Source organism: Mesorhizobium sp. B2-3-4 (assembly GCF_006442315.1).
Taxonomy (GTDB): Bacteria; Pseudomonadota; Alphaproteobacteria; order Rhizobiales; family Rhizobiaceae; genus Mesorhizobium.
Window position 1 is genome coordinate 57078 of record NZ_VFVY01000024.1, and the last position, 55851, is coordinate 112928.

The following is a 55851-nucleotide window of genomic DNA, read 5'->3' on the forward strand; positions in this document are numbered from 1 at the left end:
CGATGCGATCGCCCGCAAGGTCATCCACCTGTTCAACGAAGGCGCCTTCGACGTCTGCACACTGTTCTATTCGCAGTTCAGGTCGGTGATCAGCCAGATTCCGACCGCGCAGCAGATCATTCCGGCGGCTGCCTCTTCGGCTCAGCCCGAATCGGCGGATGGCGCCAGCGCCGTCTACGAGTACGAGCCGGAGCCGGGCGAAATCCTGTCGGACCTCATCCCGCGCAACATCGCGGTGCAGATTTTCCGCGCGCTGCTTGAAAACGCGGCGGGCGAAATGGGCGCCAAGATGAGCGCCATGGACAATGCGACGCGCAACGCCGGCGAGATGATCAACAAGCTGTCGATCACCTACAACCGCCAGCGGCAGGCGCAGATCACCAAGGAACTGATCGAAATCATTTCGGGCGCTGAGGCGCTCTAGGCGCGGTCCGCGGGTCATTGCCCCGCGAACCGGACCGCGTGAGAAACAAAGGACGAAAAGGGTAAAGACGATGGCGAAAGCAGCGACCCCGAAGACGGCAGCCCCCAAGGCGGCGGCCCCCGCGAAGGCGGCAAAGGCTCCGGCAGCGGCAGCGAAGGCGGCTCCGGCCAAGGCGGCAGCAGCGCCGGCCAAGGCCGCCGCTGCCAAGACCCAGGCCGTGGCCAGCAAGGCAACCGGCGTTATCGGCAAGGTCCGGCAGGTCATCGGCGCCGTCGTCGACGTGCAGTTCGGCGATCATCTGCCGCCGATCCTGAACGCGATCGAGACCAACAATGTCGGCAACCGCCTGGTCCTCGAAGTTGCCCAGCACCTGGGTGAAAACACCGTGCGCTGCATCGCCATGGACTCCACCGAAGGTCTGGTGCGCGGCCAGGAAGTGCGCGACACCGGCGGCCCGATCGCCGTCCCGGTCGGCCCGGGCATGCTCGGCCGCATCATCAACGTCATCGGCGAGCCGGTCGACGAAGCCGGCCCGGTCGACGCGGTCGAACTGCGCTCGATCCACCAGCCGGCCCCGGCCTATATCGAACAGTCGACGGAAGCGCAGATCCTGATCACCGGCATCAAGGTGCTCGACCTGCTCGCGCCCTACGCCAAGGGCGGCAAGATCGGCCTGTTCGGCGGCGCCGGCGTCGGCAAGACCGTGCTGATCCAGGAACTGATCAACAACATCGCCAAGGCGCATGGCGGCTATTCGGTGTTCGCCGGCGTTGGCGAGCGCACCCGCGAGGGCAACGATCTCTATCACGAGTTCATCGAATCCGGCGTCAACAAGAAGGGCGGCGGCGAAGGCTCCAAGGCGGCACTCGTGTACGGCCAGATGAACGAACCGCCGGGCGCCCGCGCCCGCGTCGGCCTGACCGGCCTGACGGTCGCCGAATACTTCCGCGACCAGGGCCAGGACGTGCTGTTCTTCGTCGACAACATCTTCCGCTTCACACAGGCAGGTTCGGAAGTGTCGGCTCTGCTCGGCCGTATCCCTTCGGCCGTGGGCTACCAGCCGACGCTCGCCACCGACATGGGCGCGCTGCAGGAACGCATCACCACCACCACCAAGGGCTCGATCACCTCGGTGCAGGCGATCTACGTGCCGGCCGACGACTTGACCGACCCGGCGCCGGCGACTTCGTTCGCTCACCTTGACGCAACGACGACGCTCAACCGCTCGATCGCCGAAAAGGGCATCTACCCGGCCGTCGATCCGCTCGACTCGACCTCGCGCATGCTCGACCCGCTGGTCGTCGGCGAGGAGCACTATGCGGTTGCCCGCCAAGTGCAGTCGATCCTCCAGCGCTACAAGTCGCTGCAGGACATCATCGCCATCCTGGGCATGGACGAGCTCAGCGAAGAAGACAAACAGACGGTTGCCCGCGCGCGCAAGATCGAGCGCTTCCTGTCGCAGCCGTTCTTCGTCGCCGAAGTGTTCACGGGTTCGCCGGGCAAGCTGGTCGACCTCGCCGACACCATCAAGGGCTTCAAGGGCCTCTGCAACGGCGACTATGACCACCTGCCGGAAGCCGCCTTCTACATGGTCGGCGGCATCGACGAGGCGGTCGAGAAGGCTCAGCGCCTGGCGGCTGAAGCGGCTTAATCAGGGAATAGGGAGTAGTCAGTAGTCAGTAGTGAATAGAAGCCGGGTTATCGGGCGGTTGCCCTCTCTCCCTACTTCCTACTCACTATTCCCTACTCACTAATTTGATCATGGCTGAAGCTTTCAAGTTCGAACTGGTCTCGCCGGAGCGCCTGCTGGTTTCCGCCGAGGTCGAATCCGTCGTCATTCCGGGCGCCGAGGGCGAGATGACCGTCATGGCGCATCACGCTCCGGTCATGACCACGATCAAGCCGGGCGTCGTCACGGTGAAGAACTCCTCCGGCAGTGAAGAGCGTTACGTGGTGTTCGGCGGCTTCGCCGACATCGTTCCGGCCGGCTGCACGCTGCTGGCGGAATCGGCCGTCGCCGTGAAGGATGTCGACCGTGCCGATCTGGCGCGCCGTATCCAGGAAGCCAAGGAAGACGCCGCCGACGCCAAGGACGATCAGTCGCGCAGCAAGGCCGAACAATTCCTCAGCCAGCTGACCACGCTGGAAGGCGCCATCCTGCCGGCCTGAGATTCCCCTTGGATGATGGATTAAAAAGCGGGGCCTTGCCCCGCTTTTTTGTTTATCGGGTGGGGATAGCTCAAGGGGATGGCGGGTCTTGTCGCCGATATGAAACGCTACGGCGGATTCTATTCGATGCCGAGCGCGGCGAAGGCCAAGGTCGTGCCGTCCCGGCGCAGGTGGACGAGATGGACTGCCACGAGTTCGATGAGCGTCAGGCGCTCGGCGTGATCCCTGGCGAAGCCGGTCAGGTCGAACACCGCCGTCACGGTTTCGTTCGCCGGCAGTTGCTGGCTCAAAAGTGCGGTCAGGGACGTATCCAGCGGATCGGTGAAATGACCTTCCGGCAAGGTCTTTCCCCGCGCCGCGCAGGCGGCGATCCAGGCGGCCACCACCAGCGTCAGGTGCACGAACTCGGTACCGGCCTCGAGGCTCTCGATGGCGGAGGCGATGATGCGCTGCGGCAGTTTCTGGCTGCCGTCATTGGCGATCTGCGCCGTGCGGTGGGCAAGTGCGGTGTTCGAAAAACGCTCGGTGAGCTCGGCCGTGTAGGCCGATGTGTCGAGCCCGGCATCGTCGGGCAGCGTGGGTATGGCCTCCGCCCAGAGCGCATCGACGAACTGCCTGATCGCCGGATCGGCGAAGGCGCGGTCGACGGTGGCATGGTTGCGGAGCAGGCCGAGATAGGCGATCGCCGAATGCGCGCCGTTGAGCAGCCTCAGCTTCATGTCCTCGAAGGGCGCGACATCGCCGACCATGGTGACACCGAATTTTTCCCAGGCCGGACGGCCCGTCGGGAAATTGTCCTCGATCACCCATTGCCGGAAGGGTTCGGTCATGACGGGCCAGGCGTCCTCGACGCCAAGTTCGCCTGATATCCGCGCGCGGTCGGCGTCGGTCGTGGCCGGCACGATGCGGTCGACCATGCTGGAGGGAAATGCCACCTGGCCGGCGATGTGGCCGGCGATCGCGGCATCGTCCCGGGAACCGGCACCGGCATCGCGCAGCGTGGCGAACTCAATCAGCAGCCGGTGCAAGGTGGCGCCATTGGCCGGCAGGTTGTCGCAACAGAGCACGGTGAAAGGCGGGGTGCCGGCGGCCAGCCTCCTGGCGAGCGCCTCGGTCAGAAAACCATGCGCCGTCTTCGGTCTTTGCGGATTGGCCAGGTCGTGGACGATGTCCGGGTGCGTGGCGTCCAGTCCGCCGCCGGCGGCCCTGAGATAGGCCTTCTCGGTGATGGTCAGCGTCACGATGCGGGTGCGCGGATCGGTCAACGCCGCCAGCACCGCGGCCGGATCTTCCGGCGCCACCAGCAGCCGCCCGATAGCGCCGACGACATCAAGCGTTTCCCCGCCGCTGTCGCGGACCGCCAGGGTGTAGAGCCCGTCCTGCGGCGCCAGCGCGTCGCGTGTATCGGCGCTGCGCAACGAGACGCCCGTTATGCCCCAGCCCGTCTCGCCGGCCGCCAGGCACTCGTCCACATAGGCGGCCTGGTGGGCGCGGTGGAAGGCGCCAACGCCGAGATGCACGATGCCGGGCGTGACCGACGCGCGATCATATCGCGGCGCTGCGACCCCGGCCGGCAATGCCTGTGCCGAGCGGTTGGAAAGGCGATGGTCTGTCATCGGTGCGCGCACTCATCTCATGGAACGGCTGGAAATCCCGAAGGCGGATCGCAAGCGGCGTAACACTCGCCGCGCCTGGTCACAATGCTCAGCTTCGTTCAAAAGTCATCATACAACAATCCAATTTTTGTATGTTGACATTACTTCTGGCCGGCCATACCGATAGCGACCCTGGGAGGACGGCCGTGGCACTGACCAATGCGGATTTGCTGTTTCCAGCCGAGGCCGGTTCGCTCTCGATCGCCCGCGATCTTTACGCGGGGGTCAAGGACCTGCCGATCGTCAGTCCGCATGGCCATACCGACCCGCGCTGGTATGCGCTGAACGAGCCTTTCCCCGATCCGGCACAACTGCTGATCGTGCCGGACCACTATATTTTCCGCATGCTGTTCAGCCAGGGTGTGCGGCTGGAGGAGCTCGGCGTGCCGACACTGGACGGCGCCCCGGTCGAGACCGACGGCAGGACAATCTGGCGCCGCTTCGCCGAGCATTACCATCTGTTTCGCGGCACGCCGACCCGGCTTTGGTTCGACCATGTGCTGGCGCATCTGTTCGGCATCGAAGAGCCGCTGAGCGCCGCGACGGCGGACCGCCACTACGACACGATCGCGACCGTGCTGCAGTGGGAGAACTATCGCCCTCGCGCCCTGTTCGAGCGCTTCAACATCGAGGTTATCGCGACGACCGAAGGCGCGCTCGACGATCTCAAATGGCACAAGATGATCCGCGACAGCGGCTGGGAGGGCCGGGTCATCACCGCCTATCGGCCGGATGCCGTGGTCGATCCGGACTTCGAAGGGTTCTCGGTCAATCTCGACCGGCTGGGCGAGATCACCGGCTGCGACACTGGCAGCTGGGCCGGCTATCTCGACGCGCATCGCCAGCGCCGTGCCTTCTTCAAGAACTTCGGCGCGACCTCTTCGGACCACGGCCACCCGACGGCCGAGACCGCCAATCTTTCCGACGCGGCGGCGCGGGAACTGTTCAACCGAGTCCGCGCCGGCTCGCAGGATGAGCGCGAGCGCAAGCTGTTTCGCGCCCAGATGCTGACCGAGATGGCCAAGATGAGCCGGGATGACGGGCTGGTGATGCAAATCCACCCCGGCTCCTGGCGCAATCATTCGCCCGGCATTTTCCAAAGATTCGGCAGGGACAAGGGCTTCGATATCCCGACCCGCACCGACTATGTCACGGCGCTGAAGCCGTTGCTCGACTGCGTAGGGCTGGAGCGCAACCTCACCGTCATTCTCTTCACGCTCGACGAAACCAGTTATGCGCGCGAGCTGGCGCCGCTGGCCGGCATCTATCCGGCGCTGAAGCTCGGCCCAGCCTGGTGGTTCCACGACAGTCCGGAAGGCATGCGCCGCTTCCGCGAGATGACCACGGAGACCGCCGGTTTCTACAACACGGTCGGCTTCAACGACGACACGCGCGCCTTTCCCTCGATACCGGCCCGTCACGATCTGGCGCGCCGGGTCGACTGCGCGTTCCTGGCGCGCCTCGTCGCAGAACATCGCCTTCGGGAGGAGGAGGCGCACGAACTGGCGAAGGAGCTTGCCTCTACGCTTGCCAAGAAGGCGTACCGGCTCTGAGCCGGACGCCCTGATTTTCAAAGGGAGGAAGTCATGTTGCATTTTTCCAGATTGACGGCAGCCACACTCGCCTTCGGCTCGCTGCTGATCGGCATCGCCAATGCCGAAACCGTGCTGCGATCCTCGGACACGCATCCGGACGGCTATCCGACCGTCGAAGCGGTCAAATACATGGGTGACCTGATCAAGCAGCGCACCGCCGGCCGGTATTCGATCGAGGTCTATCACTCGGCACAGCTCGGCGAGGAAAAGGACACGATCGAGCAGACCCAGGCCGGCGTCATCGATCTCGACCGCGTCTCGATGGGGCCGTTCAACGGCATCGTTCCGGAAACCGCGGTGCCATCGCTGCCCTACATGTTCCGCTCGGTCGAGCACATGCGTCACGTCATGGACGGGCCGGTCGGCGATCAGATCCTGAAGGCGTTCGAGGCCCATGATCTCGTCGGTCTGGCTTTCTACGATTCCGGCGCGCGTTCCTTCTACAACACCAAGAAGGACATCACCTCGATGGCGGACATGAAAGGCATGAAGTTCCGCGTCATCCAGTCCGACGTGTTCGTCGACATGGTCAACGCGCTTGGCGCCAATGCCACGCCGATGGCCTATGGCGAAGTCTATTCGGCGCTACAGACCGGTGTCATCGACGGTGCCGAAAACAACTGGCCGAGTTTCGAATCCGCAAAGCACTACGAAGTCGCCAAGCATTATACGATGGACGAGCATCAAATCGTGCCGGAAGTGCTGGTCATGTCGAAGGCAAGCTGGGACAAGCTGTCGCCGGAAGACCAGGCGATCGTGCGCCAGGCGGCCAAGGACAGCGTCGTCAAGATGCGTGAACTCTGGGACGCGCAGGAGAAAAAGTCGCGCGGCATCGTCGAGGCCGCGGGCGTCAAGGTCAGTGAGATCGACAAACAGCCGCTGATCGACGCGATGAAGCCGGTCTACGACAAGTACCTGTCGACGCCTGAACTGAAGGACCTGGCCGCGCGGATACAGGCCGAGAAATGAACGCCAGGCGTAACGGACCAGGCAGCACGGAGACCTCCGCGCTGCTTTCGGGCGAGCCGGCCATGCGAGGGTTCTGGCTGGGTACGGAGCGCATCCTGTCAGGGCTTGCCCGGTTGGCCCTCTGGGTCAGCGGCGCGGGGCTGACGCTGATGACGATCATCATCTTCTGGCAGGTCTTCTCGCGCTATGTGCTGAACCGCTCGCCGAGCTGGACCGAATCCTTCTCGGTGCTGCTGATGGGCTGGTTCATTTTCCTCGGTGCTGCCGTCGGCGTGCGCGAACGCACGCATCTGGGCTTCGACGTGCTGCTCTATGTCCTGCCCGTTTCGGCCAAGGCGGTGCTGCGCAGCATTTCCGATCTTGTCGTGCTGGCCTTCGGCGCCGGCATGATCGTCTATGGCGTGCAACTGGCCAGGCTGACCTGGAACACGGTTATGCCTTCGCTGGCCTTGCCGGGCGGCGTCAGCTTCCTGCCCGTCATCCTCGGCGGTGCGCTGGTCTGCCTGTTTTCGCTGGAACGACTGGCCGGGCGTTTTGCCGGCCTGCCCGTCGACGCCGACATCCATGCAACCGGCGAGGAACCCTGAATCATGGCTCTTACGGTCCTCTTCGGCACCTTCGTGTTCCTTTTGGTCATCGGCACGCCGATCGCGTTTTGCCTCGGCGTCGCCAGCTTCGCGACGATCCTTACGCTCGGCCTGCCGCCGGTCGTGGTGTTTCAGCGGCTCAATTCCGGCGTCAGCGTTTTTTCGCTGATGGCCATCCCCTTCTTCATCTTCGCCGGCGACCTGATGGTGCGCGGCGGCATCGCCGCGCGGCTGGTCGCGCTGGCGGGATCGCTGGTCGGCCATTTGCGCGGCGGTCTGGGGCAGGTCAACATCGCGGCGTCGACCATGTTCGGCGGCATTTCAGGCTCGGCGGTGGCGGATGCGTCGGCGGTCGGCGGGCTGATGATCCCGCAGATGAAGGCGCGCGGCTACGGCATCGATTACGCCGTGAACATCACCTCTGTCGGCGCCATCATCGCGCTCTTGATCCCGCCCTCGCACAACATGATCATCTATTCGATCTCCGCCGGTGGCCGTATCTCGATCGCGGACCTGTTCACGGCGGGCGTGCTGCCGGGTCTGCTGCTGGCGCTGTCACTGATGGTGACGGCCTATTGGGTCGCGAGCCGCCGCGGCTATCCGACTGAGCCCTTCGCCGGCTTCGGTCGGGCCTTGCAACTGCTTGTCGCCGCCATTCCCGGCCTCATACTGATCGCCATCATCTTCGGCGGCGTCAGGTCCGGCGTCTTCACTGCGACCGAGAGCTCCTGCATTGCCATCGTCTACGCCTTCCTGGTGACGCTGATCATCTACCGCTCGATGAACTGGGGCGACTTCGTCGCGGCGACGACTGCCTCGGTGCGGACCACCGCCATGGTGCTGATGATCATCGGCTGCGCGGCGGCCTTCGGCTGGCTGCTCGCCTATCTCAGGGTGCCGGCCGCGCTGGTGGCCTTCTTGCAGTCGGTGTCCGACAACAAGCTGGTCATCCTGCTGTTGATCAACATCGTATTGCTTATCCTCGGCACCTTCATGGACATGTCGCCTCTGATCATCATCACGACGCCGATCTTCCTGCCTGTCGTCATGGCCTATGGCGTCGACCCCGTGCATTTCGGCGTGATCCTCATCCTTAATCTCGGTATCGGCCTTTGCACGCCACCAGTCGGCGCCGTCCTGTTCGTCAGCTGCGCCATCGGCCGCATCCCGATCTGGACCGCGATGCGCTCGATCTGGCCGTTCTATGGTGCCGCCTTCGTCGTGCTGATGCTTGTCACCTACATACCGGTGATTTCATTGTGGCTGCCGAGCCTGTTCCATTAGGAGATCGCCACATGTCCGACGCCGCACCCGATCTCAGGGTCGAGAGAAAACCGAAACTGTCGGAAACCGTCGTGGCGGCGATCCGCAGGCAATTGCAGGCGGGCGAGATCCTGCCCGGCCACAAATTGCCGACCGAAGGCCAGCTGACCGAAACCTTCGGCGTCAGCCGCACCGTCATCCGCGAAGCGCTGGCCAAGCTTGCGGCCGATGGGCTCGTCGAGCCCAGGCAAGGTGCCGGTGTCTTCGTCACCGAGCACATCTCGACCGTGTTCGGGGCGCTGGCCGCCGACATGGGAGCCAAGGATTCCGTCGCGCTCAACGTGCTCGAGGTGCGCCTGGCGGTGGAGATCGAATCGGCCGGGCTTGCCGCCATCCGTCGCAACGCCGCACAGGAGGCGGCGATCCAGGAAGCCTTCTTCGAGTTCGAGCGGCTGCTGCTCGACAGCCAGCCGACGGGTCCGGCGGACCTTGCCTTCCATCGCGCGATCGCCAGCGCCACCAACAATCCGTTCTATGTCGAGATGCTCGACGTGCTCGGCCGGCGCGCCATTCCGTGCGACGTGACCTCGCCCTGGTCGACCGAGCTCGTCCAGTCCGACGATTACCAGCGCGGGCTGCAGCGCGAACACCTGGTGATCCTGAACGCCATCACGGCGGGCGATGCCGAGGCAGCGCGCGAGGCGATGCGCGCCCATCTCGGCGCCAGCCAGCAGCGCTACCGCGAACGCCTGCAGGCGCGGCAAGCCTACTACGCCAATTCGGTCAAGGCGGCCGCCGGCGAATGATCCACCGCAAAGCAGGACAGAGATGAGCCAGAACCAGACAGACTACACATCGCGCTTCGCCATCGATCCGGTCGCGGCCGCCGCCATGGGAACGGATGAACTGCGCCATAACTTCCATCTCGACGACCTCTTCCAGCCCGGACGCGTCAGCCTGACCTACACCCATTATGACCGCATGATCGTCGGCGGCGCGGTGCCGATGGCGACGGCATTGCCGCTGGAAGCGATCAAGCCGACCGGCACCAGGAATTTTCTCGACCGGCGCGAACTGATCGCCGTCAATATCGGCGGCGCAGGCACGATCGAAGCCGGCGACCAGTCCTTCGAGTTGCAGGCGCGCGACATGCTCTATCTCGGCATGGGTACCGACAACGTTTCGTTCGCCTCGGCCGATAAGGACAATCCGGCCAAATTCTATCTGCTCAGCGCACCGGCGCATCAGGCTCATCCCGGCCGGCTGATCCGCCTTGGCGACGCCAAGCGCCTCGACCTCGGCAGCAAGGAGGCCTGCAACGAGCGCTCGATCTTCCAGTTCATCCATGCCGGGGGAACAAGGACCTGCCAGCTCGTCGTCGGCATGACGCAGCTGGCGCCGGGCTCGATCTGGAACACGATGCCGTGCCATGTTCATGACCGGCGCATGGAGGCCTATCTCTATTTCGACCTGCCCGACGCGGCGCGCGTGTTCCACTTCATGGGCGAGCCGGACGAGACGCGCCACATCGTCATGCGCAACGAGGAAGCGGTGCTGTCGCCGGGCTGGTCGATCCATTCGGGCGCCGGCACCTCCAACTACGCCTTCATCTGGGCGATGGCCGGCGACAATGTCGACTACACCGATGTCGATGCGGTGGCCATGGACGCGTTGCGGTGAGCGACCTCTCGGCTTTCAGCCTGGCCGGCAAGCGTATCCTGTTGACCGGCGCCAACACCGGCATCGGCCAAGGCATCGCGGTCTCCATCGCGCGGGCCGGCGGCGTGGTAATCGGCGTCGGCCGTTCGTCGATGGAAGAGACGGCGCACAGGGTCTCCGAGGCCGGCGGGCAATTCGAGGCCGTGGCCGCCGACCTCGCGGACACGGCGGCGGCCGGGTCGATGCTGGACCGGGTCTGGCAAGACAGCGGGCCGCTCGACGGGCTGGTCAACAATGCCGGCATCATCCGGCGTGCCGATGCCGTCGAACTTACCCAGGCCGATTGGGACGAGGTGATCGACGTCAATCTGAAGACGGTCTTTCTTCTGTGCCAGTCCTTTGCCCGGCGCGTCCTGGCCGGTGGACGCCGGGGCAAGATCGTCAACATCGCCTCGGTGCTGAGTTTCCAGGGCGGCATCCGCGTGGCGTCCTACACGGCGTCCAAGCACGGCGTGCTCGGCATCACCCGGCTGCTCGCCTGCGAGTGGGCGGCGAAGGGCATCAACGTCAACGGCATAGCGCCGGGCTATATCGAGACCAACAACACGCAGGCACTGCGCGACGATCCCGACCGCAGCGCCGCCATCCTCGGGCGCATTCCAGCGGGTCGCTGGGGCGAGCCGGGAGACATTGGCGATGCCGCCGTCTTCCTGCTGGCGCCGGCTTCTAACTACATGCATGGCGCGGTGATGCCGGTGGACGGCGGCTGGCTGGCGCGGTGAGGAGACGACGATGAGCGAGCAGAAGATTTTCGCGCATGCCGGCGAGGGCGCCTGGACGCCCACTCCGGACGGCAACCGCCGGCGCGTGCTGCTGTCCACCGACGAATTGATGATGGTCGAATTCGGCTTCGACAAGGGCGGCGTCGGCGCGCTGCATTCGCATCCGCATGTCCAGGCAAGCTATGTCGCCGAAGGCCGCTTCGAAGTGACTGTCGACGGGCGGACCGAAATCCTGGAGACCGGGGCCAGCTTCATCGTGCCGTCCGGCCTGGTGCACGGTGTCAAGGCGCTGGAGGCGGGACGCCTGGTCGACAGTTTCGCGCCGTACCGCGCCGATTTTCTCGCCTGAACGGTGGCCCCAAGGATTTTGGCCAATGAAAAACCCGCACTTCACAGGGAAGCGCGGGTTTTTGCCTGGGCGGTACTCGAAACATCACCGCGCGATCGAAACCTGCCGGATCATGGTGAATATAAACTTAAAGCGACGGCGGCTCCGGATGATCGCGGCGGCGGGTGGCGAGCAGGCGATGCGTGGCTTCGAGGATGGCCTCGACCGGCGTGTCGGAAATAAAGGCCGACCGTCCGCGCTTTGGCGCGGTCACTACCTCGACGCTGTTCGACAGCGGCCGCCACCGCTCGATGTTGGCGCCGTGGTTGATGATGACGGTCGGCGTCATGACGGTGGCGAAGAGGTGGCCGAGGCCACCTTCCATGCCGACATAGGCGGCAGCCATTTCGCCGAGTGCCAGCAACAGGTCTGCGAATTCCTCGACACCGAGCCCGAGAGCCGGGCCGATCGTCGCCAGCCGGCTTTCCCTGGCAGCCAGGCTTTGCGGCGTAGGTCCGTCGCCTGGGGTGACCAGATACAGCACCTGATAGCCTGCCTCGATGAGATTGCCGGCAATGGCGGCGACCTGGGCGTCGCTCATGATCTTGTTGCTGCCCCTGGAATTGCCGCCAAGCAGGATCAGCGGGCGCTGGTCCGCACCGCGTAGCTGGCCCGCCAAGATGCGGGCAGCCTGCGAAACCTCCAGCCTGTGGTCGAATGGCAGGTGCCGGCCAGCAAGGCGTTCGACGAGCCTGTGATAGCGCCAGGCATTGTGCTCGGGCCGCAAGGTCCATCTGGCGCCCCAGTGCGAGGACAAGAGGTGGCCGGCAAAGTTGGGTTCGTAGCGAACGCCGCGTGCGGCGAGCCGCAGTTTGGTCAACATCAGGCCTGGCACGCCGGTGCGGAAATCGACGACCGTCATTGGCCTGCCGTGCCGTTTGAATTCCGCGAGGATGGCGGGTAGCGGCACAACAGTCCTGAAATCATCGACCAGGGGTGCCGCATGTCTGCGCAGCACGCCAGTGAGCGACGATTTGCGCATGCTGCCATAGACGATCCGGCTTTGCGGAAAGGCCGTTCTTGCCGCCCGCAATGCCGGTATCCTCAGCAGCCCGTCGCCGAGGGCGTCGTTGCGGACGTAGAAGATCAGCAGCGGCGTGGGCAAATCCATGACCAGGCGGATCCGTTAGGGTCGGTTTCGAGGGGACAACAGGCTCGGGAAGGTCGTGCAAGAAGACAGCAAATGCCGGCTGAATCCAGAGCTAATATGCGCCAAACGTCATAAAGCTGCAGGCGCCAACAGATATCGCCGCCGCCGACCTCGTATTCCGGCATGGAAGCCGTGACAATTGTCAGGTGATGCGCCTGAGCAGGCCGAAAAGCCGTTCGAATGTCTTGCCGTAGGGAGGTCGCAGAAGAGCGCCCGCGCTGAGACGCGACTGCAGGAAAACCGGCTTCTCCTTGCTGAACGCGCGGAAACCCCACTCGCCATGATAGGCGCCCATGCCTGAGGCGCCGACACCGCCGAAAGGCTGGTTCTCCTGTACCAGATGCAGCATGCAGTCATTGATGGTGACGCCGCCGGCGGTGGTCTCTTGCAGGACGCGCCGGCGGTTGGTGCCGTCGCGCCCGAACCAGTAAAGCGCCAACGGCCGGTCGGCGCGGTTCACATGGTCGATCGCATCGTCGAGCGTGGCGTATTCGACGATCGGCAGCACCGGGCCGAAGATCTCCTCGCGCATCAAACGCAGGTCCGGACCGGCATTGGTGACCAAGGTCGGCAACAGCTTTCGGCTGGCGGTGCCGAGGTCTTCGCCGGCCGGGTTGATTTCGACGACATCGGCGCCGGCGTCACGGGCTTCCGCAATCATGGCGCGCAGGCGCTGAAAATGCCGGTCGCTGATGATGGCCGTATAGTCGGGATTGTCGCGCAGGGTCGGGTAGAGCCGTGCCACCGCCGTTGCGAGCTTCGCGGCGACCGCGCCCGCCTGCCCCTTGGGCACCAGCAGATAGTCGGGCGCGATGCAGGTCTGCCCCGCGTTCAATAATTTGCCATAGGCGACGCTGTCTGTTGCCGCATCGAGATCGCAGGACGGATCGAGGATCGCCGGCGACTTGCCGCCGAGTTCGAGCGTGACCGGGGTCAGATTGGCGGCGGCGGCGATCGCGACCTGGCGGCCGACAGCGGTCGAACCGGTGAACAGCAGATGGTCGAACGGCATCGCGACGAAAGCCTTGCCCATCTCGGCATCGCCGGTGATGACGCTGAGCTCATCCGGAGCGAAGTGTTCGCCTGCCAGTCTGGCGAGCAGCGCGGAGAAAGCCGGTGTCAATTCGGAGGGCTTGACCAGCACGCGGTTGCCGGCGGCGAGCGCAGCGGTGACCGGGGCGACGGCAAGCTGGAACGGATAGTTCCAGGGCGATACGATGCCGACGACCCCGAGCGGCTGCGGCAGAAGGCGGTTCCTGCCCGGCAGGAAGGGCAAGGTGGTGGCGACCCGTCGCTCCCGCATCCAGCCGCGGAGATGGGAAAGCGCATGGCGGATGCCGGCGCGCACGACGAACAGTTCGGCAAGCCTGGTTTCATGCGCCGAGCGGCCGCCGAAGTCGGTGTCGATCGCGGCGCAGATTTCAGCCTCGTGCCGCTCGGTCAGCGCCAGCAGGCGTTCGAGGCGGTCCTTCCTCAGGCCAAGATCCGGAAAGGGTTGCTTCTCGAAAGCGGCGCGCTGCAGCCGGAACCGTTCGCCCAGCAAATCCTGTCTCACCTGCAGCATCGCGCCCTCCCTGGCGTGTCGGACCAAGCTTACATCGCGGCGCGGCGGAATCCAGCCGGGGCCCTGATGTCGCTGCGGAAGGCGCATCGCCGACAATGCCGGCGGATCGTCACCTTTCAGGAATGCCGGGGGAAGCGCGCGTATGAAGGCTCCTGGCGACAAGCGCCATGATCGTCTCGTACAGCTCGTCGCGGGCTTGCCCGGCGCTGATATCTCCCGTCGCGGCGGCTTCGGACACGGCGTCCGCCGCGCCCAGCATCGCCCACAGGCTGGCGGTTGCAATCTCGCCATCTCCAGCGAAAGGGACCAGCACGCGGCGGCATTTCTCGATGAAGCCGGTGCGATAGTCCCGCTTGATCCGCTCGAGTTCGGGAGAGCCCGCGAGTGCCGCAATGACGCCGGGGATTTCACGACCCTGCAGCAGGACGCAATCGACATAAGAGGACGCGATGACGGCCGCCTTGCTTGTCAGGGTCGGCGCACTGTCACGCAGCGCGGTGTCCATCAGTGTCGTCTGACGGGCGTCGAAATCCTGGTACAGCACGGCCAGGAGACCGGCGCGCGTGCCGAAATGATCATAGACAACCGGCTTGGCGACATCCGCCTTTTCGGCCAGCCGGCCCAGCGAAAGCGCCTCCGTTCCTTCTTCCCGCACCAACTGCCAGGCGACGCGAACCAACTGCTCGCGCCGGTCCTGCCGCGACAGGCGCCGTCTTGCCTTGACGTCGGATGAAATGGGATCCGCCACGCTTGACACTCTTATATACTAAAAGTAGGTTACTAAAAGTATATAGCCTGCTCGGCCAGCCTGCAACGATCAGAAAGGATTTTTCATGCACGCGCTCATTGTCGTCGCACACCCCAAGCCCGGCTCGTTCACGCATGCGTTGGGCAGGCGTGTCGCCCAGGGAATCGCCGAGCCGAATTCGCTTCACACGGTGGAATTCGCGGACCTCGCCGCCGAGCAGTTCGATCCGCGCTTCACGGCGGGCGATGTAGGCGCTCATCTTCGACAGATACCGAAACCCGACGACGTCGCCGCCGAACAGGCACGCATCGACCGGGCGGACGCCCTGGTGCTGGTCTACCCCGTCTATTGGTGGTCGATGCCGGCCTTGCTCAAAGGGTGGATCGAGCGCGTTTTTGCCAATGGCTGGGCTTATGACGATGCCGGCGGGAAAGTGATCAAGAAGCTGCAACGCCTCCCGGTTCACCTGGTCGCCAGCGCCGGTGCCGACCAACGAACCTACGCCCGGCATGGTTATTTCGGTGCCATGAAGACACAGATCGACCATGGCATCTTCGATTATTGCGGCGCGCGCGTCGTCACCTCGGAGCTGCTGATCCAGCCCGATGCCACGGATCTCAATGTGCTGCTGGATATGGCACAGCGCATCGGCAGCGGGGTTTTCGCCGGGCCGGGGCAGGATAGCGTAACCAAGGCGGCATAAAGGGGTTGCAGCCGGTGATGCAGGCCGATCCGTCCGGGATTACACAGGGCATGGTACACCGGTCGGCAAAGTGGGTATAGAGCAACCGTTCCGGTTGTGTTCCGAGGGCGGCTGCGCTACTCCAAGACGTCACGCGGAGGGTCTCTTGGCCGTTTTCCTCATCCTCTACAATCCACGAAAAGCCGCTCCCAGCCAGGTGCCTGCCTGATGCAGGCACAGGCTACGAGCGTTCGCGCCGAAGATCCCAAGCGGCGCGTCCTCAAGGACGTCTTCGGCTTAGATGATTTCCGCCCCGGCCAAGCCGATGTCATGGACGCGCTGTTGCAGGCAGGTAGCGTCGACGAGAGGGCTTTGAAAAAGGGCGCGCTCGGATTGGGAGAGCAAACGGCAGATGAGACTGGGCAACACCGGGCCGAGCCTTGCAGGCGGCTTCGGTCGAGAATACCAACCAGTCTGGGGTGGAAGCGCGGATGAAGGGAGTACACTGGCTTGAGGCTGCGTTTGGCGCGGCCGCGCGAAGGGTTGCCCGGGAGTTTCTGCGATTTATCCCGCAGTCCATGAAAAGCCGCAGCCAAAAGCGCTCATACGTTCGAGCAACGCCGGCCAACAAAGTTTTCATCGCGGGCTGTGCGCGCAGCGGGACGACGCTGACGCAACGGCTGATGCGGTGTTTCGACGACATTTTTGTCCATCCGCCGGAAGCGCGGTACACGATGTTGGATATGCTGGACCGCCCGGAATCCAACCTCGTCGTCAAGCGCGACGCGCGCAGCTTTGCGCATCTGGCAAAGCTGCCTGCGCCCGTCGCTCTGATCTACTGCCTGCGCCATCCATTCGACACGCTGACGAGCTCGCATCCGCAAACACGCAACGAGCGCCGGTTCCACGTCACGCCAGACCGCTGGCTAGCCGAATACGATGCGCTGACGAGGCTGAGGAACGCCCAGCCGCACAGGCGGATCCTCTTTGTCCGCTACGAAGACATGGTCGGCTCGCCCGATACCGTGCAGGAGAGGATCGCACAGTCGTTCGGGTTGACGCCGCGGATTCGCTTCAGCGAAGACAAGGACAATCCGATCTGGGTGGTCTCGTTGAGGAAATGGGAGAAGAACGAGGAATTCCGGACGTATCTCAAGGCCCTGTCGCCGGCATTTCTCGCTCGCGTCGAGCGCTTCTGCGCAGAATTCGGATATGATTTGCCGGTATGGGCGCCGACCAAGGATATGCCGTAATGCGGGCCCCGGCGGCCGTTGCGGCAGAACGGGAAGACCCCAAGCGGCGCGTCCTCAAGGACGTGTTCGGCTTCGATGATTTCCGTCCCGGCCAGGCCGATGTCATGGACGCGCTGCTGGACGGGCGCCATGTGTTGGCTGTCATGCCCACTGGTGCTGGCAAATCGCTCTGCTATCAGGTGCCGGCGCTGGTCCTGGGCGGGCTGACCCTCGTCATATCGCCGCTGGTGGCGCTGATGCAGGATCAGGTCGCGGCGCTGCGGCTCGCCGGCGTCGCAGCAGACACCATCAATTCCTCGCTCGACCGCGAGGCCAATGTCGCGGCGTGGCGCCGGGTGGCATCGGGCCAGACGCGGCTGCTCTATCTGGCGCCGGAGCGGCTGATGACCGAACGCATGCTGGAGGCGCTCTCCCGGCTCGACGTCAGCCTGATCGCCATCGACGAGGCGCATTGCATTTCGCAATGGGGGCCGGCGTTCCGGCCTGAATATGAGGATCTGTCGCGGTTGCGCGGCATCTTTGCCAATGTGCCGATCATCGCGGTGACGGCGACGGCCGACGAGAGCACGCGCGGCGACATCGCCGCCCGGCTGTTCGCCGAGCGGGTCGAAACGCTGGTGCTCGGTTTCGACCGGCCAAACATCAAGCTCGCGATTGAGTCCAAACAGGACAGCAAGCGGCAATTGCTGCGTTTCGTCGAGCGTCACGCCGGCAAGAGCGGTATCGTCTATTGCCTGTCGCGCAAGAAGACCGAGGAGATGGCGGCCTTCCTCGAGAAGAACGGCGTCAGCGCGCTCGCCTATCACGCCGGCATGAGCAAGGAGGCGCGCGAGGCCAACCAGAACGCCTTCATGACCATGTCCGGCGTCGTAATGGTGGCGACGATCGCCTTCGGCATGGGCATCGACAAGCCCGACGTCGCCTATGTCTTCCACACCGACATGCCGGGCAGCCTGGAAGCCTATTATCAGGAAATCGGCCGTGCCGGCCGCGACGGGCGCAACGCCGAGGCGCATATGCTCTACGGCCTCGGCGACATCCGCATGCGCCGGCTTTTCATCGACGACGAGGACGCCGCGCCCGAGCACAAGCGACGCTCGCATCGCCGGCTCGACACGCTGATCGGCTATTGCGAGACGGCGCAATGCCGGCGCCAGGTGCTGCTCGGCTATTTCGGCGAAGAGGCGGAACCTTGCGGCAATTGCGACAATTGCGTCGACCAGGCGCCGCGTGCCGATGGCAGCGCCGAGGCGCGGAAAATCCTGACGGCGGTCGCGCAGAGCGGCGAGCGTTTCGGTGCCGCCCATGTCATCGACATCCTGCTTGGGCATGAGACCGAGAAGGTGCTGACGAGAAGCCACCAGGCGTTGAGCAGTTTCGGCACCGGCGCCGCGCACAGGAAGACGGTTTGGCTATCGCTGATCCGGCAACTGGTCGCCGGCGGATTCCTGATCCCGGACCCGGAGGGCCATGGCGGCCTCGCCATCTCCGAAAGCGGCCGCGCGCTCGGCCGTGGCGAGGTTGAATTCCGGTATCGCGTCGAGAACCGCGACCCTCTGGCGCGTGGCAGGAAGCGGTCCGGCGAAGGCACCGCCGCCGGCGTCGAGGGCGGCGTGGATGCATCGCTGCTGGCGGCGCTCAAGACGCTTAGACTGCGGCTGGCCAAGGAGCGGCAGGTGCCGGCCTATGTGGTGTTCTCAGACCGCACGTTGATCGACATGGCCGAACGCCGCCCGCGCGACCTCGATGATTTCGCCGAAGTGAATGGCGTGGGAGCAGCAAAGCTCAAGGAGTTCGGGGCTGTCTTTCTGAGCGCGATTGCCGCGCACGCGGGTTGAGCGGACCTCAGGGCCAGCTGTGTTGCATCGAATTGACCAACAGCCAAGCGATCAGCGGCAGGGCGAGCAGCAGCGCCAGGTGCATCCCCGCCGATCGCGCCCGTTTCGGTTCGCCGCGGCCCAACCATCGCCATAGCCGCCAGATCGCCGCCAGCACAAGCAGCGCGTAGAGGCTCTCCGGCGCCGAACAAAGCTTCTCGCCGCTCATGTCGGGTCATCTGGCGCCGTTGATCGCGGCGCCGTCGCGTGCCAGCGGCCTGCCGGCCAAGACCTTGTGGAGCAATGCCGGTAATGTCGCCGAAAGCGTGGTCGCGGATTGCGCCGGCCTGCTGGGCGAGAACCATCCCGGAGTTGCCGATGCCAGGGCGTTGTTCGCCACCCGGCTGTGGCCCGACCGCCGCCGCAACGAGCTGTTCGAGCCGGTGCGCCAGGACGAGGGCCGGCGTCGCCGACGCCTCTGCTGCCTCAGATACCGAATGGCCTCGCTGCCGCTCTGCAAGACATGTCCCCTGGACAGCATTCCGCCCCGGGCCCGCAGCGGCAAGGGCACGCCGCAGGAGTGATCGCCGGCCTAAGGCCGCCGGCCCGGAACCGGATGATCCTCGGAAGCGTCGTCGGTCACGGCGCCACCGCTTCCGCCGCCTGAACCGCCGCCCATACCGCCGCCGCCCATACCACCACCCCCCATGCCACCGCCTTTGCCGCCGCCGGTATCGCCGCCGCGTTCATTCTTGCCGCGGGCGGCGCCGGAGGCCGAAGGCCTTGCGGGACCTTGTTGCGGGATCGCCAGATCGGAAGGGATCGGCGAGAGGTCGAGGGCTTCGCGAATGAAGTTGCGCAGTGAAACGACGAGATCGTGCGTATGCACGGGATGCCCCGCCACCATCTCACGGATGGCGCGCTCGGCCAGCCGCACCTGTTCTTCGGTGCCGAGCAACAGGATGTCCGACAGGCAGGCCTCGACCGCATCGCGGATGCGGCGGGCTCGCTCCGATCCGGCGACGTGCTCGGCACTCAGGTCGAGTGCTGGTCCGGGATCGTTCTCGACGGCAGGTCGTTCGGCCCGCCTGAGGTCACGCAGATGGGCGGGATCGACCGCCAGATTGCCGGTGAACGATCCGCCGAGCGTCTTGTAGGCCGCGATCAGCGTACGCAGGCGCTCATTGATCTGCCGGTTCGTACGCTCGCGGCGCTGCTGGATGGTGAACATCATCAGCAGCCGTATGCCGATGCTGATCAGCGTGAACAGCGCCAGCCCGACAAGCGTCACCAGCAGGTTTTGCCAGGAGCTGAAATCAATGTTGCGCAAAGTGCCGGCTCCCGAACTGTTTCACTTCGAACCTTCTGCCCGTCCGCGCCGGCATTTTCACTCCAAACCGCATGGCGGTAAATGGCGCCGGGAGATCCGTCCTGACGACGCTTCAGCGCGTCACGTGGCGCAAATGCTGCTCCTCACCTTCCCTCAGCAGAGAGCGGATACCGCTGAAGACCAGGGCTATGGCCTCGTCGCGACCGACATCGTCGGCGGCCGCCTTGCGCAACCAAAGCCCGTCGATCAAGGCGGCGATGATCAGGCTTGCCTGCCGAAGACGGGTTGCATCGGACATGCCTTCGAACACCGAAGCCAGGTTGGAGCGCAGCCGCCGGTAGAACAAACGCTGGAGCCGGGCATATTGCGGATTGGCGCCAGCCTCGGCGCAAACCGAAAGCCACGCATTGGCGATCGGGCGGGTGAAGGCCGAGGCGGGAAAATTTCCTTCCACGATCGCTTCCAGCCGTGCCCAGCCGGTCCGTGCCGCCGCCAGCCGCGCGATGACGTCTTCCATCAGCAAGCGGTTGTTGTAGCGCACCATGCCGAACAGCACCTCGTCCTTGCCCTTGAAATAATAGGCAAGAATGCCGGGCGACATGCCGGCTTCGCGGCATATGCGGGCCGATGTCATGCCTTGCAGCCCATGTTCGAGGAACACGCGATGCGCGGCGGCGATCAGCTCGACCCGCCTGATGTCCTCGATTCTCGTCCGCTTGCCGTGAGTCGCCATGATCCTTTCTAGCAAATTAGATTTTTGTACGCTCATACAAGATTCTGTATTGACATATAGCGGCCAGCCCATAGCCTCTACCGAAGGCTCGTCTCACGCAGAAAGAATGGGGAACCAAAATGCGCACGACATTCGTTTTCGCTTTGCTTGCGGGGCTCGTCGCTTCGCCTGCCCTGGCTGCCGATGCTTCACAATGCCAGAAGGTCCGCATGGCCGATCTTGGCTGGACCGACATCGCCCTCACCAACACCACCGCGCAGGTCATTCTCGACGCTCTGGGATATGACGCCTCGCAAACCTTGCTTGGCCTTGGCGTCGCCTATTCGGCCTTGAAGGAGAACGACATGGACGTCTTCCTGGGCAACTGGCGGCCAGTCCAGGACGAGGAGTACAAATCCTATTTCGACGAAGGGTCCGTCGAGGTGCTGGGGGTGAACCTGGAGGGCGCCAAATACACGCTGGCGGTACCGCAATACGTAGCGGACCAGGGGATAAAGAGCTTCGACGATCTCGCTGCCCATGCCGACAAGTTCGGCCGCAAGATCTATGGCATCGAGGCGGGATCGAACAAGCCGCTGCTCGACATGGTGGCCGCCAACCGCCACGGGCTGGGCGATTGGCAGGTCGTGGAGTCCAGCGAGGCGGCAATGCTGACGCAGGTCGCCAATTCCGTGGCGGACAAGGGCTGGGTCGTCTTCCTCGGCTGGGAACCGCACCCGATGAACCTCGACTACAAGATAACTTACTTGTCGGGGGGCGACGTCGAGTTCGGGCCGAATTTCGGCGGCGCCACCGTCCGCACCATCGCCCGCAAGGGATTTTCGGCGCAATGCCCCAACGCGGCCAGGCTGTTCGCCAATCTGGCCTTCGATATCAGCTACGAAAACCACGGCATGCGGATGATCCTGGGGGAGGGAAAATCCGCCGACGAAGCCGCCCGCGAAATGCTGAAGCAAAATCCCGACAAGCTGGCGAAATGGCTGGACGGCGTCTCGACCTTCGACGGCCAGCCAGCCGCGCCGGCCGTGAAAAGCGCGCTCGGCCAGTAGATGAGCCAGATCATGCTTGCAGCCGTGCTGGACGCCGCCGGGGAACCGTTGCGCATCGTGAATGTGCCAAGGCCGGCGCCAGGGCCTGGCGAAATACTGGTTCGGCTGGAAGCAAGCGGCATATGCCATACCGACGCGCATGTGTGGCAAGGGCATTTGCGGCCGGCTTCGGGGAAACCGGCCGCGATTCTCGGCCATGAGGGTGTCGGACGGGTGGTCGAACTCGGGCCAGGCGTCGAGGGCTGGCGCCTGGGTGAGCGCGCCGGGGTTGCCTGGCTTCACGACACGTGCGGCCATTGCGAGGAATGCCGCGCCGACATGGAATCCTTCTGCCAGCATCACCGGGCTCATGGCTTCGATGTCGACGGCACTTTTGCCGAATATGTCGTGGCCGATGCGCGCTTTGCCGCCCGTGTGCCGGACACGGGCGACGCGGCAGTTCTGGCACCGTTGATGTGCGCGGGCCTGACCGCCTTTGGCGCGGTGCGGCGGGCGGGCATCGTAGCCGGCGAAACCTGTGCCATATTCGGCTGCGGCGGCCTCGGACTCTATGCGATCCAGATCGCCCGGCGGCTCGGCGCCAGGGTCGTCGCGGTCGACACCGACGAGGCCAAGCTGCGCCTCGCGGCTTCGCTCGGCGCCGACCACGTCCTGCTTGCCTCGCCAGGGCTGGCGGGCGACTGGCCGGCGACGCTGCGTGCCCATGTCTGCATCAATTTCGCCCCGACGCCGGCAAGCTGGGACGCGATGGTCGCGGCCATCCGTCCGCGCGGCAGGATCGTCGCCGCGGCGATGGTCCCGCAACCGGTGCCGCTGAACCAGGAATGGCTCACGGCGAGCGGCGTCTGGATCACGGGGACGAGCGTCGGCACGCGTGCGCAGATGCGCGAGCTTATCCAACTGCACGAGGCGCGGCCGTTCGAGACCCAAATAGAGCGCGTTACGCTGTCGGAAGCGACCAGCGCGCTGGAACGGTTGAAGGCGGGAACCGCCGAAGGGCGGCAGGCGATCGTCTTTGGTGGCGACGCTTGACGTAATCGGCAGGCCGTTGGGTTGGCAGCCAACCGGGCCCGGTTCCATCGAAATTTTCACCTTTGTCCCGCCGCCCGCGGCGAAATTCCGACAAAGGCCGAGCTCGAAAGGCCCTAGTTAGGCGCTGCCGGGGCCTTGGTATCCGGCGCATGTTTCGACGGCTGTCAGCCCGGGTGGACTCCACGAATGACTGTAATCATCGACAATGCCGCAAGCTGGCGCGACATCGCGCGCGTCGGAGACGGCGAAGACCTGGCCCTGGCGCCGGCCGCCTGGGATCGCATCGGCCACGCAAACCGCATCGTGGCGAGCCTCGTCGAAAAGGGTATTCGCGCCTATGGCGTGAACACCGGCGTCGGGGCGCTCGCAAGCCAGGTGGTGGCGCCGGCGCTGCAGGAGAAACTGTCGCGCAACATCATTCTGAGCCACGCCTGCGGCGTCGGCGAACTGGCGCCCGAGCGCAGCATCCGCGCCATCATCGCCGTGCAGGTGGCGAATTTCGCCCATGGCCATTCGGGCGTGCGGCCTGAGATCGTGCGCAACCTCATCACCTTCCTCGAGCGTGGCTGCATTCCGGATGTTCCTTCGCGGGGATCGGCCGGATATCTCACGCACAACGCCCATATCGCGCTGGTGCTGATCGGCGAGGGCAGGGCGAGCGTCGCCGGGCGCCGGATGAGCGGCCGCGAGGCGCTGGCGGCGATCGGGCTCGAGCCGCTGGTGCTGGGCGCCAAGGAAGGGTTGAGCCTCGTCAACGGCACGGCATGCGCCACCGGCCTGACCAGCATCGCCCTGGTGCGCGCCGAGCGTCTGCTTACCTGGGCCGATGCCGCGGCGGCGCTGACGCTGGAAGCCGCGGGCGGGCAGATGGCGGCCTTCGATGAACAGGTACTGGCCATGCGGCCGTCGCCCGGCATCGCGGCCGTCGGCGCGTCTTTGCGGCGCCTGCTCGACGGCAGCGGGCTGATAGCGGCGGCGCAAGGCATCCGCACGCAGGATGCGCTCAGCCTGCGCGCCGTGCCGCATGTGCATGGCGCGGCGCGCGAGGTGCTGGAGCGCTCGGCGCTGCTGGTCGACCGGGAACTGGCTTCGGTCACCGACAATCCCGCCGTGTCCGGCACGCCCGAAGACCCCCAGGTGTTTTCGCAGGCCCATGCGGTGGCGCCGGCGCTCGGCCAGACCGCCGACGGCCTGACCATTGCGCTGGCGCAGGTCGCGGCGATGAGCGAACGCCGCATCGACCGCATGGTCAATCCGCTGGTCAACAACCTGCCGCCATTCCTGGCCGCCGAGGGCGGCTGCAATTCCGGATTCATGATCGCCCAGTACACCGCCACGTCGCTCAGCAACGTCAACCGGCGCCTTGCCGCGCCGGCGGCGACGGATGGCGGCGTCACGTCAGGCCTGCAAGAGGATTTTCTCGCCCACCCGACGGTGGCGGCCAACAAGCTGCTGGCGGTCATCGACAACGCCGAATACATCCTGGCGATCGAACTCATGGCCGCCGCGCAGGCGCATGATTTCCTGTCCGGCAAGGCCGAGCGGGCGCCGGGCACCGACGCCATCTACCAGGCCGTGCGCCAACGCGTCGCGCACTATAGCGACGACCGGCCGCTGTCCTGGGACATGGAAACGTTGCGCGAGTTTATCCGCGGGGTGGATGTGGGGCGGTAAAAAAGGTTTCGTCTTCGGGAAATCCGATGGAGGCTTCCCAAGATCGTTGCGTTGAAAGGGTGCTCATGCCTTTTGGACATGGATCGTTATCCGCAAGGCGCATAGTTGGACGACAGGTAGCAAGACGGCGGCTGTCTCGGAGTGAATTTGGAGAAGTTCGGCCTGAAATAGTGAAAAATAACGGGCTTACTGAGCCGCTCACTGCCATCGGCGAACTTCGACACAACTCTGAATCTCGTAATTGACGAAGTGTCTGACCATAGCTTTAGCCTATTCACGAACCTTGGTCCGGTCTTATTCCCCTTTAATGTCAGATTGACTGAATAGCCGGATTTGCTGGGCACAAGCTTTATATCTTGAAATTGCATTGCCTCGGGCGATGCTTCGGCGCCGTCGCCACACTCAAACAATGGGTCGGGAATCTCCAGAGCGGCCATTTGCACCGTGACCTCAAACGGCTCGTACTCTTGATGGACGACGTCGCTGTCATCGGTCCAATTATATCGGATGGATCCCTCGAGAGTGGTGTTCATGGACATGCCAGGAACACTGACCCAGACGTAGTCGCTCATTTCTCCAAAAATTCCCTGAGCTCTCAATTTCTCGCCGCACTGATCCATCACAGTATGGGACGAGCAACTAAACCGTTCATTGGTCAAACTGGCTGCGTTGACATTCAATTGTTGGAAGAGATCTTCAAGTGACACATCCACTCCACTAGAAAAGTCCCCTATGGTCTGGCTAAAATCCGGGCTGGGTTCCCCAACCGTGACCTGCTGCCAGCCCGCATCAAAGGCTTTTCGAACGAAATGGAATGATATTGTCGCATCCTCCACACCGCCCCAGCCATCGTTCAAGAAGGCGAAATAGGGTCTAAAGCCAACGCAGCCAGAGCCACTTTCTACTCGTAGCATTGGCCGGCGAAACACTTCGCTCGAAGCGACCTGCAATCGAGTGCTTTTTAGTCGAAGATTTGATCGATCAGTGCTTTTGGTCTCGATATCGAGAAACGTGCGTACTTTATCCCATTCTATTTCACCCGGTCCGGCGGTATTGGCAACGAGTTTACGCATCCCACGCCAAGCGCTGACGATATCGTCCCGCTCAGGGAATACTTCGATCGCGTCGGGTCCGGCAGCGGTTTGGTAAGCCATAATGGCTTCTAGATTCAGCCTTTGGTTTACGGAAACACCGATCTCGGTCTTGTCGGCGGCGCCTCTAATTGAGGAGGCCGCTATCAATCCACCCGACGTTGCGTCGCTAAGCGGAGTCGGACGACGCTTCAGTTCCTCTCTGCCTAATGTCCAGGATGACGAGTAGACAGTTCCGCCTGGAAGAATGGTACGCCCTTGGCCATCCTTCAGGCCGTTCACAAAACGCCCCTCGAAAATCTCACCTGTCGTCAGGTACAGCGTGCCATTGCCGTTCGGCAATCCCGCTGCAAACTGACCCTCGAAACGAGAGCCGGTAGCATCCAAGTGGGTGCCTGTTCCATTGAGCTCGCCGCCGGCCCAGTTGCCTTCCCATACTTCTCCTGATCGGATTTCGAGGCGCCCCTGTCCATCGGCTCGTCCGTTCTTCATCCCGCCGACGTAGGTGCTAAACACAGTCTGCTGGTCGTAGTTCGCGGATCCGCGTACGCGCCAAATCAGCTTCCCTTTGCCGTTCACTGTCCCATCGCTTGAGATCTCGGTGTTTGGAGATTGTCTCGCGCTTGGTTCCCAGAGAAAATCAAGCTGGCGTTCGGGATGGAAGTCCCAAACACGAATGTTCTTGCGTACGATTGAGCGAGTTGCTGGCTCGTAGAATATCTGCACTCTTTGCGACCAAGCCCCGGTTGTCTCTGCCGCACTTGATGCAAAGCTGCCCAAGCCCCAGGTTGCGCAGAGGAACATCAAAAAAAGAAAAATTCTCATTTTTACGACCGATCTGACGCGCGCACTGGAGCAGTCGACCAAGTCACGGACCGTCAGCCTGCTGATCAGCAAAGAAAAGATGTTTTCGTCCCCTGCGCGCAATCTATGCTGGATCGCACGTCAGCGAAATCAATCATCGAAATCGAATTGAGTCGAGTCAAGTTCTTCAGCAGAGCCGGTTGGAGCAGTAATCCCACGTAAGGCGTGATGGTCGACCAACCAACTCCCGACAACGCGAAAATTCCAGTAAACCGGCCGAGCAGCCACCGAGCCAAGACATCACTGCGATGCTATGTTCAAGCTCAAGCATCGCCATCTATATTTTGCCGGAGCGACAAGCGCTTCAGTTTAGAAGCTGCCAAGCAATGTGAACGGCGAGCACGCAGCGATGTTGAAGTGCGCAATGATGGCGGAGAGGGAGGGATTCGAACCCCCGATGGGCTTGCACCCATGCCGCATTTCGAGTGCGGTGCATTCGACCACTCTGCCACCTCTCCGCGGTCATGGTCGGCCGTTGCCGGCGCGGCGCACTAGATAACGGCTGATCGGGCAGGTTACAAGGCCAAATCCACCGATATTTGGCTTGTCGTCCGGCATCCCCGGCAGGCCCTGGATCGACCGCTGCGTTTCGCGCCTATTGCCCTGGTACGGCATAGGCGGTCTTGGCGGTCATTGCCGCCATCACCGCCTTCTCCAGGGCGCCATAGGTCTTGCCGTCATTTTCGCCGGAAAAGATCACCACGGCGGCATAGCCGGCCTCGTTGACGAAGAAGAACGAACCGCCGGTCTTGGGATAGTCGGGCATGTGATGATGCAGCAGGCCGTCGTGATAATACTGCGTGCCGCGAGCGGTGCGCTTCCTGTAGGCGCCGAGCGTGTAGCTCACCTTGCCCGGCAAGGCGTCGAGCCATTGGCGCGTCGTCGGGCCAAGAATGCCTGATGTCTCGTCGAAGGCGTAGAGAAACCGCGCATAATCCTGCGCCGAGATATCCCAACCGCCATTCGGCGCCCGTGCCGCCAGCGTGGCGTCGATGATGCCGGCATTGGCCGGCATGCCAAGCCTGGTGAAGACCTTGCCGCAGACATTGCCGTAGGCCTGGTTGGCGAGCACCTGCGCGACATAGCCCAGGATGAGGTAGCCGCTGTCGCTGTAGGACATCGTGCTGCCGGGAGCGGATTCGAGCATGGTTTGCGTCGCCGTCCTGAACGAGGCGCCGACCGAATGATCGTTCCTGTCGTCGAAGGCGTTCTTGACCAGCCCGGCGCGATGGGTGAGCAGTTCCTCGATGGTGATGGCGGTAAAACGGGGGTCCTTCGGGGCGTTTGCGCCGTTGTTTCGCTTGAAATAGCCGGCGAGCAAGCTGCCCAGCGTATCCGTGAACGCCAGGCGCCTGTCATCGACGAGCCCCGCCATGCAAACGCCGGTTATGGCTTTCGACAGGCTGGCGACCGGGCGCCGTTCTGTCGGCTTCCAGCCATGGTCGTAGGAGCCGACGATCGTCTGGTGCAGCGCGACGGCGACCTCGGCATCGGCGATGGCGTGGTCCTTCATCCATGCGGTGACGGCGGCATCGACGCTTTCGGCGACCGGGTTCGGCCCGGCTCGCGCCGGCGCGGCCGTCGATGCCAGCAAAGCCATGCCCAGGCACAGTCCCGACCAGCCGCGCATCCCTCTCCCCGCCGACGGCAATGCAATCGGGGTCATGTTGACACGGCTGGCGTCTGCCGGCCAATAACAGTCCCGGCACCGGCGTTGCCTTGACTCACGTCGAACCTTCGGTTAGGGGAAGCGCGCAATCGGCGTGGAGGGTGCTCCGCGCCGCTTGTTTTTTGAACCCGCAGACTGACAAAAAGACGGCCGAACCGCCAGAGGCGGTTCATCAAGGCCGACCGAACAGCGAAAGGCAAAAAATGTTCGCAGTCATCAAAACGGGCGGCAAGCAGTATCGCGTCGCCGCCAACGATCTCCTGAAGATCGAAAAAGTCGAAGCCAATGTCGGCGATATCGTCGAGATCGGCCACGTCCTCGCCCATGGCGAAGGCGAGAATGTCACCTTCGGCGCGCCGTTCGTCGATGGCGCTCTGGTCACGGCGGAAGTCGTCGAGCAGGGCAAGAACCGCACGGTCATCGCTTTCAAGAAGCGCCGCCGCCAGAATTCGCGCCGCAAGATCGGCCATCGCCAGCTTTTGACCACCGTGCGGATCTCCGAGATCCTGCTGGGTGGCGCCAAGCCCGCCAAGAAGGCCGCCGTCAAGGCGGAAGCCAAGGCCGAGGTCGCCGCCGACGCGGCGCCGAAGGAAGCCAAGGCCAAGAAGGACGCCGCCCCGAAGGACGAGGCAAAGGCCGAGACGGCAGCTGCACCGCTGTTCAAGGCGCCGAAGGGCGAGCCGGACGACCTGACCGTGATCAAGGGCATCGGCCCGGTCGCCGCCAAGGATCTCGCCGAACAGGGCATCGTCACCTTCGCGCAGCTCGCCAAGCTCAGCGACAAGGATGTCGCCAAGATCGACGAGCACATGCCGTTCAGCGCCGACCAGATCAAGGACTGGCGCGAACAGGCCAAGGAACTGGCGAAGAAGTAATTTTTCCGGCGAAACATCAGCCGGATCGGACTTGAAACGGAACGCGAACGCGTTCATAAGGCCTTTCAGGCGCCTTGCGGCGCAATGGAGTTAGTTAGATGGCACACAAGAAAGCTGGCGGCTCGTCGCGCAACGGTCGCGACTCGCATTCCAAGCGTCTGGGCGTGAAGAAGTTCGGCGGCGAAGCCGTCATCCCGGGCAACATCATCATTCGTCAACGCGGCACGACCTGGCACCCCGGCGTCAATGTCGGCATGGGTACCGACCATACGCTTTTCGCGCTCGAGTCCGGCGCCGTGACGTTCAACAAAAAAGCCAACGGCCGAACCTACGTATCGGTCAATCCGATCGCCAAAGCCGCGGAGTAGCCGGTTCCGCACTAGAACACCGGCGCCCATCTCGGGAACCGGTGTCTGGAAGCCAGAAGGTTGGCAAAGCCAGGAAAAGGATCAGGGGAGATGGGTTTCCATCTCCCCTTTTTCTTGTGCCTGGAGGACTTTGAAATGGTTGCCGAAGCGGAAGACTCAGAAGACGAAAGTTACGCGATAGATTGCCCGGTGCTGGTCACCGAGCGGCTGGTGATGCGCGCTCCGCATGAGCGGGATCTCGCGCAACTGGTCGAGCTTGCCGACAACCGTCACGTCGCCGAGATGCTGGCGCGCATGCCGCACCCCTATGGCGAGGCCGAGGGGCGTGCTTTCCTCACCATGACCCAGTCGCGCCGCGCCGGCATAGCCTATGCCTTGACGCTGGCCGGCACCGAGACCTTCGTCGGTTGCGCGGGCTTGAACACCACCGATCGCGGGCTGGAACTCGGCTACTGGATCGGCGAGCCCCACTGGAAGCGCGGCTATGCGACCGAAGCCGCTCACGCGCTGGTCGATCTCGCCTTCCAGAAGACCTCGATCCAGGTGTTGCACGCCTCGACCCGGGTCATCAATCCGGCCTCGCGCCGGGTGATCCACAAGTGCGGTTTCCAGTATGCCGGCCAGGGCATGCTGAACTCCATCGTCGCCGGCCAGGTGCCTGTGGAGCGTTACCGGCTCGACAGGAAGACCTGGACCAGCCTGCGGAACTGGGTCCACTTCTAGGTGTGTCGATATTCAGGTGAGGCGGGCCTGCAAACGCAGGTTTCCTGCGCTTCCCCGTTCTACTGCGCCGCAGTAGAACTGAGCTCACGGACTTATGTCCGCTCCGCTCCGGTTCTCGGAAACCCACGTTTTCGGCTCGGCCTGACCTGAATCTCGGCACACCTCGGCGCCTGGCCGAAGCAAAGGTTCAGAGCGAATTGGGTTCAGCCCAACTCGGCCCACACCGGGAAGTGATCCGAACCGGCCGCCTTTCGGTCGACCCACAAGCGCTTCAGAGACCGGGCAAGCGAGGCGCTGGTGAAGACATAGTCGATACGTTTTTGGCGCTTGGGGTCGCCGAAGGTGATCAGGTCGTCGCCGGTGATGTTGAGGCGCAAGGCGGCATCGACGGCGAAATCGGCGGTCAGCGGCATGCCGAATTCATGGTCCGGCCGGCCGGCGAGTTCGACATATTCGGGCGAGCCGGCCAGCATGTTGAAATCGCCCATCGCCACAAAGGCCTCGGGATGCGGCATTTCGGGCAGGCCGATCTCGGCGACGCCCGACAGCGCGCCGCCTTCGAGCGCGTAGTTCAACAGGCGCTGGCGCAGGAACTGGATCTGGCTGGCGCGCTCGACCGGGCTGCGGTGATCGAGGTGGATGGAATAGAAGCGGATGAAGCCAAGCGGCGTCTCGATCAGCGCTTCCAGCGCGCCGCGCTGGAAGTTCATCATCTCGAAGCTGCGGCTGCGCGGCAGGAGCAGGTTGCGCGACAGATGAATGGGCGTCTTCGACAGAACCATGTTGCCGAGCTGGAAGGTGGTGGTGATGGCGCGGCCGTTTTCGATGCGCGAACCGAGATTGGCCTCGAAATTGCTGCCATAGACGGCGAAATAGTCGGGCAGCGCCTCGCCGATCTCGGCGACCATGTCACGCCCGCCATTCCTGGGATTGTTGCGGGTGACCTCCTGCAGGGCGACCACGTCGGCGCCGCGCACGGCATCGGCGATACGCCCGACATCGTAGCGTCCGTCGAGACCGATGCCGTACTGGATATTGTAGGTTACAAGCTTCATTCCGACATCTCCGGCCGACCCCACCCGGCCATTGTCACAAAACGGCCTCGCCCTTCGCCGCGCCTTGGTTTAGAGCAAGGCCGAAGGTTTAGAGCAATGCCGCAAGGCCAATAAAAGAAACCAAAGCCCAATGAAATTTCTCGATCAAGCCAAGGTCTATGTCCGCTCCGGCGATGGCGGCGCGGGGTCCGTGTCGTTCCGGCGCGAGAAATTCATCGAGTTCGGCGGGCCCGACGGCGGCGATGGCGGTCGCGGCGGCGATGTCTGGCTGGAAGCGGTCGATGGCTTGAACACGCTGATCGACTATCGCTACCAGCAGCATTTTAAGGCCAAGACCGGTGTCCACGGCATGGGCCGCAACATGACGGGCGCCAAGGGTGCCGATGTCACGCTGAAAGTGCCAGCCGGCACGCAGGTGTTCGAAGAGGACAACGAGACGCTGATCTGCGACCTGACCGTGATCGGCCAGCGCTTCCTGCTCGCCAAGGGCGGCAATGGCGGCTTCGGCAACCAGCATTTCAAGACCTCGACCAACCAGGCGCCGCGCCGCGCCAACCCCGGCCTGCCGGGCGAGGAACTCAACATCTGGCTCAGGCTGAAGCTGATCGCCGATGCCGGCCTGGTCGGACTGCCCAATGCCGGCAAGTCGACATTCCTGGCCGCCGTCACCGCGGCCAAGCCGAAGATCGCCGACTATCCGTTCACGACGCTGCATCCGGGGCTCGGGGTGGCGCGTATCGATGCACGCGAATTCGTCATCGCCGACATTCCGGGCCTCATCGAAGGCGCGCATGAGGGGGTGGGCATCGGTGACCGCTTCCTCGGCCATGTCGAGCGCACGCGTGTGCTGCTGCATCTGGTTTCGGCGCAGGAAGAAAATCCCGGCAAGGCCTACAAGACCGTGCGCGCCGAACTCGAAGCCTATGGCAATGGCCTGACAGACAAGGTCGAGATCCTGGCGCTGAGCCAGGCCGACACGCTCGACGCCGACGCTCGCAAGAAGAAGGTCGCGTCGCTCAAACGCGCCGCCGGGCGTGCGCCGATGCTGCTGTCGGCTGTCACCGGCGAAGGTGTCGAGGCGGTGTTGCGCGCGCTGATGGCCGTGGTCGCGGAAGCGCGCGACGCTGTCGTGGCGCCGGTCGAGACGCGCTGGGAAAAGTAAGCCATGCAGTCGTTGAGGAAATACCGGCGCATCACGGTCAAGATCGGTTCGGCGCTGCTCGTCGACCGCGCCAGCGGCCTGAAGCGCGACTGGCTCGCATCGCTTGCCGACGATATCGCCGTGCTTGCCCAGGGCGGGGCCGAGATCCTCGTCGTGTCGTCCGGCGCCATCGCGCTTGGCCGCACCATTCTGGGCCTCGGCAAGCGAGCGTTGAAGCTCGAGGAAAGCCAGGCGGCGGCGGCTGTCGGCCAGATCGCGCTCGCCGGCGCCTGGTCTGACGCGCTTGGCAAGGGTGACCTGAAATCGGGCCAGATTCTCTTGACGCTCGGCGATACCGAAGAACGCCGCCGCTACCTCAACGCGCGCGCGACGATCTCGACGCTGCTCAAGATGAAGGCGGTGCCGGTCATCAATGAGAACGACACGGTGGCGACCTCCGAAATCCGCTATGGCGACAATGACCGGCTGGCCGCGCGGGTGGCGACGATGATGGGTGCGGACCTTCTGGTCCTGCTCTCCGACATTGACGGGCTCTACACCGCGCCGCCGGCGCGCGATCCCGACGCAAAGTTCATTCCGGTGGTCGACCGCATCACGCCTGACATCGAGGCGATGGCGGGCGCGGCGGCTTCCGAACTGTCGCGCGGCGGCATGCGCACCAAGCTCGATGCCGGCAAGATCGCCAATGCCGCCGGCACGGCGATGATCATCACCTCGGGCACGCGGCTGTCGCCGCTGATGGCGATCGAGCGCGGCGAGCGCGCCACCTTCTTCCGGCCGAGCGCCAATCCGGTCAAGGGCTACAAGACCTGGATCGCCGGACAGCTCGAGCCGGCCGGCCGGCTGACCGTCGATGCCGGCGCCATAGGGGCGCTGATTTCGGGCAAGTCGCTGCTGCCGGCAGGGGTCAAGCTGGTCAGCGGCAATTTCTCGCGCGGCGACACGGTGGCGATTCTGTCGCCCGAGGGCCGCGAGATCGCACGCGGGCTGGTTGCCTACGACGCCGCCGATGCCGTAAGGATCGCAGGCCTGAAGACAGCCGAAATCGAGACGGTGCTCGGCTACGAGGCGCGTTCGGCGATGATCCACCGCGATGACCTGGTGGTGAGTCATCCCAGTGACCAAGTACGGGCCAGTGACCAAGTACGGGCAGGAAACGAGACAAGCGGAAGATGAGCCATGCTGAAGCTGCATGAACAATCCCGGGACGACACCTTGGCGCTGATGGCCGACATCGGCCGCCGCGCCCGCGCTGCTGCCCGACCGTTGGCCGTTGCAACCACTGCCGCCAAGAATGCCGCGTTGACGGCCATGGCAGACGCTGTTTTGCGGAATGAGCAGGCCATTCTCGAGGCCAATGCCATCGACGTTGCGAATGGCCACGAATCCGGACTGTCCGGCTCCTTCATGGACCGGCTGAAACTCGATCCGGCGCGCATAGGCGCGATGGCGGACGGCATTCGCGAGATCGCCGCGCTCAAGGATCCGGTGGGTGACGTGATTGCCGCGTGGGAGCGTCCCAATGGCCTCGCCATCGAGCGCGTACGCACGCCGCTCGGCGTCGTCGGCGTCATCTATGAAAGCCGGCCGAATGTCACGGCCGATGCCGGCGCGCTGTGCCTCAAGGCCGGTAATCCGGTGATCCTGCGCGGCGGCTCGGATTCACTCAATTCGTCGTCAGCGATCCACGCCTGCCTGGCCGAAGGCCTGAAGGCCGCCGGTCTGCCCGAGGATGCAATCCAGCTTGTGCCAACCACCGACCGCGCCGCGGTCGGCGAAATGCTCAAGGGGCTCTCGGGCAATCTCGACGTCATCATCCCGCGCGGCGGCAAAAGCCTGGTCGGCCGGGTGCAGAGCGAGGCACGGGTGCCGGTCTTTGCCCATCTGGAAGGCATCTGCCATCTCTATATCGACCGCTCCGCCGATCTCGACATGGCGGTCCGGATCGCGGTCAACGCCAAGATGCGGCGCACCGGCGTCTGCGGCGCGGCCGAAACGCTGCTGGTCGACCGCGCTGTGGCATCCACCCATCTGGTGCCGATCCTCGATGCCTTGCGCGCCGCCGGCTGCGAAATCCATGCCGATCAACAGGTGATGAAGCTGTTTTTCGACGCCAAGCCGGCTGATGATGCCGACTGGGTAACCGAATATCTCGACGCCATCATCGCGGTGAAACTGGTCGACGGCATAGAAGGTGCGATCGACCACATCGAGACCTTCTCATCGCATCACACCGAGGCGATCGTCGCCGAGGATGCGGCGGCGGTGGAGCGCTTCTTCAACGAGATCGATTCGGCGATCCTGCTGCACAATGCCTCGACGCAGTTCGCAGACGGCGGCGAGTTCGGCATGGGCGCCGAGATCGGCATCGCCACCGGCAAGATGCATGCGCGCGGCCCGGTCGGCGTCGAGCAACTGACCTCGTTCAAGTACCGCGTGCGCGGGTCGGGACAGGTGAGGCCTTGATCCATTTCGCCGACAGGACCTGAGGGGGTCTGTGACCGCGATGCTGGCATCTCCCGGGCACGCCGTCCCGACCCGCTATCTCAAAATGCCTTACGCCGCCAAGGGTCTTGCGGTCGGCCTGTTCGGCGGTTCGTTCAATCCGCCGCACGCCGGTCACGCGCTGGTCGCCGAGATCGCGCTTAGGCGCCTGGCGCTCGACCAGTTGTGGTGGATGGTGACGCCAGGCAATCCGCTGAAGAGCACACGCGAGCTGGCGCCGCTCGGCGAGCGCATCGCGCTTTCCGAGAAGATCGCCAAGAACCCGAAGATCAAGGTCACCGCCTTCGAGGCGGCGCATCACGTGCGCTACACCGCCGACACGCTGGCCCTGGTCAAGGCGCGCAATCCCGGCGTCGACTTCGTCTGGATCATGGGCGCGGACAGCCTGCGCGATTTCCATCGCTGGCAGAGCTGGCGCGAGATCGTGCTCACCTTCCCGATCGCGGTCATCGACCGCCCCGGCGCGACGCTGTCCTTCCTGTCGTCGGTGGTCGCCAAGACCTTCGACTATGCCCGCATCGATGAAGGCGACGCGCCGCTCATCGCCCGCATGAAGGCGCCGGCCTGGACCTTCATCCACGGTCCGCGTTCCTCGCTGTCGTCGAGTGCGATCCGCAGGATGGCGAAAGGTTGAGTTCTCACCTTCCCGGCGGGCCTGGGAGAGACGGTAGTATCCAGCGGCGGCGCCGTCCGGCAATGTCGTTTTTGCAGCGGCATCGGGCTCGCTGATGGGCGATGCTGACCAGGCATGGCGGTCCAACAGAAAACCCACCCCACGATCGATCCGGAACAGGGCAGTGCGCCCACGCCGCTGATCGCGATTGCCAGCGTCATCGTGTCGATGGCGCTGATCGCCATCGGCAACGGACTGATGTTCGCCTATATCCCCGTCCGCCTCGGCGTCGAGGGCTTCGATCCGACCTGGGCGGGGCTGATCGTCACCGGCCTGTCGGCCGGCGGCCTTGCCGGCTGCATCCTGACCGGACCGCTGGTGCGCAGGGTCGGCCACGCCCGCGCCTTCATGGTGCTGTCGGCATTGATCGCGCTCTCCAATGTCGCCATTGGCGCCGGGCCGCTGCCGGTGCTTTGGATCGCGGCGCGCGCGCTCTACGGCTTTGCCATATGCGGCCTGTTCATCGTCGCGCAGAGCTGGCTCAACGATGCCCTGCCGAACGCCATTCGCGGCCGGGTGATGGCGGTGTTCTATGTCGCCTATATCGGTGGCCTGGGCGTCGGTTATGCGACGCTGGCCATCATCGACATCCACACCGCCGCGGCGTCGCTGATCGGCATTGCCTTCACCGCCCTGTCCATCCTGCCCGTCGGCATGACGCGCCTTGCCCAGCCGCCCGCGCCGCAGGCGGCTTCGGTGGCGCTGCGCCAGGCCTGGCGGATATCGCCGGTCGGCGTCGCCGGCATGCTCGCCGTCGGCGGCCTGTCGATGATCGTTTCCGGCTTCGCGCCCATCCATGCCACCGCCAAGGGCTACAGCCAGGCCGATGTCGCGCTGCTGTTGTCGGCCATGCCGGTCGGCACGCTGATCCTGCAGATACCGCTCGGCTGGCTTTCCGACCGCACCGACCGGCGCTACGTGCTTGCCGGCGCCGCGGCGCTGGCGGTCGTCGCCAGCGTGCTGGCGATCATCTTCGACGGCGGCGCGCTGATGGCCCTGGTGGTGATCTATCTGATCTGGGACGGGGCGGCGGAATCGATCTATGCGCTCTCCAGCGCGCACGCCGCCGACCGCGCCAGGAAGGATGAGCTGCTCGCCCTGTCAAGCTCGATGCTGTTTGCTTGGTCGCTGGCCGGCTTCGTGGTGCCGGGCATCGTCACTGCGCTATCGGCGGTTTTCGGCACGGCGACCTTCATCTATGTCGGCATCGTCATCGCCTCGGCATTCTGCCTGTTCGTGCTGTGGCGGGTGGTCGCGGCGCGGCCTGTTCCGGCAACGGTCACGGGCAGTTTCGCGCCAATGTCGGCGCAAGCGCCCTTGCCGGTTGAACTCGCTTTCGCGCCGGATGAAGAGGTTCGTCACGGCGGCGGCTGATTACTGCTTGCGGGCCTCGGGCGGCGGTGCTTCCGGCGGCGGCAGCGGGATCGAGATGCCTTCGCTGTCGAAGGCCTGCTTGGCGCGTTTCGTCATGTCGATCTGGGTGGCGAAATAGTCCGCCGCGGAGGTCCAGTAGCGCAAGGTGAGCGAGACGGTGGTGTCGCCGAGCGCCGCCACGAAGGCGAGCGGCGCCGGTTCGCGGCGGATGCGCTTCTCAGCGCCGGCAATGGCAAGCAATGTCTTCTGGGCGCCGTCGATGTCGTTCCACGAGCCGATGCCGAGCGTGATGTCGGCCCGGCGCACGCCGTTGCGGGTGAAGTTGCGCACCGGCTGGTTCCACAGCGTCGAATTGGGCGCCAGTATGTAGACGCCGTCGGCGGTCCTGAGCTTGGTGGCGAAGAGGCCGATCTCCTCGATCGAACCGGAAATGGAGCCGACTTCGACGGATTCGCCGATGCGGAACGGACGCAGCGCGAGCAGCATGATGCCGGCCGCGATATTCTGCAGCGTGCCTTGCAGGGCGAGACCGATGGCCAGGCCGATGGCGCCGATCGCGGCGATGATCGACGCGGTCTGCACGCCGAACTGGCCGAGCACCATGATGACGACCAGGATCAGGATGGCGTAGCGGACGATCTTGGAAAAGAAATGCCGCAGCGTCGCGTCGAAGCCATGGATATGGCCGAGGCCGGCCGAGATCGAGCGCTCGGCAAGATTGGCGACGATATAGCCGACCACCAGGAGGATGACGGCGCCGATGGCGGAGAAGGAGTAGGAGACGATCAGCGTACTCAGTTGCGCGAGGCCGGCCTGGACGGTGAGAAGGGTGTTTTGCGGGTCGATCGGCATGGCGGGATTCCGGTTGGTCGGTCCGCCGATAACCGCTGTGGAAGGGCAGGGTTCCGATGTTTTTGCGTCCCGCTGGGAACAATGTGCCAACAGGCGAGTTCGCCTGCGTCGGGGCTCCGTCTTGAAACTGTCAGGGAACTCTGCCTATCTAAGTGGTGTCACCCGCTTTCAGGGGTGATTTGGTTGTTCTTGCTGCGAAAGGAAATACACTGAGAACAGCACTGCGGAAGAAGGCCGATATCGTGCCTTCGCCGGCCAGGATCAGCGTAGACGACGCCGTGTCCCGCGCCATCAAGACAGTCCTTGCCAGTCTGGAAGACTCCAAGGCCGAAAACATTGTCTCAATCGACATCCAGGGGAAATCGAGCCTCGGCGACTATATGGTCGTCGCGTCGGGCCGATCGCACCGTCATGTCTCGGCTGTCGCCGACCATCTCCTCAAGGCGCTCAAGGATGCCGGACTCGGCACGGCGCGCGTCGAGGGATTGTCCGGTGCCGACTGGGTCCTGATCGATTCGGGCGATATCATCGTCCATGTCTTCCGCCCCGAAGTCCGCGAATTCTACAATCTCGAAAAGATGTGGCAGGCGCCGGATCTCGAGGAAGAGACCTTGCACTGAGCTTCGCCCCGTGTCGTAACCGTCATGGGTGCGACAGGGACGAGAGCTTGCCGAGGCAGGGATGAAGATATCAGTTCATGCCGTGGGCCGGATGAAAGCCGGCCCTGAGAGAGAGCTTGCCGACCGCTATTTCGAGCGCTTCGCCAAAAGCGGGCCGGCGGTGGGGCTGGAATTCGCCGGGATCACCGAGATTTCCGAAGGCCGCGCGGCGAATGCCAGTGAACGCCGGCGTGACGAAGGCGCGAGGCTGCAGGGCCAGTTGCAGCCGGGCACGGCGCTGATCCTGCTCGACGAGCGCGGCAAGAGCCTTTCCTCGGAAGAGTTCGCCGGCCGTATCGGCCAGTTGCGCGATGGCGGCCGCAGGGCAATGGTGTTGGCCATAGGCGGCGCCGACGGCCACGATCAGACCTTGCGCGACGATGCCGAACTGGTGCTGTCGTTCGGCGCGCTGACCTGGCCGCATCAGCTGGTGCGCGTAATGCTGGGGGAACAGCTCTACAGGATCGCCACGATCCTGTCCGGCCATCCCTACCATAGGTCGTGAAAGCGGCCTATCCGCACCGAATTCCGCCCCAATGCCGCGCAAGATCGCCTCGACTGGCATTTCCGTATCGAGGGCGTTGCGTCGGCGTGTAAAGCAGGTTCAAACGCCATACGGGTCGACGCGAAGCGCCACAATTATGGTTGATGGTTCGTTAACGAAGCCGCGGATAAAGTCGATGGCGAATGTCTGAAGGCTGGAAATCGACAACGGGCTCATCAAAAGCGGGCTCATGGCACGCGCGCTGCGGCATCGCGGCGGCGATGGTGCTTTTGTCGCTTCACGCGGCGCGGGCCGAGAACACGCTCGACATGGCGCCGGATCCTGACCAGAGCCGGGCCGAATATGAGCAGGTTTCCAAGGAGATAACGCTTTCGTCGGAGCGGCTGGCGAAGCTCGCCGCCGATATCGCCACGGTCAAGAAGGACCATGCCTCGATCACCGCCGCGCTGATCCAGTCGGCGATGACCGAGCAGAAGCTTGGCCAGGACATAGAGGACATCGGCGCCAAGCTGGAGGGGCTGAAGGGCCAGCAGCAGAAGATCCGCGATTCGCTGATGGCGCGGCGCGATGTACTGGCCGAAGTGCTGGGCGCCCTGCAGCGCATGGGGCTCAACCCGCCGCCGGCGATCCTGGTCAAGCCGGAGGACGCCCTGTCGTCGGTGCGCAGCGCCATCCTGCTCGGCGCCGTGGTGCCGGAACTGCGCCAGCAGACCGATGCGTTGCTGGCCGACCTCAAGGAACAGACCCGGGTGACAGCCTCGATCGAGGCTGAACGGGCGCGGCTGACTTCGGCGGTCGGCGAGCAGGCGGCTGAGAAGAAGCGGCTCGGCATGCTGCTCGAGGCCAAGCAGAAGCTCGAGGCCGACACGCAGGCACAAATGACGGCCGAGCAGCAGAAATCCGAGGCGCTGGCGGCCAGGGCCAGCAGCCTGAAGGATTTGATCGCCTCGCTCGAAGCCCAGGCGGACAAGACACGCAAAGCCGCCGATGCCGCCAAGGCAGCCGCTGCCGGCCAGGCCGACGGCAGCGCGCCGAGTGGCGACCAGACGGCATCTTTGCCGGTTCCGGAAGGCAATAGATTGACTGCGGCAGCGCCGTTCTCGGCGCTGCAGGGGCAGATCGCGCTGCCGGTCACCGGCCGCATCAAGCGCCGGTTTGGAGCCGATGACGGTAACGGCGCCTTGATGCTTGGGGACATGGTTGCGACACAATCGGGAGCCATCGTCACCGCGCCGGCGGATGGGAATGTGCTTTATGCGGGGCCGTTTCGCTCCTATGGTCAACTCTTGATCCTCAACGCAGGCGACGGCTATCATGTCGTCCTGGCGGGGATGAGCAGAATCAGCGTCGCGACTGGCCAGTCCGTTCTCGCAGGAGAGCCGGTCGGCGCGATGGGAGAAGCCCGGGTGGCGAGCACCTCGGTTTCGAAGAATGGAAATGCCACGCCGGAACTCTATGTCGAGTTCCGCAAGGATGGAAAACCCGTCGATCCGGCCCCATGGTGGGCGGACCGTTTTTCTGGAAGGACGTGAAATGATGCGGAAACTGTCGCTTCTGTTTGCCGGTGCGCTGATGGGCGCGTCCGCCATGAGCCTTGTCTATGGCGCACCCGGCTCGGCGGCGAACGCTGCAGGCTCGGAAACCTACAAGCAACTGGCGATCTTCGGCGACATCTTCGAGCGGGTGCGGGCGCAGTATGTGACCCCGCCCGACGACAAGTCGCTGGTCGAGAACGCCATCAACGGCATGCTTGCCTCGCTCGACCCGCACTCCTCCTACATGAATGCCGAACAGGCGCAGGACATGCGCGTGCAGACCAAGGGCGAATTCGGCGGCCTCGGCATCGAGGTGACCATGGAAAACGACCTGGTCAAGGTGATCACGCCGATCGACGACACGCCTGCCGCCAAGGCCGGCGTGCTGGCCGGCGACTATATCGCCAAGATCGACGGCGAGGAGGTTCGCGGCCTGACGCTGAACGACGCGGTCGACAAGATGCGCGGCCTGGTCAACACGCCGATCAAGCTCACCATCCTGCGCCAGGGCGCGGACAAGCCGATCGAACTGACGGTCGTGCGCGACATCATCAAGGTCAAGGCGGTCAAGTTCCGGGTCGAGAACGACATCGGCTACATGAAGATCACCTCCTTCACCGAAAAGACCTATGACGACCTCGAGAACGCCATCGACACCATCAAGAAGCAGGTGCCGGACGACAAGCTCAAAGGCTACGTGCTCGACCTGCGCCTCAACCCGGGCGGCCTGCTCGACCAGGCGGTGAGCGTCTCGGATGCCTTCCTCAAGCGTGGCGAGATCGTCTCGACGCGCGGCCGCGATCCGAAGGACGTCACCCGCTTCGACGCCAAGCCCAAGCAGGTCGACGACATCAACGGCAAGCCGATGATCGTGCTCGTCAATGGCGGCTCGGCCAGTGCTTCGGAAATCGTCGCCGGCGCGCTGCAGGATCTGCGCCGCGTCACGGTTGTCGGCACGCAGTCCTTCGGCAAGGGTTCGGTGCAGACCATCATCCCGCTCGGCGAGAATGGCGCGCTCAGGCTGACGACGGCGCTCTATTATACGCCGTCGGGCAAGTCGATCCAGGGCAAGGGCATCACGCCCGACATCAAGGTCGATCAGCCGCTGCCGCCGGAACTGCAGGGCAGGGACCTGACGCGCGGCGAGTCCGATCTCAAGGGCCACATCAAGGGCGCCGACGAGAGCTCGACCGGTTCCGGTTCGGCCGCCTATGTGCCGCCGGATCCGAAGGACGATCTGCAGCTCATCTTCGCCGAACAGCTGCTGCGCGGCCAGAAAACCGATCCGTCCTTCCCGCCCAATCCGGAAAAGGCCGTGCTCAACCAGTAAGGCCGGCAGCCGGTCTGGCCGGTTGCTCGAAGCAATGCGATGCTGCCGGGACCGAAAGGTTCCGGCAGTTTGATTCGGGGGCAAGGACCAGGCCTCCAGATACGGCGCCAAGGGGGCGCCAGGATTTATGAATTCGTGCATGTCTTGCCGAGGGAGCTCGCCTTCGGAAACCGTGCGCACGGGGACAGGGCTTGGCTGATATCGGCAAGGACATCGAACGCCCGCTTGGACAGAGCGTCCGGGCGCCGCGCGGCGCCGGCAAGGTCAGCGCCGGCATGGTCGCGGCAAGCGTGGTCGTGCTGGCGGTGGTCGGCGTGTCGGCCGCTATCGCTCTCAGGGAGAAGCCGTTTCGAAAGCCGCAGGAAGTCGCCGTCTCGACGCCGAAAGTGACCGCGTCGGCCGAGCCGGCCGCGTCGCCTCCCGCACTGGCTCCGGCAACCACACCAAAGGCGCAGACGCCGGTGAAGGACTTGTCGACCAAGAGCGGCGGTCCGCAGATCATCCATGTGCAGACGGAAGAAGGCGATGGTCCGCCCAAGGCGGCGATCGTCATCCGCGATCCCTCGACCGTCGGCCAGAATCTCAAGATCGCGCATCTTCCCGACAAGGCGCTGATCGAAACCAGTGAAACCGGGCCCTTGCCGATGCGCTCCGCGGATGGCCGGCGGCCGTTCGACGTCTATGCGCGGCCGTGGTCCGGCTCGCGTGGCGCGCGCGTGGCGATCATCATCGGCGGGCTCGCCGTTTCGCAGACCGGTACCCAGGCGGCCATCGCCAAGCTGCCGGCGGAGGTGACGCTGGCCTTCGCGCCGCAGGGCAACAGCATCGGCCGCTGGATGACGGCCGCCCGCCAAAGCGGCCATGAGATCGTCATGCAGGTGCCGCTCGAACCGTTCGACTACCCAAACGTCAATCCCGGCCGCAACACGCTGACGGTTGCGGCGACCCCCGACGAGAATCTGAAAAACCTGCACTGGGCGCTGTCGCGAACGACGAACTATACCGGGGTCATGAACTATATGGGCGCGCGGTTTTCCTCCGACGCCGCGGCGATGGAGCCGTTCATGGCGGAGCTCGGCAAAAGGGGCCTCGCCTATATCGACGATGGCTCGTCGGCGCGCAGCCTGGCGCCCGATATGGCGCTCAAGGACGGTGTGCCCTTCGTTACCGGCGACACCGCCATCGACGCGGTGCAGGATCGCGGCGCCATCCTGAAGAAACTGGACAGTCTCGAGGCAACCGCGCGTGCCAAGGGCACGGCCGTCGGCATCGGCTCGGCTTTCGACCTCACGGTCGACACGGTGTCGTCATGGGTCGCCGAGGCCAAGAAACGCGGCATCGAGATCGTGCCGATTTCGGCGGTGGCCATAGATCCGCAAAAAGGCTAACAGCCGTCTCGATAATTCTACTCCGGTGGGCATCTGGCGGCGTTTTCTGCGCTTCCGGTGCTCACGTACTTTAAGTACGCTCCGCTCCGGTTCTCGAAACCACTCGCCACATGCCTCACCAGAGCGAATTCTCAAAACGGCTGGAAGTCTCGCCATGGCCAAAAAGATCGACCGCGAAACACTGCCCTATCGGCCCTGTGTCGGGCTGATGATCCTCAATGCGGAAGGCCTCGTCTGGGTGGGGCATCGCATAGCCGAACCCGACAGCGAGTTCGCCGGCACGACACAGCTCTGGCAGATGCCGCAAGGCGGCATCGACAAGGGCGAGGAGCCGCTGCAGGCGGCGGAACGGGAGCTCTACGAGGAGACCGGGATGCGCGGCGTCTCGTTGCTGGCCGAGGCGCCGGACTGGATCAACTACGATCTGCCGGATCATCTCGTCGGCATCGCCTTCAAGGGCCGGTATCGTGGCCAGACGCAGAAATGGTTCGCGTTCCGCTTCCATGGCGATACCAGCGAAATCCAGATCAATCCGCCGCCGGGCGGCCACACCGCCGAATTCGACAAATGGTCGTGGCGGCCGATGCAGGATCTTCCCGACCTGATCGTGCCGTTCAAGCGCCATGTCTATGAAGACGTGGTGGCGGCGTTCCGGCACCTGGTGCCGTAACCGGGCGGATGGTTGCCGCGCCGGCCTTGCGGCTCTATTGATGTTCATCCGCCGCAAGCAGGGTCGCCATGAACGACGCCCCCAAAGAGTCTCCGCCCGATGACATCGCCGCCGTAAGTCAGGAGGCCGCCGGGGCGATCCTGACCATCGATCTCGCTGCGATTCGCGAAAATTACCGGCGGCTGAAGGCAAGGTTGGGCGGCGCACGCTGCGCCGGCGTGGTCAAGGCCGACGGCTACGGCCTCGGCGCACGCCAGGTGGCATCGGCGCTGGCGAAGGAGGGCTGCACCATCTTCTTCACTGCGCTGCTGGCCGAAGGCATCGCATTGCGCAAGGCGATCGGGGCCGGACCCGAGATCTACGTGCTGAACGGACTGCCGCCGGGCTCCGAGCCGGAAGCGGTGGCGGCTGATCTCTGCGCTGTGATCAACAGTGGCGCGCAACTCGAAGCCTGGCGCGCCGCGGCCCGTCGCGCCGGCCGCAAGCTTCCGGCCGCCATCCAGGTCGACAGCGGTATGTCGCGGCTTGGCATGGCGCCCACCGAAGTGGCGGCGATCGCCGGCGATGCCGCCGCGTTCGATGGCATCGCCGTCAAATATGTGATGAGCCATCTGGCCTGCGCCGACGAGCCGCACCATCCGGCCAACGAACAGCAGCGGCTGGCCTTCGAGCGGCTGCGCGCCATGCTGCCCGAGGCGCCCGCCTCGCTCGCCAATTCCTCCGGCATCTTTCTCGGGTCGCGCTACCATTATGATCTGGCTCGTCCGGGTGCCGCGCTCTACGGCATCAATCCGACGCCCGCCGAACCCAACCCGATGCTGCCCGTGATCAGGCTGCGGGCCAAGGTGGCGCAGACGCGCCGCGTCGAAAAAGGCACCGGCATCGGCTATGGCCACACTTGTCACGCGGACGGACCGCTCAGTCTGGCGACGATCTCGTTCGGCTACGCGGATGGCTGGCTGCGCCGGTCAGCTTCAGCCGCATGGTTCGAGGGGGTGCGCCTGCCCTTCCTCGGACGCGTCTCGATGGATTCGATCATTCTCGACGTATCGGCGCTGCCGCCCGGCACGCTTGGCGAAGGGAATCTCGTCGAACTGCTCGGCCCCTCGCAAAGCGTCGACGACGCCGCCGGCCATGCCGGCACCATCGGCTATGAAATCCTGGCCAGTCTGGGAACGCGCTTCCACCGGCACTATCTCGGCGGTTGAGCGGTTTGGCCGCGCTTGACAAGCGGACGCCTGTCGGCAAGGCTCGGGACATGAGCAACCTCGCTTATACCAGAACCTTGTTCAGGGTCTGCCCGATCGCGGGATCGTAGCCCCGGCGCGGCCGCCTCTTGGCGTCCGTCCGAACCGGGGCATCCATACATCCACCATCGTCATCACGTCGTCGGCCGCAAGCGGCTGCCGGCTTAATCAGCCGCCGTCAGCGCGGCGGCAAGCGCGTCCGCTGGATGCGCCGATCCATGAGGTTTGCCATGCAACATGCAACAGGGCTGCGTCCATCGAAGCAGATTCTGATCAGCGACACCGACCACGACAGGTTGACAGGCCTGGCGAGGACGGTGCTGAACCGCACACCCGAGACGGCCGAAGAGCTGCTCTCGGAACTAGACCGGGCCGTGATCGTGAAAGCGGCGGCAATGCCCGCCGGCGTGGTGCGGATGGGTTCGACAGTGACGATCCGAGATGAAGGCGGCGACATCAAGCGCATCGTGCTGGTCTACCCGGGCGAAGCCGACATCGCCGACAACCGGATCTCGGTGCTGACGCCGATGGGAACGGCGCTGATCGGCGCCTGTACCGGGCAGGCGGTGTGCTGGAGCGGTCGCGGCGGACGGAAATTGTCGGTGACCGTGGAAGCCGTCGATACCGCCGCCGGCAGCGAGCGTCGATCATGGAGGCAGTAATGGGAAACACAAGCTGCCGCCTGACAATGAAGGATTTCGCCGTCCTGGAAGTGATGCTCGGGCGTCGACGCGCATTCGCGGATCCGATGGCGCGGATGATCGAGGAGAAGCTCTCCAATGCCATCGTCGTGCCGAACGAGTCCGTCGGCCCCGATATCGTGACGCTGAACAGCCGAGTGGTGTTTTGCATCGATACCGGAGCGGCGGAGACGCGCACCCTGGTGCAGAACGAAGTGCGCGGACCGGTCGGCTCCAGCCTGTCGATGGCAACCAGGCGCGGGCTGTGCATGCTTGGCATGGCGCAAGGTCAGACGGCCTCGATCGAGCTCGCCGATGGCAGGTGTGAGTCGATCCGGATCGAGGCGGTGCTCTATCAGCCGGAAGCGGCACGGCGGGCGGCCCGGGAAAGGGCCTCCGCCGGCAGACCGCGACCGCACGGGCTGACCCTCGTCTACAGCGCCGGCGCTTCCATCCGGCCTCTTGGCGAGACGGCCCGAATGCGGCAGACAGAGGGGGATGACGATCCCGGTCCGTCGGCGGCGTGAAGAGCCATGGCGCATGGCGGCGAAGATCGGGATCGATTTTCGCCGGCGATCGTGCGCAAATCGCAGATGCGGCCGTGTCCAACGGCGTGCCGAGGGACACGGCGTAAGGAGTGAACGATGAAGATCATGGTGCTGGGCAGTGGCGTCATCGGGGTCACCACGGCCTATTATCTTGCCGAGGCCGGCCATGAGGTGACGGTGATCGACCGCCAGAAAGGCCCGGCGCTGGAAACCAGCTTCGCCAATGCCGGCGAGATTTCCCCCGGCTATGCCTCGCCCTGGGCCGGACCCGGCATTCCGCTGAAGGCGATCAAGTGGCTGTTGATGAAGCACGGCCCGCTGGTGGTGCGGCCGGCCTTCGATCCGCATATGTGGACATGGCTGGTGAAGATGCTGCGCAATTGCACCGCCGAGCGCTACGCCATCAACAAATCGCGCATGGTGCCGCTGGCCGAGTACAGCCGCGACACGCTGAAGGCGCTGCGCGAAGCCACCGGCATCACCTATGACGAGCGGACCCAGGGCACGCTGCAGCTGTTCCGTAAGCAGAAGCAGCTCGACGGCACTGGAGGCGACGTCGAGGTGCTGAAGAAATACGGGGTGCCCTATGAAGTCCTCGACCAGGATGGCTGCATCGCGGCCGAGCCGGGGCTGGCAGGGGTGCGCGAGAAGTTTGTCGGGGGTCTCAGGCTGCCGCATGACGAGACCGGCGACTGCAAGATGTTCACTGACCGGCTGACCGAGCTTTGCGTGGCGCGCGGCGTCAAGTTCGAGTACGGCGTGACCATCTGGCGCGTCATCCGCAGCCGCAACCGTGTCGCCAATCTGAGCACCAGCGCCGGCTGGAAGGCGGCGGACGCCTATGTCATGGCGCTGGGCAGCTATTCGGCTGGCTTCATGCGCCGGATGAAACGGTCGATCCCGGTCTATCCGGTCAAGGGCTACTCGATCACGGTGCCGATCAAGGACGCCGCCGCCGCACCGGTGTCGACGGTGATGGACGAAACCTACAAGGTCGCCATCACCCGGCTGGGCGACCGCATCCGCGTCGGCGGCACGGCCGAGATCTCCGGCTTCGACCTCAGACTGCACGAATCGCGGCGCCGCACGCTGGAACACTCGGTCGGCGATCTCTTTCCGGGCGCCGGCGCCATGCGCGAAGCAACCTTCTGGTGCGGGCTGCGGCCGATGACGCCGGACGGACCGCCGCTGATCGGGCGCACCGAACTGTCCAACCTCTATCTCAACACCGGCCATGGCACGCTGGGCTGGACCATGGCCTGCGGCTCGGCCAAGGTGCTGTCCGACATCATCTCGAACCGCGTGCCCGACATCGACGTGCGTGCCCTGGCGCAGGAGCGGTATCTCAAATAGCCGCTCACGCGTCTCGCCGCGGCATCAGAACGCCTGGCGGACCCAGGCCTCGTCGAACAGCAGCCGGTAGGCCCACGGGATTGTCACATTGGTGGCGACGGGGTTGGAATGGGCGAGGTAATCGTCATAGACCGGCTTCATCCTGCTGTAGAAGGCGGGGTCGAGCACCATCATGCCGTTCTCCGAATCATGGAAGAAGCTGCGGTTGTTGAGGTTGACCGAGGAGATGGCGACCAGCCTTTCGTCGATCATCATGATCTTGGAATGCAGCACCACGTCGGGCGCCTTGAATTCGCGGATGTTGATACGGTCGCCATATTTCTCGACGAACAGCTTGTTGAGGGCGGTGAGGAACTTGCCGCCGATATCGCCCTTGAGGTCGATGCGGCCGACAATGTCGATCCTGACGCCGCGGGCGAGCGCCCGGTCAAAAGCCCTGGCGAGGCTCGGCGTCAGATTGAGGTAGGGATTGACGATCTGGATATGGTGCCGGGCGGCGTCGACCAGTTCGACGAAATAGGCCTCCAGCGCATGGTCGTCCTCATAGGGCACGGAGATGAAATGCCGGGCGGTGCCTGACGGGCGGCGGCCATCGGCGGGGACAGGGATGGAGAAGGGACGCGCCAGATTGGTGTCGGCATCACGCAGCCACATGGTCGACAAATGCGCGGCGAGCGTCTCCACCGTCGCGCGGTCGGCGAACTCGATGTCGAAGTCGCTCCAGTTCGAATAGTAGTTCAGCGAAAGGCCGTCGGTCTTGCCATATTGCTCGAGGTCCGGATAGCGCGACAGGTCGATCGGCTGGTGGAACAGGAACCCGTCATGGATGTTGCGGCCGCCGATGATGACGCGCGAACGCGCCGGGTCCTGCGCCAGCGTTGCCAGCATCTTGATATGAAGCACCTTGTGCAGCTGTGAAATCTGCTCGTCGATCGGCGCGCCATGGTCGGCGCGCCAACGGTATTCCTGCAGCTCGACATTGGGGAATTCGGCCGCCAGCCGGTGCAGCATGGCGTCGTCCTTTTCGCGCTCCAGCACGTCGGTGACCATGATGCGTACCTTGGTGCCGAGCGCGGCATGGTGGCGGATCAGCCGTTCGATGACGCGGCCGGAAAAGTCCGCCTTGAACTCGAGCGAGGACAGATAGATCAGCTTCAGCCTTGGCGCGTGCGAGAAATCGAGCGGCAGTTCCGGATCGCCCTTGTCGATGGCCGCGTCGGACAGCGGCGCGCCCATCAGCGCCTCGACCTTGGCGTTGAATCCGTCACGTGATTTGCGCAGCAGCGTGGGCGCGCCGACCGGCATGGCGCAGGTCTGCGACAGCCAGCGGCTGGCATAGAAGGCGCGCTCAAGCGCGTCGAGGCCGGCATTGGCCGGGACCGGGCAGCGCTGGTAGCGGCTGTCCAGGGCGGCGAGCGCCTGATCGGCGGTCTCTTCGCGGCGAATGATGAGCGGAGCGCCCGTCGGCGCAAGGCTGGAGCGGATCCTTGCCGTGCAGCGGTTCAAGCTGTTGTCCGGGAACAGGCTGACCGCGTCGTCCTCGCCGGAGAGGCGAAACCGGAACGCCACGCCGGCGGCGATGGTGCGCGAGGCACCTGCGGCGCGGAGCGCCAATGCGCCGTCGCAGACGCCTTCGATATCGGCAGGCTGCGTGCCTGCCTGGCGAACGACGATCTCGGTGCCGCGAGCCTGCAGGCCGGAAAAATCGAATGTCTTGGGGGCCGAAGGTCGTGCCGCCGCGTCGATGTAGAGCGTCTGCCGGGACACCCGCCAACGGGCGTCGAAATGGCCGTCGCCGCTGCCTTTGCCGGCCGGGGGCAGATGTGCGTTGGCGACAGGTCCGGCCATTTGCCGCAGCGTCTTGTAGGCCGCCTGGAAGTCACCGTTGTAGACGTCGCGCCAATTGCGCCCGAACGGGCCGGTGCCGTTGGCGCGATCCATGGCGCCGAGCTGGTTGTGGGCAAGCAGCGCCAGGAACCGCTTCTCGTAGTCGCCGATGACGGCATCGCCGAAAAACTGCTCGGCCGCGACCTGTGGGCCTGATGTGGCGGCCGACAAAGAGGAGCGGGCGCAGGTTTCCTGTCCCGGCAGAAGCTCACAGGCATTGCGGCCCGCGCCGGCACAGCCGGCAAGGACCGCGAGCGCCAACAGGGCAGGGACGATCGATGCGCGGCCCTTCACCCGGCGGCTCCGGCTTTCATGGCACTCAGCTGCGCCGGGTCGCGGGGCGGCATGAATCCGTGCGGAAAGACTTTGCAGACCGGGATGGCGAAAGTGGCGATCAGCAGTTCGGCCTCGCCGCGCATCTTGCGGGGCGCCGCCTTGTCATCGCGAATGGCGCGGGCCGAGGCGACGAGGGCGCCGTCGCAGGCGCAATGGTCGTGCTGGGCGATGTAGCAGGCGTCATGGACCTGGCAGACCGCGTCGAGGCGATCGACCGGCCGCGCCGAGAGATCGCCGGTACGGGTGCCCGGCCCGCAATAATTGCCGATGACGAAGGGCGAGGGGCGCGCCATGGCGTAGCGGATCGGCTTGGGCAATTCGGCTTCCGGCACTTTCGTCCATGGGTTGGCGCAATCGGACAGCAAAAGCAGCGGCAGGATGGCAAGAACGGCTCGCATGTCTATCCGCGCCAGCTTTCTGAACGACTTCCCCACGCCGGCTATCGTGCCCGCGCCGACGGCCGCGTGCCTGATGCCACACCGGCTGGTTTTGTGGCAAGTGGACGGCCGTGTGTATCGCCCGATTGTGATATGTGCGAATTCCATTTAACCCGCACATTGTATCCCTCAGCATTTCGCGAGAATTGTGATGCGTTTCTGCTTTCTGATCATGGCTGTTGGATTTCTGTTCTACGCCTCCGGGGCCAGTGCCGAAGACAAGACCGTTCATGATCGCGAGAACGGATTTTCACTCACTGTTCCGGACGGATGGATAAACGAGCAACCTACGGCTGAGCGTAAAATCCGCCGATCTTACCTGCATGGTATCGGCTTCACTTTACGATCAATCGGCACCGGGCTCGCCGTCCGACACGGGCAAATTCATCGAGGGCTGGTCGATGAGCAATTGGAAAAAGACGATAGGCGCTTCATTCAGCACAGCCGATTTCAGCAATGACAGGCTGGCAAGGTTTCCCGACGGCTACCCAGTTCGCTTGGCCGACGTGGACTTCACGGTTCGGGCCGAGAATGCCACTTTTTATGGTCATTCCAGATTTGCGTTCTCGGTCCGAGGCCCGCGCTACGGTTATGTGAATTGCAACGTGATGGGCACAAGCCCTGAGCAGGTGGCGCAGATGTGGGCGCCGGTGGCGGACAAGGCTGAGCATGTGGTGAAATCGTTCATTCTTGACGCGCCTTGAATTACGCTGGGTGTGAGATCAGCTGAAGAGGCCTCGCTCCCGCTCTACCGCCTTGTTTATGAAATTGGCGACGACCTGGACGCGGCGCAGCGGCCTCACCGATTCGTGATAGACCAGCCAATAGGCGCGGCGGATGGGCGCGACGATGTCGACGGGCACCAGTTGCGGCATCGAGCGGGCGACGAAGGTGTGCAGGATGCCGATGCCCGCGCCCGCGCGCACGGCCTCGGCCTGGCCGAGCGCCGAGGAGATGGCGAAGTTCGTATGCCAGTCGGTGCTGAACTCGGCGGCATAGTCGAGCGAGGGGCTGACGATCAGGTCCGGCACATAGCCGATCAGCGTGTGCCGCGAGAGTTCGGCGGCGGTTTTAGGCAAGCCATTGGCTTCGGCGTAGGCGCGCGAGGCAAACAGGCCGAGTGTGTAATCGACCAGCTTGCCAGCCACCAGCCGGCCTTCGGTAGGCCGCTCGACGGTGATGGCGATGTCGGCCTCGCGCCGCGACAGCGAGAAGGAGCGCGGCACCGGCACGAGCTGGATGGTGAGCTCGCGGTGAAGCGCGGTCAGTTCGCCGAGCCGCTTGGCCAGGAAGGCGACGCCGAAGCCGTCTGGTGCGCCGATGCGCACCGTGCCCGAAATGTCGTCGCCTTCGCCTGAAATGTTCGAGCGCGCCGCGATCATGTCGGCTTCCATCCGCTCGGCAATGTCGAGGAAGCGCTCGCCGGCCGGCGTCAATTCGCTGCCGGTGGTCAGGCGTCGGAACAATTTGGCGCGTAGCGCCTCCTCGAGCGCCGCGATGCGGCGCGAGACGGTGGCGTGATTGAGCTCCAGCCGCTTGGCCGCTCCGAGGATCTGGCCGGCGCGCGCGACGGCGAGAAAGATGCGCACGTCATCCCAGTTCATTCTGCGTCCCAAGCAAAGCAATTTGCGGCAATTAATGCACAACCAGCTGGGGTTGTCTATTTTCCGCACAACGGTTGCGATCTCCCTCGCGTTGCCATCGCTCGCGCAAAGGCGGACAATGCATCATCATCAAACCCAGGGAGAGAAATCATGATCGAATACGGTCATTACATCGGCGGCAAGCATGTCGCCGGCACCAGCGGCCGCAAGCAGGACGTGATGCAGCCGATGGACGGCTCGGTGCGCGGCACCGTGGCGCTGGCTTCGCAGGCGGAACTGCGCGCGGCGGTCGAGAACGCCAAGGCAGCGCAGCCCAAGTGGGCGGCCACCAACCCGCAGCGCCGCGTGCGCGTGCTGATGAAATTCCTCGAACTGGTCGCCCGCGACTATGACGAACTGGCCGACATACTGGCGCGCGAACACGGCAAGACGATCGCCGACGCCAAGGGCGACATCCAGCGCGGCCTCGAAGTGGTCGAAGTCTGTATCGGCGCGCCGCATATGATGAAGGGCGAGTTCACTGACGGTGCCGGCCCCGGCATCGACGTCTATTCGATGCGCCAGCCGCTCGGCGTCGTCGCCGGCATCACTCCGTTCAATTTCCCGGCGATGATCCCGCTGTGGAAGATCGCGCCTGCCATCGCCTGCGGCAACGCCTTCATCCTGAAGCCGTCCGAACGCGATCCGGGCGTGCCGATCCGCATCGCCGAACTGTTCCTCGAGGCCGGCCTGCCGGCGGGCATCCTCAATGTCGTCAACGGCGACAAGGAAGTGGTCGACGCCATCCTCGACGATCCCGACATCAAGGCCGTCGGCTTCGTCGGCTCGACGCCGATCGCGCATTACATCTATTCGCGCGGTACTGCGGCCGGCAAGCGCGTGCAGTGCTTCGGCGGCGCCAAGAACCACATGATCATCATGCCCGACGCCGACATGGACCAGACCGTCGATGCGCTGATCGGCGCCGGCTACGGCTCGGCCGGCGAGCGCTGCATGGCGATCTCGGTTGCCGTCCCGGTCGGCAACGACACCGCCAACCGGCTGATGGAAAAGCTGGTGCCGCGCGTCGAAAGCCTCAAGGTTGGCCCATCGACGGATTCGGCCGCCGATTTCGGCCCGCTGGTGACCGCCCAGGCGCTGGAGCGTGTGAAAGGCTATGTCGATATCGGCGTCAAGGAAGGCGCCAAGCTCGTCGTCGACGGCCGCGGCTTCAAGATGCAGGGTTACGAGGACGGCTACTACATGGGCGGCTGCCTGTTCGACAACGTGACCGCGGACATGCGCATCTACAAGGAAGAAATCTTCGGGCCGGTGCTCTCGGTGGTGCGCGCGCCGCGCTACGAGGACGCGATCAAGCTCGCCAATGATCACGAGATGGGCAACGGCGTCGCCATATTCACCCGCGACGGCGATGCCGCGCGTGACTTCGCCAGCCGCGTCCAGGTCGGCATGGTCGGCGTCAACGTGCCGATCCCGGTTCCGATCGCCTACTACACGTTCGGTGGCTGGAAGGCGTCATCCTTCGGCGACCTCAACCAGCACGGTCCGGACGCATTCCGCTTCTACACCAAGACCAAGACGGTGACGTCGCGCTGGCCGTCCGGCATCAAGGACGGTGCGGAGTTCGTCATTCCGACGATGAATTGACCGGACTAAGGGCAACGAAAAGAGGGCGTGCTGCAAGGCGCGCCCTTTTTCTTTGAGCTTCAGCGCGTCGCCGCCGTCTCGGCGTGGCCGCGCAGCAATGCCATCAGTTTCTTGGCGTCCTTGGCCGCCCCCTCCTCGTCGCCGTCGAGGATCGAGCGGATCAGCGCGACATGGTGTTCGGCGGATTCGGCGAGACCCGTATCGGCTTTATAGCGGAACCAGAAGCGTCGGCTGTGGGTCTGCAAAGGGGCAGCCAGTCTGGCCGCGAACGGGTTGTCGGCGGCCAGCGCCAAGGCCTCGTCGAGCGCCTTGTCGGCCTGGATGAAGGCCAGCACATTGCCCGATATGACCGCCTTCTGCATGGCAAGCGCTGCCTCATGAAACAGGTCGGCGGCTTCGCGGGTGACGAAGCGGGCGGCCGATCGCGCCAGCACCACCTCGACGCCGCGCCTTGCATCAAGCACGCGCAGCCAGTCGCCCGGATGCAGCGGCGCGATGGCGATACCGGCACGGGGCCTGACGTCCAGCAGCCCTTCCCAGGCCAGGCGCTGGATCGCCTCGCGCACCGGCGTGCGGCCGAGCGCCAGCTTTTCGATGAGAGCCCCTTCGGTGACAAAGCTCGCCGGCGCCAGCTCCAGCGTGACGATCATGTGCTCGAGCACATGATAGGCCCTGGTCGCCGCCGGTTCGGACGTCGTGGTCGCTTCCATGGATATCAAAGGCGGTCTCCTGATATATCTAGAATATATCATAACAGATTCTGCGTTGACAGCGGCTTTCTTAACAGATATACGGCTGATATATCAGATGGAGAGATAGCCATGTGGACCGGAGTTTTCCCCGCCGTCACAACCAAATTCACCGCCGATGACCGCCTCGACCACGCCGAGATGGAGCGGTGCTATAACCTGCAGATGGAGGCCGGCTGCGACGGCATCATCGTCTGCGGATCGCTCGGCGAAGGGCCGATGCTGTCGCCTGACGAGAAGATCGAGGTGCTGAAGATGGCGCAAAAGGTCGCCGGCAAGAAGCCGGTGCTGCTGACCGTCAACGAGGCCGGCACCCGCGAGGCGGCCAGCATCGCCAGGCGCGCCGCCAAGGAAGGCGCCAACGGCCTGATGGTGGTGCCGAGCCCGATCTATCACACCAATGCGGAAGAAACGGTGGCGGCGCTGCGTGCCGTGGCCGAGGCCGGCGACCTGCCGGTAATGATCTACTCCAACCGGCTCGCCTACCGGGTCGACGTCACCGTCGACCAGATGGAGGAACTGGCATCCGACAAGCGCTTCGTCGCCATCAAGGAATCCTCCGACGACATCAGGCGCTCGACCGAGATCATCAATCGCCTGGGCAGCCGCTACGACCTGTTCACCGGTGTCGACAATCTCGCCTTCGAGGCACTGTCGGTCGGTGCCATCGGCTGGGTGGCCGGCCTGGTCACGGCCTTCCCGCGCGAAACGGTCGCCATCTACCAGTTGATGAAGCAGGGCCGTCGCGAGGAGGCGCTCGCCATCTACCGCTGGTTCCGGCCGTTGCTCGACCTCGATGTCTCGACCTATCTGGTGCAGAACATCAAGCTTGCCGAAGTGTTCGCCATCGACACCAACGACCGCGTGCGCATGCCGCGCCAGCCGCTGTCGGGCGAACGTCGCAAGGCCGTCGAGAAGATCGTCAAGGACGCGCTGGCGGTGCGGCCGACGCTGCCGGCGTTCTGAGGAAGGTTACATGCCGTTTCAGCTCCACCTCAAGCGCGTCGAGAGCGAAGGAGACTGGGCGGCCTACCACGGCATACGCCGGCGGGTTCTTTGGGAGGATCGGGGCTTGACCGGCTACGACGAACGGCACCCCGACGACCGGCTGGCGGGCAATCACCCGCTGCTCCTCATTCGCGATGGCGCACCGGTCGGGACTGCGAGGCTGGATGTTGTCGGCCCGCGCCTCGGCATTGTCAGGCTTGTAGCGATCGAAGCCGGGCTCCAACGGCGCGGCCTCGGTCGCGCGCTCATGGGGAAAGTCGAGACCTACGCCCATGGCCTTGGTCTCGCCCAGTTGGAGGTCAATGCCGCCCGAGACGCGGAAGAGTTCTATCAAAAGCTCGGCTGGGCCACGATGCAAGCCGACCGGAAGAACCCGCTGATGGTGAAAGCCCTCGATGCTGTAGGCACGCAATCGTGACGGCCCCAGGTGAGATGGACATCGCCATCATCGGTGGCGGCATCATCGGCATCTGCGCGGCGGCCATGTTGGCCGAGGCAGGCCGCCGCGTCACTGTCTTCGATCGCACCGGCATC

55 protein-coding genes, 1 tRNA gene and 1 pseudogene (2 of these 57 running past the window's edge) are annotated in these 55851 nt (G+C 64.3%); 41 read left to right on the forward strand and 16 right to left on the reverse strand.

The genetic code is table 11. From position 1 onward, the window contains the following. The 3 genes from FJ967_RS28550 to FJ967_RS28560 form a co-directional block, all read left to right on the forward strand. On the forward strand, nucleotides 1–424 hold the end of the coding sequence (locus FJ967_RS28550) for a F0F1 ATP synthase subunit gamma (RefSeq protein WP_140735653.1). Its footprint begins 461 nt before the window's first position; only the last 424 of its 885 coding nucleotides appear in the window; the start codon falls outside the window, past its left edge; its stop codon occupies nucleotides 422–424. Nucleotides 425–494: 70 nt separating this feature from the next. Beyond that, nucleotides 495–2075: a F0F1 ATP synthase subunit beta gene (gene atpD, locus FJ967_RS28555; RefSeq protein ID WP_181176177.1), complete on the forward strand. Its 1581-nt coding sequence runs from the start codon at nucleotides 495–497 to the stop codon at nucleotides 2073–2075. A 110-nt stretch (nucleotides 2076–2185) separates the two neighbouring features. Further along, nucleotides 2186–2593, forward strand: a complete 408-nt coding sequence (locus tag FJ967_RS28560; protein ID WP_140735654.1) for a F0F1 ATP synthase subunit epsilon — start codon at nucleotides 2186–2188, stop codon at nucleotides 2591–2593. A gap of 119 nt (nucleotides 2594–2712) precedes the next feature. Here FJ967_RS28560 and FJ967_RS28565 read toward each other — a convergent pair whose 3' ends face one another. Next, nucleotides 2713–4209, reverse strand: a complete 1497-nt coding sequence (locus FJ967_RS28565; protein WP_140735655.1) for a mannitol dehydrogenase family protein — start codon at nucleotides 4207–4209, stop codon at nucleotides 2713–2715. A 131-nt stretch (nucleotides 4210–4340) separates the two neighbouring features. Here FJ967_RS28565 and uxaC point away from each other — a divergent pair, with 131 nt between their 5' ends. The 8 genes from uxaC (at nucleotide 4341) to FJ967_RS28605 (ending at nucleotide 11452) form a co-directional block, all read left to right on the forward strand. Further along, entirely contained in the window at nucleotides 4341–5801 is a 1461-nt protein-coding gene (gene uxaC / locus FJ967_RS28570; protein ID WP_181176178.1) for a glucuronate isomerase, read from the forward strand. 33 nt (nucleotides 5802–5834) lie between these two features. After that, entirely contained in the window at nucleotides 5835–6812 is a 978-nt protein-coding gene (locus tag FJ967_RS28575) for a TRAP transporter substrate-binding protein (protein ID WP_140735657.1), read from the forward strand. Between the two features lie 62 nt (nucleotides 6813–6874). Further along, nucleotides 6875–7399, forward strand: a complete 525-nt coding sequence (locus FJ967_RS28580) for a TRAP transporter small permease (protein WP_140735705.1) — start codon at nucleotides 6875–6877, stop codon at nucleotides 7397–7399. Nucleotides 7400–7402: 3 nt separating this feature from the next. Further along, nucleotides 7403–8683 (forward strand): TRAP transporter large permease, encoded by a 1281-nt coding sequence (locus tag FJ967_RS28585; protein ID WP_140735658.1) that lies wholly within the window; start codon nucleotides 7403–7405, stop codon nucleotides 8681–8683. Nucleotides 8684–8694: 11 nt separating this feature from the next. Then, nucleotides 8695–9468, forward strand: a complete 774-nt coding sequence (locus FJ967_RS28590; protein WP_140735659.1) for a FadR/GntR family transcriptional regulator — start codon at nucleotides 8695–8697, stop codon at nucleotides 9466–9468. Between the two features lie 22 nt (nucleotides 9469–9490). Continuing rightward, nucleotides 9491–10342, forward strand: a complete 852-nt coding sequence (kduI, locus tag FJ967_RS28595; RefSeq protein ID WP_140735660.1) for a 5-dehydro-4-deoxy-D-glucuronate isomerase — start codon at nucleotides 9491–9493, stop codon at nucleotides 10340–10342. Further along, nucleotides 10339–11103: a 2-dehydro-3-deoxy-D-gluconate 5-dehydrogenase KduD gene (gene kduD / locus FJ967_RS28600; protein ID WP_140735661.1), complete on the forward strand. Its 765-nt coding sequence runs from the start codon at nucleotides 10339–10341 to the stop codon at nucleotides 11101–11103. The genes kduI and kduD overlap by 4 nt, the downstream gene beginning before the upstream one ends. 10 nt (nucleotides 11104–11113) lie before the next feature. Then, nucleotides 11114–11452, forward strand: coding sequence for a cupin domain-containing protein (locus FJ967_RS28605; protein WP_140735662.1), 339 nt, complete (start codon nucleotides 11114–11116; stop codon nucleotides 11450–11452). 127 nt (nucleotides 11453–11579) lie between these two features. On the opposite strand, the gene FJ967_RS28610 is transcribed toward FJ967_RS28605, so the two are convergent. From FJ967_RS28610 to FJ967_RS28620, 3 genes are all read right to left on the reverse strand, one after another. Further along, complete coding sequence (locus tag FJ967_RS28610) at nucleotides 11580–12602, reverse strand: glycosyltransferase family 9 protein (protein ID WP_140735663.1); 1023 nt, start codon at nucleotides 12600–12602, stop codon at nucleotides 11580–11582. Nucleotides 12603–12783: 181 nt separating this feature from the next. Further along, nucleotides 12784–14205 carry a coniferyl aldehyde dehydrogenase gene (locus tag FJ967_RS28615; protein ID WP_140735664.1) on the reverse strand — a complete coding sequence of 474 codons (1422 nt, stop codon included), beginning with the start codon at nucleotides 14203–14205 and terminating at the stop codon, nucleotides 12784–12786. A gap of 109 nt (nucleotides 14206–14314) precedes the next feature. Then, nucleotides 14315–14953 carry a TetR family transcriptional regulator gene (locus FJ967_RS28620; protein ID WP_246675423.1) on the reverse strand — a complete coding sequence of 213 codons (639 nt, stop codon included), beginning with the start codon at nucleotides 14951–14953 and terminating at the stop codon, nucleotides 14315–14317. Between the two features lie 85 nt (nucleotides 14954–15038). On the opposite strand from FJ967_RS28620, the gene FJ967_RS28625 reads away from it, so the two are divergent. The 3 genes from FJ967_RS28625 (at nucleotide 15039) to recQ (ending at nucleotide 18726) form a co-directional block, all read left to right on the forward strand. Further along, nucleotides 15039–15656, forward strand: a complete 618-nt coding sequence (locus tag FJ967_RS28625) for an NAD(P)H-dependent oxidoreductase (RefSeq protein WP_140735666.1) — start codon at nucleotides 15039–15041, stop codon at nucleotides 15654–15656. 470 nt (nucleotides 15657–16126) lie between these two features. Further along, a complete protein-coding gene (locus FJ967_RS28630; protein WP_140735667.1) occupies nucleotides 16127–16888 on the forward strand; it encodes a sulfotransferase in 762 nt (253 codons plus the stop codon). Continuing rightward, nucleotides 16888–18726: a DNA helicase RecQ gene (gene recQ / locus FJ967_RS28635; RefSeq protein ID WP_140735668.1), complete on the forward strand. Its 1839-nt coding sequence runs from the start codon at nucleotides 16888–16890 to the stop codon at nucleotides 18724–18726. The genes FJ967_RS28630 and recQ overlap by 1 nt, the downstream gene beginning before the upstream one ends. A 7-nt stretch (nucleotides 18727–18733) precedes the next feature. Here recQ and FJ967_RS28640 read toward each other — a convergent pair whose 3' ends face one another. Further along, on the reverse strand, nucleotides 18734–18934 hold the full coding sequence (locus tag FJ967_RS28640) for a hypothetical protein (RefSeq protein WP_140735669.1): 201 nt from the start codon (nucleotides 18932–18934) through the stop codon (nucleotides 18734–18736). On the opposite strand from FJ967_RS28640, the gene fhuF reads away from it, so the two are divergent. Then, nucleotides 18933–19289: a siderophore-iron reductase FhuF gene (gene fhuF / locus FJ967_RS28645; RefSeq protein WP_140735670.1), complete on the forward strand. Its 357-nt coding sequence runs from the start codon at nucleotides 18933–18935 to the stop codon at nucleotides 19287–19289. The genes FJ967_RS28640 and fhuF overlap by 2 nt on opposite strands. A gap of 8 nt (nucleotides 19290–19297) precedes the next feature. On the opposite strand, the gene FJ967_RS28655 is transcribed toward fhuF, so the two are convergent. Further along, nucleotides 19298–20035 carry a hypothetical protein gene (locus FJ967_RS28655; RefSeq protein ID WP_181176179.1) on the reverse strand — a complete coding sequence of 246 codons (738 nt, stop codon included), beginning with the start codon at nucleotides 20033–20035 and terminating at the stop codon, nucleotides 19298–19300. 112 nt (nucleotides 20036–20147) lie between these two features. After that, on the reverse strand, nucleotides 20148–20768 hold the full coding sequence (gene betI, locus FJ967_RS28660) for a transcriptional regulator BetI (protein WP_181176180.1): 621 nt from the start codon (nucleotides 20766–20768) through the stop codon (nucleotides 20148–20150). Nucleotides 20769–20887: 119 nt separating this feature from the next. On the opposite strand from betI, the gene choX reads away from it, so the two are divergent. The 3 genes from choX (at nucleotide 20888) to hutH (ending at nucleotide 24523) form a co-directional block, all read left to right on the forward strand. Beyond that, nucleotides 20888–21817 (forward strand): choline ABC transporter substrate-binding protein, encoded by a 930-nt coding sequence (gene choX, locus FJ967_RS28665; RefSeq protein ID WP_140735672.1) that lies wholly within the window; start codon nucleotides 20888–20890, stop codon nucleotides 21815–21817. Further along, complete coding sequence (locus tag FJ967_RS28670) at nucleotides 21818–22849, forward strand: alcohol dehydrogenase catalytic domain-containing protein (RefSeq protein ID WP_140735673.1); 1032 nt, start codon at nucleotides 21818–21820, stop codon at nucleotides 22847–22849. It abuts the gene before it with no gap. Nucleotides 22850–23035: 186 nt separating this feature from the next. Then, nucleotides 23036–24523 (forward strand): histidine ammonia-lyase, encoded by a 1488-nt coding sequence (gene hutH / locus FJ967_RS28675; protein ID WP_140735674.1) that lies wholly within the window; start codon nucleotides 23036–23038, stop codon nucleotides 24521–24523. Between the two features lie 86 nt (nucleotides 24524–24609). On the opposite strand, the gene FJ967_RS28680 is transcribed toward hutH, so the two are convergent. The 3 genes from FJ967_RS28680 to FJ967_RS28690 form a co-directional block, all read right to left on the reverse strand. Further along, a complete protein-coding gene (locus FJ967_RS28680) occupies nucleotides 24610–26439 on the reverse strand; it encodes a hypothetical protein (protein ID WP_140735675.1) in 1830 nt (609 codons plus the stop codon). A gap of 407 nt (nucleotides 26440–26846) precedes the next feature. Further along, nucleotides 26847–26936 (reverse strand) — tRNA-Ser (locus FJ967_RS28685). A gap of 137 nt (nucleotides 26937–27073) precedes the next feature. Further along, complete coding sequence (locus FJ967_RS28690) at nucleotides 27074–28078, reverse strand: serine hydrolase domain-containing protein (RefSeq protein WP_181176181.1); 1005 nt, start codon at nucleotides 28076–28078, stop codon at nucleotides 27074–27076. 272 nt (nucleotides 28079–28350) lie between these two features. Between FJ967_RS28690 and FJ967_RS28695 the strand changes: the two genes are divergently transcribed. From FJ967_RS28695 to FJ967_RS28705, 3 genes are all read left to right on the forward strand, one after another. Beyond that, entirely contained in the window at nucleotides 28351–29022 is a 672-nt protein-coding gene (locus tag FJ967_RS28695) for a 50S ribosomal protein L21 (protein WP_140735677.1), read from the forward strand. Nucleotides 29023–29120: 98 nt separating this feature from the next. Then, nucleotides 29121–29390: a 50S ribosomal protein L27 gene (gene rpmA / locus FJ967_RS28700; protein ID WP_095771984.1), complete on the forward strand. Its 270-nt coding sequence runs from the start codon at nucleotides 29121–29123 to the stop codon at nucleotides 29388–29390. Between the two features lie 135 nt (nucleotides 29391–29525). After that, the gene (locus tag FJ967_RS28705) at nucleotides 29526–30113 is read left to right on the forward strand and encodes a GNAT family protein (RefSeq protein ID WP_181176182.1); all 588 of its coding nucleotides are present in this window, start codon (nucleotides 29526–29528) and stop codon (nucleotides 30111–30113) included. A gap of 203 nt (nucleotides 30114–30316) precedes the next feature. Here the strand turns inward: FJ967_RS28705 and FJ967_RS28710 are convergent, their stop codons facing one another. Then, entirely contained in the window at nucleotides 30317–31168 is an 852-nt protein-coding gene (locus tag FJ967_RS28710; protein ID WP_140735679.1) for an endonuclease/exonuclease/phosphatase family protein, read from the reverse strand. A gap of 130 nt (nucleotides 31169–31298) precedes the next feature. On the opposite strand from FJ967_RS28710, the gene obgE reads away from it, so the two are divergent. From obgE to FJ967_RS28735, 5 genes are all read left to right on the forward strand, one after another. Further along, a complete protein-coding gene (gene obgE / locus FJ967_RS28715) occupies nucleotides 31299–32330 on the forward strand; it encodes a GTPase ObgE (protein WP_140735680.1) in 1032 nt (343 codons plus the stop codon). Nucleotides 32331–32333: 3 nt separating this feature from the next. Next, nucleotides 32334–33506, forward strand: a complete 1173-nt coding sequence (gene proB / locus FJ967_RS28720) for a glutamate 5-kinase (RefSeq protein ID WP_140735681.1) — start codon at nucleotides 32334–32336, stop codon at nucleotides 33504–33506. Nucleotides 33507–33509: 3 nt separating this feature from the next. Further along, complete coding sequence (locus tag FJ967_RS28725) at nucleotides 33510–34796, forward strand: glutamate-5-semialdehyde dehydrogenase (protein ID WP_140735682.1); 1287 nt, start codon at nucleotides 33510–33512, stop codon at nucleotides 34794–34796. A gap of 85 nt (nucleotides 34797–34881) precedes the next feature. Then, entirely contained in the window at nucleotides 34882–35469 is a 588-nt protein-coding gene (locus FJ967_RS28730) for a nicotinate-nucleotide adenylyltransferase (RefSeq protein WP_140735706.1), read from the forward strand. A gap of 114 nt (nucleotides 35470–35583) precedes the next feature. Next, nucleotides 35584–36882, forward strand: coding sequence for an MFS transporter (locus FJ967_RS28735; protein WP_140735683.1), 1299 nt, complete (start codon nucleotides 35584–35586; stop codon nucleotides 36880–36882). Here FJ967_RS28735 and FJ967_RS28740 read toward each other — a convergent pair whose 3' ends face one another. Further along, nucleotides 36883–37734: a mechanosensitive ion channel domain-containing protein gene (locus FJ967_RS28740; RefSeq protein WP_140735684.1), complete on the reverse strand. Its 852-nt coding sequence runs from the start codon at nucleotides 37732–37734 to the stop codon at nucleotides 36883–36885. A gap of 242 nt (nucleotides 37735–37976) precedes the next feature. On the opposite strand from FJ967_RS28740, the gene rsfS reads away from it, so the two are divergent. From rsfS to FJ967_RS28790, 10 genes are all read left to right on the forward strand, one after another. Further along, a complete protein-coding gene (gene rsfS, locus FJ967_RS28745; RefSeq protein ID WP_023777607.1) occupies nucleotides 37977–38354 on the forward strand; it encodes a ribosome silencing factor in 378 nt (125 codons plus the stop codon). Between the two features lie 61 nt (nucleotides 38355–38415). After that, the gene (rlmH, locus tag FJ967_RS28750) at nucleotides 38416–38898 is read left to right on the forward strand and encodes a 23S rRNA (pseudouridine(1915)-N(3))-methyltransferase RlmH (protein ID WP_140735685.1); all 483 of its coding nucleotides are present in this window, start codon (nucleotides 38416–38418) and stop codon (nucleotides 38896–38898) included. A 182-nt stretch (nucleotides 38899–39080) separates the two neighbouring features. Beyond that, nucleotides 39081–40430: a murein hydrolase activator EnvC gene (locus FJ967_RS28755; RefSeq protein WP_140735686.1), complete on the forward strand. Its 1350-nt coding sequence runs from the start codon at nucleotides 39081–39083 to the stop codon at nucleotides 40428–40430. A 1-nt stretch (nucleotide 40431) separates the two neighbouring features. Continuing rightward, nucleotides 40432–41763, forward strand: coding sequence for a S41 family peptidase (locus tag FJ967_RS28760; protein WP_181176183.1), 1332 nt, complete (start codon nucleotides 40432–40434; stop codon nucleotides 41761–41763). Nucleotides 41764–41954: 191 nt separating this feature from the next. Further along, entirely contained in the window at nucleotides 41955–43151 is a 1197-nt protein-coding gene (locus FJ967_RS28765) for a divergent polysaccharide deacetylase family protein (RefSeq protein ID WP_140735687.1), read from the forward strand. 154 nt (nucleotides 43152–43305) lie between these two features. Beyond that, on the forward strand, nucleotides 43306–43821 hold the full coding sequence (locus FJ967_RS28770) for an RNA pyrophosphohydrolase (RefSeq protein ID WP_140735688.1): 516 nt from the start codon (nucleotides 43306–43308) through the stop codon (nucleotides 43819–43821). Nucleotides 43822–43889: 68 nt separating this feature from the next. After that, nucleotides 43890–45029, forward strand: coding sequence for an alanine racemase (gene alr / locus FJ967_RS28775; protein ID WP_140735689.1), 1140 nt, complete (start codon nucleotides 43890–43892; stop codon nucleotides 45027–45029). A gap of 269 nt (nucleotides 45030–45298) precedes the next feature. Continuing rightward, on the forward strand, nucleotides 45299–45730 hold the full coding sequence (gene rnk, locus FJ967_RS28780; RefSeq protein WP_140735690.1) for a nucleoside diphosphate kinase regulator: 432 nt from the start codon (nucleotides 45299–45301) through the stop codon (nucleotides 45728–45730). Then, the gene (locus FJ967_RS28785) at nucleotides 45730–46275 is read left to right on the forward strand and encodes a nucleoside-diphosphate kinase (RefSeq protein ID WP_140735691.1); all 546 of its coding nucleotides are present in this window, start codon (nucleotides 45730–45732) and stop codon (nucleotides 46273–46275) included. The genes rnk and FJ967_RS28785 overlap by 1 nt, the downstream gene beginning before the upstream one ends. A 117-nt stretch (nucleotides 46276–46392) precedes the next feature. Next, nucleotides 46393–47649, forward strand: a complete 1257-nt coding sequence (locus FJ967_RS28790; RefSeq protein WP_140735692.1) for a D-amino acid dehydrogenase — start codon at nucleotides 46393–46395, stop codon at nucleotides 47647–47649. 24 nt (nucleotides 47650–47673) lie between these two features. Here FJ967_RS28790 and FJ967_RS28795 read toward each other — a convergent pair whose 3' ends face one another. After that, the gene (locus tag FJ967_RS28795; protein WP_140735693.1) at nucleotides 47674–49830 is read right to left on the reverse strand and encodes a phosphatidylserine/phosphatidylglycerophosphate/cardiolipin synthase family protein; all 2157 of its coding nucleotides are present in this window, start codon (nucleotides 49828–49830) and stop codon (nucleotides 47674–47676) included. Further along, nucleotides 49827–50270: a hypothetical protein gene (locus FJ967_RS28800; protein WP_140735694.1), complete on the reverse strand. Its 444-nt coding sequence runs from the start codon at nucleotides 50268–50270 to the stop codon at nucleotides 49827–49829. Before FJ967_RS28800 ends, FJ967_RS28795 begins: the two co-directional genes overlap by 4 nt. A 362-nt stretch (nucleotides 50271–50632) precedes the next feature. Between FJ967_RS28800 and FJ967_RS28805 the strand changes: the two genes are divergently transcribed. Further along, nucleotides 50633–51013 (forward strand): hypothetical protein, encoded by a 381-nt coding sequence (locus FJ967_RS28805; RefSeq protein ID WP_246675424.1) that lies wholly within the window; start codon nucleotides 50633–50635, stop codon nucleotides 51011–51013. Nucleotides 51014–51031: 18 nt separating this feature from the next. Here FJ967_RS28805 and FJ967_RS28810 read toward each other — a convergent pair whose 3' ends face one another. Further along, complete coding sequence (locus tag FJ967_RS28810) at nucleotides 51032–51913, reverse strand: LysR family transcriptional regulator (RefSeq protein ID WP_140735695.1); 882 nt, start codon at nucleotides 51911–51913, stop codon at nucleotides 51032–51034. Nucleotides 51914–52063: 150 nt separating this feature from the next. On the opposite strand from FJ967_RS28810, the gene FJ967_RS28815 reads away from it, so the two are divergent. Beyond that, nucleotides 52064–53560, forward strand: coding sequence for a CoA-acylating methylmalonate-semialdehyde dehydrogenase (locus FJ967_RS28815; RefSeq protein WP_140735696.1), 1497 nt, complete (start codon nucleotides 52064–52066; stop codon nucleotides 53558–53560). Between the two features lie 59 nt (nucleotides 53561–53619). Here FJ967_RS28815 and FJ967_RS28820 read toward each other — a convergent pair whose 3' ends face one another. Continuing rightward, nucleotides 53620–54270: a GntR family transcriptional regulator gene (locus FJ967_RS28820; RefSeq protein WP_246675425.1), complete on the reverse strand. Its 651-nt coding sequence runs from the start codon at nucleotides 54268–54270 to the stop codon at nucleotides 53620–53622. Nucleotides 54271–54381: 111 nt separating this feature from the next. Between FJ967_RS28820 and FJ967_RS28825 the strand changes: the two genes are divergently transcribed. The 3 genes and pseudogenes from FJ967_RS28825 to FJ967_RS28835 form a co-directional block, all read left to right on the forward strand. Continuing rightward, complete coding sequence (locus FJ967_RS28825; RefSeq protein WP_140735698.1) at nucleotides 54382–55275, forward strand: dihydrodipicolinate synthase family protein; 894 nt, start codon at nucleotides 54382–54384, stop codon at nucleotides 55273–55275. Between the two features lie 10 nt (nucleotides 55276–55285). Further along, nucleotides 55286–55735, forward strand: coding sequence for a GNAT family N-acetyltransferase (locus tag FJ967_RS28830; RefSeq protein WP_140735699.1), 450 nt, complete (start codon nucleotides 55286–55288; stop codon nucleotides 55733–55735). 14 nt (nucleotides 55736–55749) lie between these two features. Beyond that, nucleotides 55750–55851, forward strand: a pseudogene (locus FJ967_RS28835) (FAD-dependent oxidoreductase); it runs 1130 nt beyond the window's last position.

Excerpts from the sequence above, each read along its gene's own strand:
- alr (WP_140735689.1), top strand. The coding sequence starts at position 43,890 with ATGAACGACGCCCCCAAAGAGTCTCCGCCCGATGACATCGCCGCCGTA.
- FJ967_RS28820 (WP_246675425.1), bottom strand. The coding sequence starts at position 54,270 with ATGGAAGCGACCACGACGTCCGAACCGGCGGCGACCAGGGCCTATCAT.
- obgE (WP_140735680.1), top strand. The coding sequence starts at position 31,299 with ATGAAATTTCTCGATCAAGCCAAGGTCTATGTCCGCTCCGGCGATGGC.
- FJ967_RS28805 (WP_246675424.1), top strand. The coding sequence starts at position 50,633 with ATGGTATCGGCTTCACTTTACGATCAATCGGCACCGGGCTCGCCGTCC.
- FJ967_RS28690 (WP_181176181.1), bottom strand. The coding sequence starts at position 28,078 with ATGGCTTTGCTGGCATCGACGGCCGCGCCGGCGCGAGCCGGGCCGAAC.
- FJ967_RS28640 (WP_140735669.1), bottom strand. The coding sequence starts at position 18,934 with ATGAGCGGCGAGAAGCTTTGTTCGGCGCCGGAGAGCCTCTACGCGCTG.
- FJ967_RS28810 (WP_140735695.1), bottom strand. The coding sequence starts at position 51,913 with ATGAACTGGGATGACGTGCGCATCTTTCTCGCCGTCGCGCGCGCCGGC.
- FJ967_RS28735 (WP_140735683.1), top strand. The coding sequence starts at position 35,584 with ATGGCGGTCCAACAGAAAACCCACCCCACGATCGATCCGGAACAGGGC.
- rlmH (WP_140735685.1), top strand. The coding sequence starts at position 38,416 with ATGAAGATATCAGTTCATGCCGTGGGCCGGATGAAAGCCGGCCCTGAG.
- hutH (WP_140735674.1), top strand. The coding sequence starts at position 23,036 with ATGACTGTAATCATCGACAATGCCGCAAGCTGGCGCGACATCGCGCGC.
- recQ (WP_140735668.1), top strand. The coding sequence starts at position 16,888 with ATGCGGGCCCCGGCGGCCGTTGCGGCAGAACGGGAAGACCCCAAGCGG.
- FJ967_RS28625 (WP_140735666.1), top strand. The coding sequence starts at position 15,039 with ATGCACGCGCTCATTGTCGTCGCACACCCCAAGCCCGGCTCGTTCACG.
- FJ967_RS28725 (WP_140735682.1), top strand. The coding sequence starts at position 33,510 with ATGCTGAAGCTGCATGAACAATCCCGGGACGACACCTTGGCGCTGATG.
- FJ967_RS28590 (WP_140735659.1), top strand. The coding sequence starts at position 8,695 with ATGTCCGACGCCGCACCCGATCTCAGGGTCGAGAGAAAACCGAAACTG.
- choX (WP_140735672.1), top strand. The coding sequence starts at position 20,888 with ATGCGCACGACATTCGTTTTCGCTTTGCTTGCGGGGCTCGTCGCTTCG.
- FJ967_RS28800 (WP_140735694.1), bottom strand. The coding sequence starts at position 50,270 with ATGCGAGCCGTTCTTGCCATCCTGCCGCTGCTTTTGCTGTCCGATTGC.
- FJ967_RS28790 (WP_140735692.1), top strand. The coding sequence starts at position 46,393 with ATGAAGATCATGGTGCTGGGCAGTGGCGTCATCGGGGTCACCACGGCC.
- FJ967_RS28580 (WP_140735705.1), top strand. The coding sequence starts at position 6,875 with ATGCGAGGGTTCTGGCTGGGTACGGAGCGCATCCTGTCAGGGCTTGCC.
- betI (WP_181176180.1), bottom strand. The coding sequence starts at position 20,768 with ATGGCGACTCACGGCAAGCGGACGAGAATCGAGGACATCAGGCGGGTC.
- FJ967_RS28815 (WP_140735696.1), top strand. The coding sequence starts at position 52,064 with ATGATCGAATACGGTCATTACATCGGCGGCAAGCATGTCGCCGGCACC.
- uxaC (WP_181176178.1), top strand. The coding sequence starts at position 4,341 with ATGTTGACATTACTTCTGGCCGGCCATACCGATAGCGACCCTGGGAGG.
- FJ967_RS28825 (WP_140735698.1), top strand. The coding sequence starts at position 54,382 with ATGTGGACCGGAGTTTTCCCCGCCGTCACAACCAAATTCACCGCCGAT.
- FJ967_RS28740 (WP_140735684.1), bottom strand. The coding sequence starts at position 37,734 with ATGCCGATCGACCCGCAAAACACCCTTCTCACCGTCCAGGCCGGCCTC.
- FJ967_RS28705 (WP_181176182.1), top strand. The coding sequence starts at position 29,526 with ATGGTTGCCGAAGCGGAAGACTCAGAAGACGAAAGTTACGCGATAGAT.
- rpmA (WP_095771984.1), top strand. The coding sequence starts at position 29,121 with ATGGCACACAAGAAAGCTGGCGGCTCGTCGCGCAACGGTCGCGACTCG.
- proB (WP_140735681.1), top strand. The coding sequence starts at position 32,334 with ATGCAGTCGTTGAGGAAATACCGGCGCATCACGGTCAAGATCGGTTCG.
- FJ967_RS28755 (WP_140735686.1), top strand. The coding sequence starts at position 39,081 with ATGTCTGAAGGCTGGAAATCGACAACGGGCTCATCAAAAGCGGGCTCA.
- FJ967_RS28695 (WP_140735677.1), top strand. The coding sequence starts at position 28,351 with ATGTTCGCAGTCATCAAAACGGGCGGCAAGCAGTATCGCGTCGCCGCC.
- FJ967_RS28680 (WP_140735675.1), bottom strand. The coding sequence starts at position 26,439 with ATGAGAATTTTTCTTTTTTTGATGTTCCTCTGCGCAACCTGGGGCTTG.
- FJ967_RS28615 (WP_140735664.1), bottom strand. The coding sequence starts at position 14,205 with ATGCTGCAGGTGAGACAGGATTTGCTGGGCGAACGGTTCCGGCTGCAG.
- FJ967_RS28730 (WP_140735706.1), top strand. The coding sequence starts at position 34,882 with ATGCCTTACGCCGCCAAGGGTCTTGCGGTCGGCCTGTTCGGCGGTTCG.
- FJ967_RS28770 (WP_140735688.1), top strand. The coding sequence starts at position 43,306 with ATGGCCAAAAAGATCGACCGCGAAACACTGCCCTATCGGCCCTGTGTC.
- rnk (WP_140735690.1), top strand. The coding sequence starts at position 45,299 with ATGCAACATGCAACAGGGCTGCGTCCATCGAAGCAGATTCTGATCAGC.
- fhuF (WP_140735670.1), top strand. The coding sequence starts at position 18,933 with ATGTCGGGTCATCTGGCGCCGTTGATCGCGGCGCCGTCGCGTGCCAGC.
- FJ967_RS28605 (WP_140735662.1), top strand. The coding sequence starts at position 11,114 with ATGAGCGAGCAGAAGATTTTCGCGCATGCCGGCGAGGGCGCCTGGACG.
- FJ967_RS28565 (WP_140735655.1), bottom strand. The coding sequence starts at position 4,209 with ATGACAGACCATCGCCTTTCCAACCGCTCGGCACAGGCATTGCCGGCC.
- FJ967_RS28630 (WP_140735667.1), top strand. The coding sequence starts at position 16,127 with ATGAAGGGAGTACACTGGCTTGAGGCTGCGTTTGGCGCGGCCGCGCGA.
- atpD (WP_181176177.1), top strand. The coding sequence starts at position 495 with ATGGCGAAAGCAGCGACCCCGAAGACGGCAGCCCCCAAGGCGGCGGCC.
- FJ967_RS28710 (WP_140735679.1), bottom strand. The coding sequence starts at position 31,168 with ATGAAGCTTGTAACCTACAATATCCAGTACGGCATCGGTCTCGACGGA.
- FJ967_RS28575 (WP_140735657.1), top strand. The coding sequence starts at position 5,835 with ATGTTGCATTTTTCCAGATTGACGGCAGCCACACTCGCCTTCGGCTCG.
- kduI (WP_140735660.1), top strand. The coding sequence starts at position 9,491 with ATGAGCCAGAACCAGACAGACTACACATCGCGCTTCGCCATCGATCCG.
- FJ967_RS28760 (WP_181176183.1), top strand. The coding sequence starts at position 40,432 with ATGATGCGGAAACTGTCGCTTCTGTTTGCCGGTGCGCTGATGGGCGCG.
- FJ967_RS28830 (WP_140735699.1), top strand. The coding sequence starts at position 55,286 with ATGCCGTTTCAGCTCCACCTCAAGCGCGTCGAGAGCGAAGGAGACTGG.
- FJ967_RS28610 (WP_140735663.1), bottom strand. The coding sequence starts at position 12,602 with ATGGATTTGCCCACGCCGCTGCTGATCTTCTACGTCCGCAACGACGCC.
- FJ967_RS28560 (WP_140735654.1), top strand. The coding sequence starts at position 2,186 with ATGGCTGAAGCTTTCAAGTTCGAACTGGTCTCGCCGGAGCGCCTGCTG.
- FJ967_RS28785 (WP_140735691.1), top strand. The coding sequence starts at position 45,730 with ATGGGAAACACAAGCTGCCGCCTGACAATGAAGGATTTCGCCGTCCTG.
- FJ967_RS28670 (WP_140735673.1), top strand. The coding sequence starts at position 21,818 with ATGAGCCAGATCATGCTTGCAGCCGTGCTGGACGCCGCCGGGGAACCG.
- FJ967_RS28585 (WP_140735658.1), top strand. The coding sequence starts at position 7,403 with ATGGCTCTTACGGTCCTCTTCGGCACCTTCGTGTTCCTTTTGGTCATC.